We start from the raw sequence: 57,671 nt of genomic DNA on the forward strand, positions 1-57,671 counted from the left end.
GCACCGGATTCTCTCAAGTCGCTCATCATCGGTCTTTTATCGCCGCGTTTTTCCAAATCACGGTTCAGCTGAGACAAAGCCATAACAGGGACCCCCAGTTCTCTGGCTAGGGCCTTGAGTCCTCGGGAAATCGCACTGACTTCAACCGCACGGTTTTCTGACATGACTCCCCCGCTGGTTGCACTGGCCAACTGCAAATAGTCAATAACGATAAGACCTAATTTGCCGTAACGGCTCTTAAGTTTTCTTGCTCGAGAACGGATGTTCATCACTGATAAGTCGTTGCCTTGATCAATAAGCAGGTTGAGATCCTTCATGGTTTGGACGCCATTGTAGAAACGGCCCCACTGGTCTGCATCCAAACGTCCGGTTTTAAGATTGTCCTGAGGAATTTCTGCAAGGCAGCTGATCATACGGTTAGCGAGCTGATCCGCACCCATTTCCAATGAGAAAATTCCGACCGGCAAACCGTCCAATGCCACTTGAAGAGCAACGTTCAAAGCAAAAGCTGTTTTACCCATGGCAGGACGACCCGCAACAATAATGAGTTCACCATCATGCATACCGTCGGTCATCTTATCCAGATCCGCAAAACCTGTTCGAATACCTCTGAACTGGCCTTCCGGAACCGGATTTTCCATCAGCTCCTTGAGCTGTTCTTCCAAGGTTTTAAGAGCTGCACCTAAAGAAATGAAATCACCTGAACTTCTTTCCAGATCTTCCGAGATAGCCAATACTTTTGCTTCGGCCTGATCCAGCAAGTCCTCGGCCTGCAATCCTTCAGGAGTAAAGGCTTGGGCAGAAATTTCTGACCCTACTGAAATTAATTTTCTTCGAATAGAACGATCTCGAAGAATTTCTGCGTAGCGAATTAGGTTAGCAGAACCGGGGGAATAGTCGGCCAGACGATTGAGGTATTCAATTCCGCCGGTCTCTTTCTCCTGATTCATTTCTTTCAGACTGTCGGCAACGGTAATGACATCTGCAGGATGATCATTCTCGACAAGTTTAAGGATGTGTTCGAAAATGAGCCTATTGCCATAGTCATAGAAGTCATTGGCATTGATTTTGTCAGAAATGATATCCAAGGCACTGTTGTCGACCAACAATGCACCAAGGATACTGTCTTCAGCCTCTTTTGAGAAAGGAGGAAGTCTCAGTTCTTTTAGTTCATTTGCAGGTGCAGACGGATTTTCCATTTAAATACCTTATAACTACTTCTTTTTTACTAAAAAAGTTAACTAATCTGCCTCTTCCTAACGGAAGAGACCTACATTTCACTTCACAGCTTACCGATGAATCTTACAATTTCAGCCACCAAAGAGTATCAACGGGTTGTTATTTTTTTAACGAGTTTTTTGAATTTTGTCGAATGATTTGGAAGTGGAAGAGGATCATACATCCACAAGAAAAATTTGGTTTCCGTGCTCTTGGACTATATCCAGTAGATCTTGGGTTTTTAGCCAGATAGTAGCTCTATTGTCGTTCGGATGTACACCAATCAGTCCCGAAGACTCCAAAAAAGCTCGGTCTAAAAAGAATAGAACTTTGCATTCTTTATCATTTAGAAGGGGGAGCGGAGTCACAGCACCGGGGAACAGTCCGAGGTAATTTTTAAGATCAGTCTCGGAGGCAAATGAAAGAGACCGTGTATTGTTTTGTCGAGAGAACTCTTTCAGATTCACCTTTTTATCGCCTTTCACCGTAATGAGGTAATAATTCCTTTTTTTATCATCCCGAACAAAAAGATTTTTTGCCTCATCTCCGGGATACGGCAACTCTAATGCCGAAGCCTCAGCCATATTGAAAACAGCTCGATGTTCAGTCACTTCAAAATGGATATTCTTCGAATTCAAAAGTTCATAGACTTTATGCTTCGGCATCTTTAACATCCTCTCCATCTCAGGCACTCGGATCAAAAGTTTAATTCAACGAAAATGTCTTTTTCTCGCTGAATCAATTTGAGTTACTAGAGAGCGTTGAGAAAGGCTCCCTGAACACGGAAGCTTACAGGCTCTTAGACAGAGAATACAGTCGTCTCATCGGCTACCTTTTTAGCAAAATCGATGAAGTTGTCTTTTGTCCCTACTACTACAATACAGTCACCGACTTCTGCCGTCTCTTCCTGAGCTTTTCGCTCAATATCGAGCAAAATCTCTTCTTCCGTCACCAAACCTAAGAGGTTCTTTGATACCTTTTTCCTAGTGGCAGAAATCAGAATAAGACCGAATCTGGCAAGATTGAAATTTCTATACGGGAACCCGACAAATTTCTTGGGAACTTCCAGCTTAGAGACCAAATACTCCGGCGTAACGCTAAGAGAAGTTACCTGTGAATGAAAATTCAGCTCGTTTGATAAATCTTCGGCCGCCCGTTTTTCAGGCGTCAGAATCCTGTCTATAGAAAAAGCCTCCAAAATAGATTGATGGAGGTCATCAATAGCGCGAGCAAAGATTCTCTTGACCCCGCCCTCTTTCAAAAGAGCGACCGCCCGCAGACTTGAACGGAAATCCTCTCCGATCGCTACAATAGCTATATCGATATTCTTCAACGGAAGCATATTCAAGGAGCTCTTCTCCGAGCAGTCCATCATGTAGACGGAACTCAATTTGTCTTTAACTGCCTCCAGATTATTTTGTTTGTTATCCACGCCAATAACTTCATTCCCCAAGAGAGTCAGATTTATGGCGAGATTCCTCCCATAAGTTCCCAAGCCAATTACTAAATAACGCATAACCTTCTCCTTAGTTAATAATGACGTTTTCTGTCGGATACGTGCTGTCTATTTCTTTTTGTGCTCCTAAAAATCCCATAAGAATTGACAGTAATCCGACACGGCCTAAGAACATGGCCATACAAAGGGTGTATTTAGAAGCAGAAGACAGTTCAGCAGTAATTCCCATTGATGAACCTACTGTAAACAATGCCGACATCACTTCAAAAATAATGTCTTTAAAACTCATCTGCGGTTCTAAAAACAGAAGTACAAAAGTAAAGAAAAAAACCAATAAAGTCGAAATAACAGCCACGCTGTAGGCTCTGTTTACAGCGGAAGCGGAAATTGTGCGATTAAAGGCGGAAGGTTCTTTATGACCTGTAATCGTTGCCTTCAGACTCAGCAAAATAACCGCTAACGTATTTACTTTGACGCCGCCGGCCATTGACTGGGATGAGCCGCCCACCCACATTAAAAGGCAAACCATCAAAACGGTCGGAACGGCAAATTCGGCAGGATTGACGGAAGCAAATCCTGTGGTTCTCGGCAAAATGGCATTGAACAAAGATTGGATGACTTTTGTAGAAAAATCCATTCCTTTTAAAGTACCGTTATATTCAAAAATAAAAAAGAAAATTGTTCCCAGCGCTACTAATACCAATGACGTAATCAATACGAGTCTGGTATTCAAATCTACTCTAACCTTTGATTCGAATCTTTTGTCTTTCCAGATAGTTCCTTTAATTTTTCCAACAAGCTTGTCTTTATAGTTAATCAAAATCGGGAAACCTATAGAACCTAAAAACATCAGAAAAGAAATCTCTAAATAAAAGCTCTGAGAGCCCAACATTAGAGCTTGGTTGCTTAGGCCATCTTTGATGGTGGAAAATCCCGCATTGCAGAAAGCGGACATGGAATGAAAGATCGAAAAAATCAATCGATCGTGCGGGGATGCAAAAAGTTCGGGAGGCACCGACATGTAAATTGCAAATGCTCCAAGGCTTTCTATCACTAAGGTAAATCCAAGCATATACAGCACAGTCGGCAGAACGGCATCCATGGATTTTGAATAAATAGCGTCTCTTATCAGCAGTTGGTTATAGATAGAAGCTGAGCCGGAATAGAAAATAGAGAATACGCTGGTAAACGCAATAAGCCCTAACCCGCCTACCTGAATCAGAATTGAAAGAATCAACCATCCGAACGGTGTGAACATGGTTGAGATATCAAGCGGAGAAAGCCCGGTAACACAGACGGCACTCGTTGCAATAAAAAATGCGTCGGTATAGCTGATAGGAATAGTTGTGCTTTTAGGCAGCATGAACAAGAATGAACCAATCAGTATTACAAATAAGAAACTGCTTGCTAAAAGCAAAGAAGGATTGGTCTTCTTTCTGTCAGCTAACTCCAGGCACTTGGCGCTTAAAAAAATGATGGAATAGCTGATGAGCGTAAAGGTTAAAAAATCTTCGCTTTGCAGATAGTCGAGAATATGATTCTTACTGTCAGGACTCAAAAAAGCAATTAAGCACACAAGGACCAAAATATTGACTGCAATTCTCAGCCACCCGCTTTTTATAAAGTACTTTTTAAAATCGAAAATAAGAGCCAGAACAACAATGAAGCTGAACCAAGCCAAACATATGTGAAGGCAAATGAGAATTCGGTTCACATCCTTGGCGGTAGTGTTCAAGCCGTATAACGATGCTATCCCGACAAGCGCTCCGATACAGAAAAAAATAGTTATGGCAATGCAGCTTATTCTGATCGCTTTAAGAATGAAAGACGGATCATGGAACTTAGAAATCTGCTCATGAGAATGACGCCACAAAGAACGCTTTATGTTCTTTTCCAGCTGGCTAAGTTTCGAATTCATGATTCACCTTTCCTTCCGCTGGGCAATTTCCAAGAAAAAGCCTTCAGAACAGAATTTCCCACAAATCCCGGCACCGAATTCGTAATAATTTCTTGCATCCTTGTTCGTGTAATGTTGTAACGAGAAAAGGATAAGGAAGAAATCGAAAAGAAGAATACTATCGATCCTCAAATCGAGGCCTAGAGTTCAGAACTGAAGAAAGGAAAAGCTGCTGAGTAAAATTCTTTGTACAGAAATTTTTGAAATTAAAGATATATATTCAGCAAGTTGAAACTTTCACCCAATGGGTGTTTATTATCCGTTGGCCGCTAACTATTTTGGTCACACAAAATATAGCGAAAAAGAAATATCTCTCGGTTCTCAGAGATAGAGTTATTAAAAAAGACCTCTCAGCGTAAACCGAGAGGCCGTAAGTCAAAATTAAATTGACTGCAGATTAAGCTTCAGCAACAACCTTAACTACTACATCAGCGATGATGTCGTGGTGAAGGTCGATCTGGAGTGTGTATTCGCCAATAGCCTTGATTGCGCCCAATGGAGTGCGAACCTGGCTCTTGTGGATTTCGTAGCCGAGCTTATCAAGAGCTTCAGCAACATCCATATTAGTAACAGAACCGAACAAACGTCCGTCAACACCAGCCTTAGAAGCGATAGTAAGAACGATACCGTTGATCTTTTCTTTCAATTCTTCAGCCTTAGCAAGACGTTCTGCCTGAGCGCGTTCGAGCTCAGCACGCTTTGCATTGAATTCGTCCAAAGCAGCCTGTGTAGCACGTTTGGCTTTCTTTGTAGGAATCAAGTAGTTGCGGGCAAAACCATCTTTAACTTTGACGACGTCGCCAAGCTGACCAACATGAGGAATTGTTTCAAGAAGAATAACTTGCATCTCTTTTCCTCCGATTACTGGTTGTCAGTGTAAGCAAGAAGAGCAAGGAAGCGAGCGCGCTTAATTGCTGTATCAAGCTGACGTTGATAACGTGCCTTAGTACCAGTCAAACGTGCAGGCATAATCTTGCCGTTTTCTTGGATGAAGTCACGAAGTGTGTCGATATCTTTGTAGTCGATCTGTTCAACATGATCAACTGTGAAGCGGCAGAATTTTTTGCGTTTGAAGAGCGCATTCTGCTGATTAGGGTTACGAGGTTTACCCTTTCCTTTGGCGCCAAAAGCCATGATTAAACTCCTTTATCGTATTCCGTAATGTGTAGAACTAGCTTAGATGAACGTACTGAAGAAGTAGCGATGAATCCTCGAAGAATTAACTGAGAACCAAGCTCTTCTTTACTGAGAACCTCTCCAATCTTGCCCAGTGCAACTGCGGTAAATTTGAAGTTGTTCTTTCTATCGCTGTCAGCTTCTTGAGTCACACCGGTATGCTGAAATCCGCATTCACAGACCGCAACACCGGCCAAGGTGTATCTCAAAGCCTCTCGGCTGATTAACTGAGCTGACAGTTGGAAGCCGTTCACCTAGAACCTCAGAATTAGGCCTGTGGTTCTTCAGCTTTTTCTGCAGGTTCAGCAGCAGCTGGTTCTTCTGCCTTCTTAGCAGCTTCAGCAGCAGCGGCTTTGCGAGCCTCTTCTTTTTCAACAGCCTTCATCATTGGAGAAGGTTCTGTTTCAGCTTTCTTCATCTTGACAGTGAGGTGACGAAGAACGGCGTCGTTAAAACGGAAACCATTTTCGATTTCATCAAGGACTTCTGGACCGCATTCGATGTTCATAAGAACATAGTGAGCTTTAACAAGCTTTTCGATCGGGTAAGCCAACTGACGACGGCCCCAATCTTCAACGCGGTGTACTTTACCTCCGTGGCTTTCCACGAAAGTCTTATGACGTTCAATCATTGCCGGAACTTGTTCGCTTTGATCCGGGTGAACGATGAAACAAATCTCGTAATGACGCATTTAGCCTCCTTATGGTTTTTAGTCGCCCGGAGCGTCTTCCGGTGTGACAAGGACTTCGAAAACGCGAAATTCTACACCTTTTTACACTTAAATAAAAAAGTTGAAGTCCGCGGTTTTGTAAATAAATTAAGCAGTTCTTTGACGAACCGTCTCATAAAGACAGATTCCGGCAGCAACGGAAACGTTCAAACTTTCCACACTGCCGAACATCGGAATACTGGCAAGGTCAGAACAGCGTTTTCTGGTCAGCTGACGCAATCCGTCGCCTTCGGCTCCGAGAACCCATGCGAACGGACCTGTCTGATTAAATTCAAAAATTGTTTTGGTTGCTTCCCCGGCCGTACCAACTACTTCAACACCGGCATCCTTTAATTCAAGAATACTGGCGGCAAGGTTGGTCACTCTGACGAGAGGAATGCTTTCCGATGCCCCGGCACTTGCTTTGATAGCAGCCGGAGTCAAATCTGCAGATCTATCTTTAGGCACAACGACAGCCTGAACACCGGCTGCATCCGCAACTCTTAAACACGCGCCCAGATTTCTCGGATCGGTAACACCGTCAAGGATCAGCAAAAGAGTTTTCGGATTAATTGCGTCCATCAGATCATCAAAGCTCATTGCGCTTTCGATAGGCTTTGCTAAAGCCACCAATCCTTGATGAGGAATGCCTCCTGACAATCCTTCCAATCTTTGATGATCGGCCTTCATGACTCGAACACCGGCTTTTGCCAGTTGCTCAAGAATCTGCTTCATGCGTGCATCACGACGATTAGGATCGGCGTAAACAGCTTCAATAGTTGAAGGATCTTTTTTCAATCTTGCGCTGACTGCATGAAAGCCGGTCAGCACAGTATTATTTTTTGCCATTCTTCAAATCTGCCTTCTTATTTGGTTTTCGCAGCCGAAGCTCTTTTGGAGCGCGCCGAAGTCCTTTTCGGCGCCTTTTCTTCTTTTGCAGGCTCGGCTTTTGTTTTTTCTTTAGATGCTCTGGATCTAGACTTAGCAGAAGATGCTTTAGCTGCCTTCTTGGCAGGAGCATCCTCAACCGGAATAAATTCTATTCTGCGGTTCTCTAAGTCACAACGCATTAGTTTAACTCTAACAGGTGTGCCTAATTTATAGACCTTGCCTGAGTAGGAGCCTTTCAGTTGATTCAGTTTTTCGTCATAGACAAAGTAATCGGCGCCGAGCTCAGCAACGTGGATGGAACCTTCTACATAGTAGTCGTTCAAAGTAACAAAGATTGCAAACGGAGCTACTCCGGTCACCACTCCGCTGAACGTCTGTCCGATAAAGTCCCTCATGTAGTAGCACTTTAACCAGGCCATGACGTCGTAGCTGGCTTCATCTGCCCTTCTTTCGTATTCAGAGCACAACAAACCAAGTTTTTCCCAGGTTTCAATGTGAGGGATCTTCTTCGCACCTTCTTCAGATTCAGCCTCCGTCTTTCTAAGCTGGAGGGTTGTTTCAGACAGATCGGGCTCAACCAACAGTTTCGGAACGTAATGTTTACCAGCCAAAATTCCTCTGATAGCTCTATGGACCAACAAATCCGGATAACGTCTGATCGGAGAAGTAAAGTGAGTGTATGCCTGATAGGCCAATCCGAAGTGTCCAAGGTTATGAGGACTGTAAACCGCCTGCTGCATGGATCTCAAAAGCAGCATCTGAAGAGGAACCTTATCCGGTCTGTCTTTAATCTTGTCCAGAACTTTGCAGTAATCTGCAGGTGTCGGCTTGTCTCCTCCTTCCAAAACCAATCCGAAAGGCGCAAGGCTGGCTCTGACCTTCTCCAACCTGTCTTCGCTGGGCGGTTCATGAACTCTGTAAAGGCATGGAGCTTTATTTAACTGCAAAAGATCTGCAGCGCACGTATTTGCCACCAGCATCATCTCTTCAATCAAGCGATGTGCATCGTTTCTCTCCCTTGGAAGAATTTTCTCAATCTTTCCCTGAGCATCGGCAACGATGTAGGTCTCGACAGTTTCAAAGTCCATCGCTCCTCGGTACTCCCGAGAAGTCAACAAAATTTTGAAGAGGTCATAAAGATCTTTTACATGAGGATATACATCCTTCATCGCAAGGGCTGCCGGACCATTCGGATCTTGCAAAGCAAGCCAAACATTGTCGTAAATTAATCGAGCGGCCGAACAAATGACTGCCGGGTAGAACTGATAGGCAATTACTTCTCCCTTACGGCTAAGAACGGCATCGCACACCAAAGTACACCGATCTACATTCGGATTTAAAGAACACAGCCCATTAGAGAGCTCCTCAGGAAGCATAGGAATAACTTTCGTTGGAAAGTACACACTTGTCGTTCGTTCCTGTGCGTCTTTATCAATCGCAGAGCCTGGTTTTACATAATGTGAGACGTCAGCAATAGCAACGAGCAAGCGGTAGCTTCCGTCTTTTCCTATAGGTTCGCAATAAACCGCATCATCGAAGTCTTTTGCATCAGGACCGTCAATTGTCACAAACGGAATGTCTCTTAAATCAACCCGGTTTCTCAAATCAGTTTTTGTGACGTGATCTGAAAACTTTTTGACGGCCTCAAGAGTTGCTTCGGAAAATTTATGCGGAACACCGAACTTTCTAACGGCAATCTCGATTTCCATGCCTTTGTCTTCCGGTTTCCCAATGACTTCCTTCATCGTCGCATGAGGGCGCAAGGACAAGAAACCGGCATCTTTCAGTTCAATTTCAACGACATCCCCCGGAGTAGCATTCTGGGTGTCTCCGTCAATAATAAAATCCTGCTGAATTCGCGGATCTTCGGGCTTAACAATCTTCCTGCCTTTCACGGGTTCGTACACTCCAACGATAGTCTTGAGTTTTCTTGAGACTACCTTATGCACGGAGGCGATCATCTTATCTTTATAGTCGAAACCAACGCATGTGGCTTCAACTCTGTCGTCAGGAAGCAGTTTTTCCATTTCTTCATCAGGGATGAAGAGATCCGGCACATCCTCGTCGCAAATTAAAAAACCAAAGCCATTCTTATGAGCCTGGACCACGCCGGTATAGATTTTTTTGTCTCCGATGTAGCTAATCTTATTAATGTGGTCACGTTTAATCTGTCCGTCTTTAACGAGCTGCTCAAGGACGTCTTTAACAAATGATGCGCTCACGCCGAATTTTTTAATCAGGCGAGTTATGAGGATCGACATTCCTATTTCACCTTGGCAGGAGCAAAGGTAATTCAAAAAACTCTCTTTGGCTTCACCAATAGTAGAAATCGGTTCGAAGTCTTCTTCCCATCTTGTTTCTTTAGATTTTTTTCTCGAAGTAATTTTGGGTTCCTCTTCAAGCAAATTTATATGATTTGAAAATTGTAACTTCTATAAATCGAGGAGACATCTAAAAACCGCTCAGACTGGAGAAAGTCTCCCACGGAGCCTTAAATTCCAGTTCAAAGGGTTTGGTGCCCACGACTGGACTCGAACCAGCATCATCTTACGGGCACCAGCACCAAAATTATCTTACGGACTCATATTTGACAACCGGATTTGTTTGTGTAAAATCTTGGGTTCGTGCCCATGTGGCGAAATTGGTAGACGCACCAGCTTCAGGTGCTGGCGCCTTCACGGGCGTGCTGGTTCGAGTCCAGTCGTGGGCACCAAAGATTTCGTCTTGAGAAGGGATTCGGAAAACCCGAGTCCCTTTTCTATTTCTTCTTTAAATTATCTTTTCCGATATTTCGTACGCAAATTAGCGCCCCGATTTGACCATTGACGCTCTTGACGTTTACAAATTATTTTCTCCACTTTCGTAAAAATTACTTTCAACTGTAACCAAAATCTGTTACTGTTACGCGCTTATTTTGTTTTCATTCAAGCGATAACAGAAACTTCCATAGAATTCTGTACAATATCCTGTTACAAATTATCTTTAAACTTTTCGACACTTGGTATAAGGCTTTTCGGTACCACAAATGAATTTTAAGAGTAGGTTAGGCACCATTATTTTTAGCGTATTGATAGGAAGTTCTCTTTGCGCCTCTCCCGCCTTTTCAGCTACGTCTTCTTGCGAAAACCAACTGGCAGTTGCTCGTGATTTAGTTATCAAAACAAACTTTGATCGCCGAACCGAAGTCGTTGAAATAATTCCTGCCTGTGTTAACGGAAAACTAGTCTTAAACGGAAAAACATCAGCCGAAGGAGTTTTGAGGAGCATCCTCGACGAACTCCTTCAAAAAAATATTAATTTCATCGATCAGGTTGTCATTCTCCCTGTAGAAGATGAAATTATTGAAAAGAGCTGGGGTTTAATAAATGTGCCTGTTGCTTCGATGCACGCTCAACCCAAATTTGCTTCGGCTTTGGTTACTCAAGCCGTATTAGGTACACCTATTAGAAAGATCCAGTCCCGCGGTGCTTGGGTACAAGTTCAGACCCCGGACGGCTATATGGGCTGGCTTCACAAAAAACAATTTAAATCTTTGAGCACTAGCGGACTGAGCAAATGGAATAGTTCGGACCTAGTCATTGTTACTAATCTGCATCTTGAGCTCAACGGGGTCAATAACGCTAAGAAGATGTTCCTCCCTGCCGGCTCTATCCTGAAGAGAATATCAGAAAGTAAAAACACCGTTACTGTTGCTCTCCCCTCCGGGATGATGGGAACGGTGAACAAAGAAGGAATTCAGGACTTTCATCAATGGGCCGCTGAAAAAGCGAAAGAAATTAATGAAGATCCGACCAAATTTATGGACAATGTTTTAAAGACTGCGGAAAGTCTTTTAGGCACTCCATATATGTGGGGAGGAAATACGGCTTCAGGCTTGGACTGCTCAGGCTTCATTAATACTATTTTCCGCTTGAACGGATTAATACTTCCCCGGGACAGCGACCAGCTCACCAATCTCAAAGGAAAAGTTAAAAGAAACCAAGCGTTTAAGAGATACGAGCTCCTGTTCTTCGGTAAAGAAGAAAATGGCGTAGCAGAAATCCAGCACGTTGCCATTGCCAAAAACTCCAATGAGTTTCTCCATGCTCTGGGAGATGTGCACGAGACTAGTTTTGAAAAGGATTCTGCCAACTTTGAACAATACGAGAAAGATAGATTCATGTTCTCGATGGAGTTGCCTGAAAAGTTAACGGACGGCACATGCTCGACAACTTTCAAAGACAATCCCTTCTTTGCAAAAGTTCCGAGAACTTTGCGCTATTGCATGCCGATTGATCTTTCTTTCCAGCGTCAGCCAAGCAGAAATTATTAAATTTTGATCAAAGGATACTAAGAGGAAGAGCCGCGAATCGCGGCTCTTCTCATTTATTTGCTTAGGCTTTCTGTAAGTTCAGATGTTTAGCGATTTCTTCCTGAGAATCGTAAATCTTTTCGCCCTTAGCCGGAGAAAGCTTCTTATAAGAACCGTCGGAAAGCAACACCCAAGCATGGATATTGTCTTTAAGCTGCGGTTCAATAATCTGCTTCATCACATTAGTGCGAAGAACAGGATCCAGGATCGGAGTCAGAACTTCGATACGGCCTGATAAGTTACGTGTCATCATGTCAGCACTTCCGAAGTAAACTTCAGGCTTGCCGCCATTATGGAAGTAATACACGCGGGCATGTTCCAATAAACGTCCGACGATGGAACGAACACTGAGAGTTTCGGATACTCCGGGGATTCCCGGACGCAAACCGCAAATACCGCGGACGATACACTCAACCTTCACTCCGGCTCTGCAGGCCTCGTAGATTTCCTTCATCATCTCAGCATCCACTAACTGGTTGCATTTGATAATGATGTGGCCGTTACCTTCCTTTTTATGAATGGCAACTTCGCGGCGGATGTGCTCGACGAGTTTGCCTCTCAAGGTGTTAGGAGAAACCAAGAGTTCACGGTAATGCTTGACGCGGCCATAACCGGTCATTACGTTGAACAAATCTTGAATATCGTCGCAGATAGCCCTGTTTGCAGTAAACAAACCGAGGTCGGTATAAATCTTAGCGGAAGCAGCGTTGTAGTTACCGGATCCAATGTGAGCGTATCTAACCAAGGATCCGTGCTCACGTCTGATGACAAAGCATAATTTTGCGTGAATCTTGAGGCCGGCAAAACCGTATACAACGTTGACACCGTTGCGTTCCATTTCTTCGGCCCAGTTCATGTTCTGCTCTTCGTCAAAGCGTGCTTTCAATTCAACAACAGCAGTTACTTGTTTGCCTCTTCTGCGGGCTTCGAGCAGCCATTTAGCGACAGGAGAATCACTGCCGCAGCGATAAAGGGTTTGTTTAATAGCTACGACGTTCGGATCCAAAGCTGCTTGACGAAGGAATTCTAAAACGCAATTAAAAGAATCGTATGGATGGTAGACCATCAAATCTTTCTTGCGGATTTCCGTGAAGCAGTTTCTATCTGGTTCGAATTCTTTCGGTGTTCTCGGATGAGTTTCAGGATACTTCAAACCCGGACGATCGATACGCATCAGTCTTCCAAAGTCTGAGAAGCCAAGTGGAATGCTGTAACGGTAAATTTGAACTTGAATCAAATCCAAATGGTCAACAAGGAAGTCTTGGAGACGCTGAGGCATACCTCGTTCGATTTCCAAGCGGACGACGGAACCAAATCTTCTTTGTTCCACATAATCTCTGACGGCAGCTAACAAATCGTCTGCTTCGTCTTCTTCGATTTCCCCGTCAGTATTGCGAGTAATTCTGAATAAGCCGGAAGTAATTACACGATAGCCCGGGAACAGAGTCTCGAGTCTGTTAGCGATAAGATCTTCGGAAAGAATCAGAACACCCTCGCTGACTGTGACTCCCAAGTTTGGTGTAACTGTTGAATCTTTGTTAGAAACAAAGAGGAAACGGGGAACGTTGTTCGGACACTTGACACGTGCGTAACGGACTTTTCCTTCCTTGCCGATTTCTTCAAGCTCGATCACAAAGTTCAAGCTGGTATTGGAAATCATCGGAAATGGACGGCCAGCGTCCACGCCCTGCGGAGTCAAAACAGGGAAAATGTCTTCGTCGTAGTAACGGTTCAGATTTTCTTGCTGTTCTTTTGTTAAATCTTCATACTTCGCAATAACAATATCTTTCTTTGCAAGAGCGGGTTTTAACTGGTCAAGCCACAAATCTTCGGCCTGATCGACGATTTCTAAAACCTTTCTTCTAATTTCAGAAAGCTGTTTTGCCGGAGAAAGCTTATCCGGACCGGTCGGCTCGGCTCCGCTTCTTGCCTGCTTCTGCAAGTTCATAACACGGACCATGTAGAACTCGTCCAAGTTATTAAAGAAGATTGACAGGAACAGCACTCTATTCAACAGAGGAATTGCCGGATCCATGGCAGTTTCCAGAACTTTTCTGTCGAATTCAATCCAGCTGAGTTCACGGTTGGTATAGAGAGCAGGATCATCGAGTGAAATATGCTTAGGAGCCGGCAACTCCTGAATTGCTTCAGCAACCGGTTTCTTTGCACTAGTACTAGCCCGTCTTGGAGTTCTAGCAGCAGGAGTTTTTGCTGCAGCTGCCTTGGGAGCTGCTGGTTTCTTGACTGCCGTAGTTCTTACACGCGGTTTTCTTGCAGGTTTAGCTGCAGGCTGCTCAGCCTTTGGTGTTTCCTGGACTGGTGTCTCAGTTTTAGTTTGCTCTGGAAGTTGAGTTGTTTCGGTTACTGTGGTCTCTGATTTGTTGGCGGCCATAAAATTGACATCCTCGTTGTAACATAGCGGGCAAAAAGATGAAGTTTTTCTCGGAATAAAAGAGTGTTAAACCACATTCCTCCCCGGTAGCATTAAATTTTTAGGATATTTTAATGTTAGCAAATAGTTATTATACATCACCCCTCAAATACTCGTGCTAACATCTTTCACTGTTAGTTTGATAGGAAAAACCCTATCTGTCAATAAGTTAGCTATTCTCAGCCACGATTCTTTAATGCAAACGACACTTTTATAAGTAACAGCCCTAACAGAGAACAAACAACGCCGTAAATAGTATCAATGAGACGCCACGAAATCATGTAGCCGTCACCTCCATAGGCGAGGAGAAGCCAATCCAGCGCAAAGAGAATAAAGGCCGTTATTGCCGTATTAGCAAAGAGATAATTCGTGGGAAGAAACACAGGAATTAGCATCCCGGACAAAACTATCAAAATTCCCAAGAAAGCATAGTGATTGGCATAAGGAAAGATGAATACAACTAAAAGATAGCCTAATAAAGTTCCGAAAATTCTTTGATAGCTTCTCTTAAACCCCATAGATACTCGAGTGTTAAGCAAATATATAACACTCATACCGACCCATGCCGGTTGCATAAAATGAAAGAGTTGGGCCGACCACAAAGAAAACACCACGATAACTGCAGAAATAACAGCAAAAAAGAGGGGATTTCTGGTACCTCCTATAAACTCTTTGAGCTGGTCCATTGGCCTGCGTCCAAGATTGTCAGCACGCCAGAGATAATGGTCAATAATTATTACCACACCGGAAAGAGCAAAGCCTGCAGAGTACCCGATGACAGCGCTTTCAGTCGGAGTAAAGTCAAAAAGAGAAATTAATAAAAAGATTAGAGAGTACTTGCCTAACAGCCACCAAAACTGCTCCACAAAAGGTAACAAAGCTGAACCGAACACACAGAGTCCTAAAATCAGCCATTTGCCGTGAGGTAAGTCTTTGAGCACGTAACCGAGCCATGCTGAAAACATGACGCAGATGAAGGTCAAAAGAAGTCCGAGTAAACGAGAAGATAAAGAATTCTTATCGTCTGACAAAAGCGCCATGAAACAAGCCAAACAGGCAAAGCCCCCGACTTTCTCATCATGAAATACAAAAGACAATGAAAGAGCAGCCGACAAAGCGACAAAGAACCGCAAAGCGGCCATCGCTAAGGCTTTCTTTGAAGGTTTAGGAGGCTTCCTGCTCAAGAAGGAATCTTGGGTGCCTGCAGGAACATTGCTTGGTTGAGACATCCGCTAGCTCCTCTTCTTCGGGCGCTACTGTAAGAAGATAGTATTTGTCAGCAGAAAATGCTTGCTGTGTCGGTCCCGCGTCCTCAAGGCCTGGAATACGGGAGATTGCAGGCCTTGAAATAAGTCCAATCAATTAACCGCCGGTTACAGGAGGGAAGAAAGCAATTTCATCTCCATCTTTAACATGATGACGATCGGTTGCCATTTCCTGATTTACCGAGCATCTTAAGCGAGGCATTTTTTCAAAAGCCTCTTTAAGAAGAGGATCTTTTTCAGAAAGATAATTCTTCAATCTTTCGACCGTTGTGATATCGGCCGGAAGATCAATCTCGTCTTGTCCTCTGAGCATATGCTCTCTAAGGGAAGCAAAATACAAAACCTTTACGCTCATTTATTCATCCTTATGTCCGCATAAGGGACATTCATCAGACTGACCGTATCTGAACTCTTGCCACTGCATTGTTCGCGCATCCAACATCAAAAGTCTGCCGGTCAGCACTTTTCCAAATTCACCGACAATTTTAAGGGCCTCAGCAGCCTGCATGCATCCAAGTATTCCCACTAAAGGCGCAAATACTCCTTTTGTAGAAGCCTTTTCATCTTTTCCTTCGTGATTGGGAAATAGACAGGCGTAACAGGGAGAATTTTCCTGGCGGAAATCCAGAACGGTTATCTGCCCGTCAAAGGCCACTGCCCCTGCCGTCACAAGCGGTTTCTTCTCTGCTTTGCATACTTCGTTCAAAAGATAACGAGAGTCTGTGTTATCAGTACAGTCCAGAACAACATCATGTTCTCTAACCAAATTTGACAGCAGCTCCCTTCCCGGCCGAATCATTAAAGGCACTACTCTCACATCCGGATTCATTTCTTGAAGAGTCACCTTCGCGCTAAGGACTTTAGGCAGCCCGAGGGTAGACATTCTATGGATAACTTGCCGCTGAAGATTCGTTAAATCAACGGTGTCTTCATCCACAATCGTGAGCTTTCCGACACCTGCACTGGCAAGATACATAGCAGCCGGAGATCCTAAACCGCCTGCACCGATAACCAAAACTCTTGACAATCTGATTTTTTGATTTCCCTCGACTCCAACTTCTTTTAAAAGTTCATGTCGAGAGTATCGATTTTGCATTTCCATCAACACGTTTCCTAAAGCGTAAACAATGATTATTTTCTCCGTTAATCTCCCATATTACCTAGGGATTTCACGCAAAAACGAAGTTATTCTGAGAATCTTGCTCAGTTCCTCCTCGGTTTGTGAGATCATGGAGAGTGGAACTATTTAGTCATGATCCTAGGAGATTTTTGATGTTTTTAAAGAAAGCACTGCTTGCTTCTTGCGCTGTCTTAGCTTTTGCCGCCTCCGGCGCATTTGCAGCCGAACAATATATTGTTGGTACAGGAGCAACATATCGTCCGTTTGAATACGAAACACCTCAGAAGGAATTAGTCGGATTTGACGTTGACTTAATACGCGCCATTGCCAAAGCCGAAGGTTTTGAAGTTAAGTTTATCAACACTCCGTGGGAAGGCATTTTTGCCACTGTTGACAAAGGCGACCGCGACATCATCATGTCCGGTATCACTATTACCGATAAGAGAAAAGAAGCCGTTGACTTCTCTAAACCTTACTTCTTGGCTCACCAGCTGATCCTTACTCAGAAAGACACCAAGATTGAAAAACTCGGCGACTTGAAGAAAGGCAACGTAGCTGTTGTTAACGGTTCTGCCGGCGACATTGCTGCCAGCACAGAATTCGGTAAAGCTTCCACAAGAATCCGTCGTTTCGACAACACACCTTTGGCTCTTGAAGAATTGAACCAAGGCGGTGTGGCAGCCGTTATCGGTGACGTCGGTGTTTTGAACTTCTATTCTTTGAACAATCCTGACAAGCACTTCAATGCAGCTCGTGACCCAGCTTTCAAAGAACAATACTTCGGTATCGCCGTCAAGAAAGGCAACAAGGCATTAATTGATAAAATCAATGCCGGTTTAGATAAGGTTATCGCCAACGGCGAATACGATAAGATTTATCGTAAATGGTTTGGTACAGCTGCTCCTAAGCTTCCACAGTAACCTTTAGTTCTTAATCCGATTCTCTCCGTGAGAATCGGTTTTTTTTAACTTGAATTTGTTGGAGAAATGTCGTGGGTGGATTTCGTTATGAAGTCATAACTGAGTACTGGCCCTTATTTATGGAAGGTGCCCGAATGACCATTCAGATCACGATTATCTGCGTGGTTTTGGGCGTTATTTTAGGAATGGCATTAGGTATGGCCAGGTTGGCTAATGCCCGCCACTCCCCTTGGCGTGAAATTCTGAAGTACTTTGTCCGTTGGCCGGTAACTGTTTATGTAAGTTTCTTCCGCGGTACGCCATTATTTGTGCAAATCCTGTTAATGCAGTTTGCCATTCTGCCGTTCTTTATCCATCCTACCGAAGGGGTTCTGCTCTCCGGCGATATCGCCAGAGAAATCCGTTCTACCTATGGCGCAATGCTTGCCGGTATCGTTGCTATTACGTTGAATGCAGGTGCTTATCTTTCTGAAGTTTTCCGTGCCGGTATCCAATCCTTAGACAAGGGCCAAATGGAAGCAGCACGTTCAGTCGGTATGACATATTGGCAGGCCATGTTCCACATCATTCTGCCTCAAGCATTCCGCCGTATGCTGCCTCCGTTAGGTAACAATGCCATTGCCATCCTTAAGGACTCCTCTCTGGTTTCCGCCATCGGTTTGGCAGAACTTGCTTATGCAGCCAGAACGGTTGCCGGAGCTTCTGCTCGTTACTGGGAACCGTACATTACTATTTCGTTAATGTATTGGGTGATGACTCTCGGACTTGCCTATTTGGTCAAGAAGATGGAAGAACATTTAGGTAAAGGAGATGATGTTAAATGAGTGAAGTAAAACCTCTAATTAAGATTCGTGATCTCCATAAGTATTTCGGAGACAATCAAGTTCTCAAGGGTATTGACTTGGATATCATGCCCGGAGAGAAAGTCGTTATTCTCGGACCTTCGGGTTCCGGAAAGTCCACGATGCTTCGCTGCATTAATGCATTAGAAGAAACAACGAGCGGCCATATTTACGTTAACGACGTTGACATTACCTCTCCGAAAACCGACATTAATAAAGTACGTGAACATTTAGGAATGGTTTTCCAGCGCTTCAATCTTTGGCCGCACAAAACCGTTCTTGAAAACGTTGCTCTTGCCCCCAAACTCGTCAGCAAAGTTGATAAGGCGACAGCCGAAAAGCGTGCCCATGAAATGCTGAAACGCGTAGGACTAGCAGAAAAAGCTGACGCCTATCCTGCAAGCCTTTCCGGCGGCCAGCAGCAGCGCGTTGCTATCGCCAGAGGCTTAGCCATGGAACCGAAGGCGATGTTGTTTGATGAACCAACATCCGCCCTTGACCCGGAACTTGTCGGAGAAGTTCTGAAAGTGATGACAGATCTTGCGAAATCCGGTATGACAATGGCTGTGGTTACACATGAAATTTCATTCGCCCGTGAAGTTGCCGATCGCGTAATTTTCATGGACGGAGGAAAGATCGTAGAACAAGGCAAACCGGAAGATGTTCTCATGCATCCGAAGGAAGAAAGAACTAAAGCTTTCTTAAAGCGTGTTTTGCCGCAAGAAAACACAAATTAATCTTTCTCCAATATTTTGAAGGCGAGCCGTGGGTTCGCCTTTTCTTTGGCTCATATTTCTTCCAAAAATCTCCCGAACCTCCGATCTCATCGAGCTTTTGGATAAAAAAACCTCAGAAGCTTTTACACATTCCGAGGTTTTCTCTTTGCAAGAACCAAGATTAAGCGAGTTTGCCGAATACTTCTACGTTATCAATTAAACGAGTAGTACCGATTTTTGCTGCACCCAAGATGACCAGAGGTTCTTTGTTGAGCAAGTCATCTCTTGTCGGAGTGAGCAAGTCTTTCTGGCGAGCAACTACGATGTAGTCAGGCTTCCAGCCAGCTTCTTCAAGCCTTTTGACGGCACTGTTTTCTAAGCCGGTGATATCAATAGCTCCAGCTTCGAGGGAGGATTTAACGCCCTGAAGAGTTCTGTACAAATGAGTTGCCTCTTTAAGCTCTTCTGCGTTCAGATAGCGATTGCGGGAAGATAAAGCCAGGCCGGTTTCCGGATTTCTTTGAAGTTCCATCGGAATAATCTTCAATGGCATCCCGAACTGCTTGACCATGCTCTGAATAATCTTTAACTGCTGATAGTCCTTCTTACCGAAGACAGCGACATTCGGGCGCACGATAGAAAAGAGCTTGTTCACTACGGTTGCAACACCGTCAAAGAATCCGGGACGATAGTATCCTTCCAAAATTTCAGACAAATTAGGATCCGGTCTGACCATAAAAGTCTGTTTTTCGGGATACATGTCTTGTTCAGAAGGAGCAAAAACAATATCAACGGCTCCTTGGTTTTCTAATTTCTCCACATCTTCTTGGAGTGTTCGCGGATAGGTATCAAAATCTTCATTAGGACCGAACTGCAGACGGTTAACAAAGATTGAGGCCACTACTGTCGGTGCATTTTTCTTTGCTTCTGCCATCAAGGCCAAATGGCCGTCGTGAAGATTGCCCATAGTCGGAACGAGGGCAATACCGTCCTTACCTCTGAGAGCGTTCTGAAGCTCTTCGATTGTATGTACAACTAACAACTTTGTATCCTTTAAAAAGAATGAGATTGAGTGGGGAAATCTTTAGATTTAACTGCCTTTACGTAATTCTCAACCGCTCCTTGAATAGAACCGGCCCCTTCCATAAAGTTCTTAGAGAATTTGGGTTTTCTTCCGGCATAAATATTGAGAATGTCCTGAAGAACCAGAACTTGTCCGGATGTTCCGGGACCCGCACCAATACCAATGGTAGGAACGTGGAGAAGCTGAGTAACTTCCGCAGCAATGTCAGCGGGAACCATTTCAAAGAGAACCATGGCGGCACCGGCTTCTTGTAAGGCTAAGGCTTCACGTTTGAGTTTTTCTTTACCGCTGTCGCTCTTGCCTTGAACAAAAAAACCGCCGATCGTGTTGATTGACTGGGGCGTAAATCCAATATGACCACAGACAGGGACTCCAGCAGCAGTAAGCCTTCTAACAAGCGGACAAATTTCTTCTCCGCCTTCAAGCTTGACCATATTGGCACCTGCTTTGATAAGCCTAATGCAGTTGGCCATCCCCTCTTCTTCATTGACTTGGTAGCTTCCGAAAGGAAGATCCGTCAAAATGAATGCTGTCTTATTTCCCTTGGCGACACAGCGAGTGTGATACTCCATATCTTCGACTGACACCGGAATGGTCGTGGAATTACCTTGCACGGTCATCCCTAAGGAGTCTCCTACCAAAAGCATGTCCACGCCTGCTTCATCCAGCAGATGAGCAAAGGAGGCGTCATAGCAAGTCAACATGACGATAGGTTCGCCGTTTTCATGCATTTTCTTCAGCGTTGAAAGCCTAACCTGCTTTCTTGGTTCTTTTTGATCTGTCATTGTTTCTCCATGGAGTTACAGCCAGTCGCGGGCTTCGAATAATTTTATTATCGATTGATCCTTAACTGAGTCCAAAAATTCTACCGCTTTTCCTTTCCCAGGGATTTCAACGGAAGAATCTACTTCCACTAAAGGAACAAGCACGAATGCTCTTTCGGTCATTCGTGGGTGAGGAAGCTCCAGCTTGGGTGTCGAAAATTCTTCCTTTCCACATAGCAGAAGATCACAATCAATTACGCGCGGAGCATTATGAATGCCCGCAGGCCTTACTCGGCCGAGTTGATTTTCAATATCAAGCAGCCTATCCAAAAGACTTTCGGCTGAAATCTCATCTGAGATCTCAGCCTTCAGCACGGCATTCAAATAATCCGGCCCCGAAGAATCAATAGGAGCCGTTGAATAAAGACCGGAGGCCTCAACAGAGGCCACACCTTCAAGGTCTTTAATCTTTTCAACTGCTTTTCTTAGACTCTCCTTTGGATTTCCAAGGTTGGCCCCTAGGGCTATGTATGCAGTTTTCATTGTTGTTTTTTAGGAGTTGTGAGAAGAACAGATTTTGCCCTTGGTTTTCTTCTAGCCGGTCGCTCCGCCGCCTCTGTATAGCTATTCTGCTTCTGTTCTGCCTGCAGTTTTTCCTGGGAAGGAATACTGCGCGGAGTTTCAGGCTTCTTTTCTACCGCCAGCTCTTCGGACTTTACGAGAGCCGTTTTCTTTGGCTTCTCCGGCTTCTCTCCGCTATTTACCTGCGGAGGCTCTGCCTTAACAACAGCACTTTCAGTTGCATCTGTTGATGCCTGAGGTGCCTCAAGAGAAGAAACAACCGCTGGCTTACGTTTTCTTGTTCTTCTTCTCTTCTTCGGCTCTTCCGATCCGCCTTTTACTTTTCCTTCACGGGAGCGGCTGCGGGTTTGACGTGCTAAATCTTGAAGCATGTCTTTTCTTTCATCAGCCGGAGCTTCTTCGAAAGCCGTCCACCAGTCAGCCAGTTCGTGAGGAACCTCGCCGCAAGATGCACGAATAAGCAGGAAGTCATATGCCGCTCTGAAACGAGGATGCTCAATCAGCTTAAATGCTACGGATGCAGTTCTGCGGTCAAACCTAGGCTGGAGTCTCCAAATATCTTCCATATCGCGGAAGAATCTCCTCTGGACTCCTTTCAGCTGAGGACTTTCCGTTACATGGGCAATAGCCATCTGCCATTGTCTAGGAATCGTGACATCCGGTACTTCTTTCTTAACTTTTTCAACTTCTTTCTTAACCAAACTCCAGAAGAGAGTTGCAAAAATAAAGCTTTGAGAAATAGGTTTGCCATGAGCTACACGGGCATCAGATTTTTCCATTGCCTTTAGCAAGAAAGGATCGTTTTTTGCACTCAAATATTCCTTAAGCAAAGGAATATTAACGTTAACGCCTTCCTCATCTAACAGGCGCATGCATTCCACGGAAGCACCGCTCATGAGCATCTTCATGATCTCATCGAACAGACGTGGTTCAGGAACAGCCAATAAAAGCTTCTGCATTTCTCGGATAGGCTTTGAAGTTTTCGGATCTATCTTGAATCCTAACTTTGCTCCTATACGAATAGCTCTTAGGATGCGCACCGGATCTTCACGATACCTGAGCTCAGGATCTCCAATCATGCGGATACGTTTTTTCTTGATATCAAGCAAGCCGTTATGGTAATCGTAGACCTCTTCTTCGAGAGGGTCGTAATACATCGCGTTAACTGTGAAATCTCGGCGCGCCGCGTCTTCAAACTGTTCACCGAATACGTTATCGTCAATCACTCGGCCTTGACCATCCTTTTCGACACCGTCCTGTCTTAGTCCTCGGAAAGTTGCGACTTCGATAGTCTCAGCACCGCGGGTAACATGAACTAAACGGAAACGCCTGCCGATAATAATTGCACGGCGGGTAATTTTTTTAATTTGTTCAGGGGTTGCGTCGGTAGCGACGTCAAAATCCTTCGGAGTGTGATCAATCAAAAGATCTCGAACCGCACCTCCGACAATGAAAGCTTTGAATCCAGCGTCTTTAAGTTTTTGACAGACGGAGACGGCAAAAGGGCTAACTTTGTTGATATCAATCTGATGTTCTTCTTTTGTCAGAATTCTAGGCTTACGTCTAATTTTTCGTGTTCCGAATAAATTTTGGACACTTTCAACAATTTCTTGGATCACGGAGTTTTCTCCACTACTTCCTCATAAGATGCTTCTTCAACCTGAAATAAATTCAGGATCTTCCACCCTCTTTGTTTTGCAATTCGAGTTAAAGATTTGTCGGGATTAGTAGCTACAGCCGTTCCGCCGTGTTCAGCGATAAAAGACAACAGCGGGAGATCATTGATAGAGTCAGAATAAAAACTCGAATGCTTCAAGGTCTCCAAACCACCTCTATCAGCAACATATTTTTCAACAGCCGTCACCTTCCCTTGCGCGAATGTATGCCAGAGCCATCCTCCGGTAAATTGTCCCTCGGCGTTTTCCTCCGGCTCCGCAGCAATCAAACCGTCTGCGTCAAATAATTTGGCTATCTCCCCAGCAAAAAATCGATAACTCGCAGTAACTATGACAACTTTATCACCTGATTTCTTATGCTTTTGGACTAACTCAACCGCGTTGAGCTTCATGTTGGGTTTAATGTAGGTTTCTATATATTCCTTTCTGTACTCCTCAAGTGCTGCCCGTGGAAAGAGAGAGAGGAGGCGCATCTCAAAATCCATAAACTTATTAATGTCCAAAACGCCGTTGTAGTAGTCCAAATCAAACTGTTTTTGACGATGTTCGAATTCTTGCTTATGAGCACTACACTTAGAAATTAAAAAGTAGGCCCAAAGCCCATTGCTGTCGACCGGAAGTAAGGTGTGGTCTAAATCAAAAAAGGCAAAAGAATTGATAGTCATTTTTAAAAAGATTGATGTGTTTTAGCCAGCCATTCTTTAATTAAAGGAATGGTCAGACGTCTATTTTTTGACAGAGAGTAAGCGTCGAGTTCTTCAAGAAGGCGCGACAAAGTCCGCATGTCTCTGGGAAGATAGGCCGACATCCACTGCATCACTTCCGGGCTTAGCTCCAAACCCTTCGAGTGAGCTCGGTTGATAAATACCTGCTGCTTTTCTTCCTCAGACAAAGGAGCGAGTTCGACAACGGCCCCCCAGCCAAGACGGCTTGTAACGTCCACTCTCATTCCTTGAGAACGAAGAGCGGAAGGACTTTTATCACCCGCTACGATCAAGTGTGTCCCGGAATGTGCCCGCACTTGATTAGCAAGTTCAAACAAAGCGGCGAGTTCCTCTTCGCTCAGATCTTGAACGTCGTCAACCACAAAGATTTTCTTTTCAGAGTCAAAAACAGGAACTGTCGGTCCCGGTTTCTCCAAGGTAGTAAGAAGATGAGTCTTACCCGTTCCGGATTCTCCAAAAAGATAAACAATCTGCGGACCTCTGCCTTCTAAAAGCTCTTTGACGATATTAAAAGCTTCGAAATTACTGCCCACAACAAAGGAATCCAGTGTTGGAACCGGAGCAGGAAAAAAGGAAAGAGGCAGCTGATCAGTTTTATCCAATTTCGACCTTTATAAACAGAGTTATGACAGCATTCTAGTCGTTATGAGCAACGCTACGAGATTATAAAGAACATTATTCTTTTCAAGAGTTTCGCAGACTTGGTTCTGAAATTTTTGCGTATTCTAGGACAGCTCAAAAGAGGGTAAAGGCAACCGTATTATTCAGCCAAGGGGGTACCATGGTGCGAACATTGTAAAGGAGCTTTTATGTTTATTTTCAATGAAACTCAGTGGCCTCTTGAGGACGCCATCAAAATTGTTAAAGGCAACGGCTCGGCAAAGATTGCCGTTTTTGAAGATCCGAACTGCAGGTTCTGCCAAAGATACGATAAGGAAACCCTAAGCAAGATCAACAACGTTACTATCTACGTTTTCTTGGTGCCATTCCTTAGCGAAGACTCTATGGTTAAGGCTTGTTCCATTTGGAACAGCGTTGACCGTGCAAAAGCTTTTAATGCCTGGATGGTAGAAGGAGTTGAACCTACGGCCAATCCTACAGAACGTGCTGAAATGGTTATGAAACGCAACATTGAGCTTATGGAAAGAGTCGGAATTCAGAGCGTCCCGGCAACCTTTGTCGCTGACGGTCGCGGTCCGTTCGGCGGAATGCACGCAAGCTCATTAATGCACAAGATGATTCATCTTTAATTCTCAGAGCAGAGCAGTAAAGCAGCTAGCCTCATCATGAAGCCTCAGCTGCTTTTCTTTTATTGACTATTTATCAAAAATGCCAGACTAAATAAACAGATGTTTTAAAGTCCTCACAAATTCGAGAGTTTTCGCTTGACAAGCCTATTCTTATCTCAAATAAGGAAAAAATTCAAAAATCTTGCACCATACTGAATCTATCGAAAAGAGAGACCTTCTAATTGATAAACTGACGCCACTTCAGAAAGAAAAAAAAAACATTCTTATTGCAAATATGATGAATGTGCTGAAGAAGCGTGGGAAAGTTACGAAGAACTGATGTTCTGTCTGGGACACTGAGCTTTTAGTTTACAAAACGTGGAAAGTTAGCAATTAGAGAAGTTTGTGCAGGAAATTTGTATTGATCGTCTCTCTGAGGCACAATAAATTCCACCATAAACAGAATAAACTTCTACAGTCGGTACCACGGTCTTGACTCCCGAAGTTTCAATAACTAAAAAAAGGAATTTTTCATAATGGATAAATTGAGTATGAAAAGTATGGATGCTACGAAATTAAATATTGAAAGAATCGGCGCTCTATTTCCTCAATGCGTTACAGAAACTATTATAGGGGGGTAAGATAGAAAAAGCTATCGATTTTGTAAAACTTCGAGCTGAGCTCGGAGATGTGGCTTTGGATGCTGAAGAAGAAAGATACCAATTTACATGGCCCGATAAGAGTAAAGCTTCCCGATTGGCTAACACCCCGACAACAATGACTCTTCGTCCATGTAGGGAAGAGTCTGTTGAGTTTGAAAATACGGAAAATTTGTATATCGAAGGAGACAACCTTGAGGTTCTAAAAATACTCAGAGAAACGTACCTTGGAAAAGTCAAAATGATTTACATTGACCCTCCCTATAACACGGGAAACGATTTTGTGTACAACGATGACTTTTCCCAATCTAAAGAAGAGTTTGAGAAGCAAAGTGGATTTTTTGACGAGGATGGAAATCAGACAAGAGAGACGATGATAAAGAACTCCGAATCCAATGGGAGATTTCATACCGATTGGCTGAATATGATGTATCCTCGCCTTAAAATCGCAAGAGAGTTACTTTCGGAAGACGGAGTAATATTCATTTCCATTGATGAAAAGGAGAACCAAAATTTACGCAAAGTCTGCGACGAAATTTTTGGGGAGCGAAATCTGGTTTCTCAAATTCCGTGGCAATCCAGAGCTTCAATACAAAACGATACTGATTTCAGCATAAATCATGAATACATTGTTTGTTACGCCAAAAATAGAAGACAAGAAAAAAGAAGACTTAAGGAATCTAACTTTGCTGAATGGCATAAAAGAAACAGTTTTGTTTGCCGCCCCCTCCCTTTAGATCTAACAAAATTTGATAATCCCGACAATGATCCAAGAGGTAAATGGAAATCAGACCCCTTCGATGCACCGAACATTCGACCAAATCTGACATACCCAATTACAAACCCTAACACTGGTGAGACTTTTTGGCCACCAGAAGGTAGACATTGGAGGACAGAGCAGGAACAATTTGAAATAGCTTTAAAAGATAATCGAATCAGATGGGGCGCAAACGGAAAAGGTCGCCCTCAACTGAAGGTCTTTTACGAAGAAAAGAAAGATTTAGGCTCAATAGATAACTCCTGGTTTTCAGCAGAAAAAGTTGGAACTGCAACGCAAGGAACAAAGGAATTAATGAATTTATTTGACGGAGCTAAGATCTTTGATACCCCCAAACCTGTTTCTTTGCTAGTGAAATTACTAGAACTTTCTAATCTCCATTCTAACGATATCGTTTAGGATTTCTTTAGCGGCTCGGCAACTACAGCGGAGGCTGTCATGCTTTTTAACTCCAAAACAAATTTAAAAGTTAAATATGTTTTAGCACAAATTCCAGAACTATGCTCACAAAAGAGCATGGCCCGTAAGAAAGGATTTAATAATATTTGTGAGATTGGAAAAGAAAGAATCAGAAGAGCTGGTCAAAAAATATTAAAGCAAAATCTTTCTACACAAGAAAGAGTGGATACAGGGTTTAGAAACTTCAAACTAGATTCTTCCAACATGAAAGAAGTGTATTACACCCCTGATAAATTCATTCCTGAAACGCTCAGTCTATTCATAGATAATGTCAAGCCCGACAGAACTCCTGAGGATCTTTTATTTCAGACAATGAATTCTTTAGGAATTGAGCTCTCCGCTAAAATCCAAGAAAAACAAATATTAAATAAGAAAGTCTTTTCTGTTGATGATGGATACCTTCTTGCTTGCTTTGATGAGAGCTTGACTGAGGATGTCATTGATGAGATGGCCCAGCTGCTCCCAACTTACCTGGTGATCCGGAATACTAGTGTTGACCAAGACAGCATTCTCGATAACTTTAACCAGATAGTTAAAAGTTACTCAATGCAAAAAGAAATCAAGATAAAAGTCATCTAAAAATTATCGAACATGGAATTCCAATTCAAAATACAGGCCTACCAAACAGATGCCGTCGAAAGCACTGTTGCAGTTTTTGATGGGCAACCACTTGATGTATCTTCTAAGTATCCTAGAGAGTTAGGAAGATTAGACCCTGCTGAGCTCAATTACGAGAACGATTTTGGCTATCGTAACAACGATATTATTCTCTCGGATGAAGAACTTTTGTCCAATATTAATAACATCCAGACCAAAAACTTAATCCCAAGAAGTAAAACTTTGTCAACCAAGCCAGGAAGACTCAACCTCGATATTGAGATGGAAACTGGGACAGGAAAAACATATGTCTATATAAAGACTATGTTTGAGTTAAATAAAAAGTATGGTTGGTCTAAGTTCATTATCGTGGTGCCCTCTATCGCCATTCGTGAAGGAGTATTAAAGTCTTTTGCCATGCTTGAGTCTCATTTTTTTGCTTCCTATAGCAAGAAAGCTCGGTACTTCAAATACGATTCAAAAAATTTACACCAGCTTGACGAGTTCTCCCAAACTAATGAAATCTCGGTAATGATTGTAAATACTCAGGCTTTTGCCGCTTCCTTAAAAGAAGATGGTCGTGTGAAAGAAAGCAAAATTATTTATGAGAAACGCGATGAATTCGGTTCTCGACGCCCCATAGATGTAATCGCAGCCAATAGACCTATCATAATAAGAGACGAACCTCAAAAGATGGAAGGGGACAAAACCCAGAGCGCACTACCAAGATTTAAGCCTCTCTTCATTCTTAATTATTCAGCAACTCACAAAACAAAACACAATTGCGTTTATGCGCTGGACGCTTACGACGCTTATAAAGAAAAGCTTGTAAAAAGGATTTTCGTAAAAGGTTTCGAGGTAAAGAATTTAATCGGTACAAATAGTTATATGTATCTTGATTCTTTTATTCTTTCTCCAACTAAACCTCCAATTGCACGAATTGAAATCGAGTGCAAGAGAGCCGATGGAACCATTAGGAAAGAGCTCAAGAAGTTCTCTGTCGGCGACTCCCTAAAAGCCGCAAGCGGAGAATTGGGTGAATATGAAGGATACGTAATTACTGAAATCAACCCTAGAGGAAAGGGTTGCGTGATGTTCCAAAATGGCCAAGTTTTGTACAACAGAGAGGTTAAAGGTGACATAACTGAAGAGGCGATTCAAAAGAATCAAATCAGACACACCATTGAATCGCATTTAGAAAAAGAATGCGAGCTTTTTCACAAAGGCATAAAATGTCTTTCGTTATTTTTCCTCGATGAAGTGTCTAATTACAGACAATACGATGAAAGCGGACAGGCAGTAAAAGGCAAATTTCAAAAATTTTTCGAAGAAGAGTACACACGCCTGGTCGAAGAAAGTAAATCCCTCTTTGATCCCGAATATACGGCTTTTTTGAATAGATTCGATGTTGAAAAAATTCACAATGGTTATTTTTCCATTGATAAAAAAGGAAAACTAATTAATTCTCCGACTAAATCGAAGACCGATATCTCTGAAGATGAAAGTGCCTATGATCTTATATTGAAGAACAAAGAGCGACTTTTGAGCTTAAATGAGCCTACTCGATTTATTTTTTCCCACTCGGCTCTACGCGAAGGATGGGACAATCCCAATATTTTTCAAATTTGTACTTTGCGCCATAGCAACTCCAGTACAGCTAAACGCCAGGAAATTGGAAGAGGCATGCGTCTGTGTGTAGATAAATTCGGGGTACGTCAAGATAAAGATTTATTGGGAGAAGACGTCCATTCCATTAATCGACTCACGGTAATCACAAATGAAAGCTACACAGACTTCGTAAAAGCACTTCAAAATGAAACCAAAGAGGTACTTAGAGACCGTCCGCTGATAATCACCGAAAAACTTTTTGACGGGAAGTTTATTCAAACAAATAACGGAGAGAAGTATCAATTAACTCATGACGATGCCATTTCAATTGTTTATTACATGTTAATTAATGGATACAAGGATAAGAAAGGATACATAACTTCTAAGTTCAATGACGAGAGGGACAAAGGAAGGCTCGCTCCTTTAGATAGTCGCCTAGAAACTTTTAGTTCAGGTATTTTTCAGCTGATATCAACAATTGCCAACCAAGGAGATATCAATAAAATGATTGCTGAAGAACATCCTAAAGTTACATCAAATAAACTAACCCAAAATTTCTACAATCCTCGTTTTCAAACATTTTGGGGTGAGCTGAGTAAACGTTACTTGTATCGGGTTGATTACAATTCCCAAGATCTAATTAACAATGTTATTAACAATCTAAAAAAGAATTTGTTTGTTTCTCAACTCAAATATGTCATGACAACTGGAGAACAAAACTCTCAAGAAGTTAACGAATTCGATAAGAGAAAAACGACTACACGCATTCTTAATGCATCGGCTTCTTCGACAGTTAAGTATGACCTCGTCGGCGATATTTCGAAAAATTGCAATTTAACCCGAAAATCGGTTGTCGAGATTCTTAAAGGGATGGGAGAACAAATTTTACTATTCAGACAAAATCCGGAAGAATTCATCCGCAATGTCTGCAACGCAATCCATGATGAAAAAGCCGCAATGTTCGTAGAACACATCCGGTATGAACCATCCAAACAAGAGCGGTACGAGGCTACTATTTTCACTCCTGAGCGAAGCTTAGATATTAACAAAGTCATAACCTCTTCGAAACATATCTCCGAGCATGTATCTTTTGATAGCGATGTAGAGAAAACCTTTGCAAAGGACTTGGATGAAGCCACAGAAGTACAAATATTTGCCAAACTCCCTAGAAAATTAAAGATACCTACTCCAGTCGGAGATTATTCTCCTGATTGGGCAATCGTGTTCAAAGAAGAATGCGGGATTGAACATGTTTTTTTCGTTGCCGAAACTAAAGGAACTATGAATAGCATGGAATTGCGAGGAGTTGAAGAAAAAAAAATAAACTGTGCAAAGCAGTTATTTGGCAGCTTATTTAGTCCTAATGTTCAATATACCGTAGTGGATTCTTATCAAAAACTCATGGAAGTAATTGACAAGGAACCTACTTTACCCTCCACTCAGAAAACGGACTAAATGACGCATTAATCCAACTTATAGATTTCCTGTTCAAGGACAACCTCTAAGTCTTAAAAGCAGAAAAGGAGATGTAAATAATTTTGCCGCTTGTATAGCTAAGAGGTGAGAGGAAAAGCTCCTGGTTCCTCTCCCCTCCCCTTACTTGATTGGCGCTGTCAGAAAACCTTCTACCCCCTATATGTCGGACACGTAATCATACTTTTGAGCTTGTCTTCCCAAACATCTTCAAAAAGTTTCTCGTTAATGCCTCTGGAAAGGATCGCCTTTGGAGCATTCTTCAGATATTCGGGAGTTATACCGGTTTCCTTAACCTTAATGGCTTCCTGGTAGCATACATCTGCACAAAGACCACAATTTGAACAAGCTTGGGGAAAAGCGACAAAAACCATGCCTTCCTCAACTTTTTTGACTAAAAGCGCAGAAGTCGGGCACACTGACGCACAAAGCAAACATCCCGAGCAAAGTTCCTTGTCGATTACAGGTTCATAAAGAAAAGTCCTCTGATGAGATTTTGAAGATTTTGCCTCCTCTTGGCGACCTTTGCTTCTCTTATAAAGCAAAGGAACCGTTCTTCCTAACCTCTGCTGCTTCTCGGGAATCCTGCGCCAGGGATCATTTGCTATTTCTACGCTCTCCCCATACTCTTTTTGTTCCCCAAGCTCTCCCCTTTTCAAAAGGTTCGTTAAGAAGTGCCTTTTCGAATAATCCACGTTCCACTCATGCTCTTCACGCGATACCGTCAATTTATTGCCGAAAAGTTCAAAAAACTCATCCGCCTCTATCTTCTTCTCGTCAAGCCAAGAGGCATTTCGACACGCTTGGCACTCCGAACACTTTCCGGTGTGCAACTCAATGGTTTCAACTCCGTATCGAGAAGCTTGAGCCAAATGACTAACATCAATCCTCTGCAAACAATTTACAACGACATTTTCCTGCTGACGCTCGATTCTTTGGCATGAAATTTTGAGAGTTTTACCGCTAGTTTTTCTTCTGATCTCCTCTTCCAACCCCTTATCCGAGATGCCGTTACTTAAATAGCAATCTTGAGGGCATACGGCTATACAGCTTTCACAGCCGATGCACTTATGTGCGAGAAATCCTACTTGCCCTTCTGCAAGAATCAATGCGTCGCTTGGACAAACATCCAGGCACTTAGTGCAGCGGGAAGAGGCATGGCGTAATCGTAAACATCTGGAACGAATAAAGCTCACCGGCTTAAGAGAATTGTCTTTCATTTCTTGGCTTCTCCTAATCGAAGTGCGGAGATCACAGCTTGTGCCGCCTCCTTGCCGTCTTCAATGGCGTTAGTAGCTAATAGTGAACCGGTTCTAAATTCCCCGGCCACAAAAATGTTCTTCCCTGCCTCATAGTTGTCTAGAGACTTTTTCGAGATGAATTTTTCCAGCCATTCGGGATAAAGAACCCGGAAACCGTAGGCGCACACTATACGGTCCACCACAAGTTCCTTCGTCTCCGTAGAACTGCCTCTCACATATTGGATGATGAATTGGTCTTGCTTTCTTTGGATATCTAATATTTGACATTGATCCAAAACTTCTACTTTTTCTTTTATTGCCAAAGCAAGATCTTTTTTCGAAGCTTTCAAGGCATGAAGTTCCTTCCGTGCAATCATGAAGGTTCGGGACGCCCCTTCTCTCGCTGATGTCCTGGAACAGTCAACGGCAGTGTCGCCTCCTCCGAGCACAGCTACGCGTTTACCGCCGAAATCTAACGGCTGCGTACCGGTTTCATGGAGTAAAAGGCGATTAACTGAACCTAAGTAATCCATGGCCGGAATAATTTCCGTCGCTGACAAGTCAGCAAACTGCGGTATCACCGGGGCCGAAGCACCTAAAGCAAAAATCACGGCATCGTAGTCTTGAGTTAATGCAATGAAATCTTTTTCTTCTATCGGCACTCCGAGCTTAAATCGGATTCCTTGTTTTTCATATAGTTTGCGTCTTTTGGCAAGAGACTCCTTCTCCAATTTGAAAAAAGGAATTCCATAAGTAAGCAAACCGCCGATCTCGTGCTCCTTGTCGAAAACCGTCGTATGAACTCCAAAAGAGCAAAGAACATCTGCTGCAGCCAACCCGGCAGGTCCGGCGCCAATGATCGCGACCGTCTTTCGTTTCAATTCTCGAGGTTTGGTTGCCGAAGTTCTTCTCCAGTTCTTCTTTAGACCCAAATCTCCGCCTAAACTAGTCAAGCGTCCGATTTGAATGGCTCCGCCGTATTCTCTTAAAGGACAAGCCGACTCGCATAATTGATCTTGAGGACAAATTCTTCCGCATACTTCCGGCATACTCCCCGAAGCATTTAAAAGCTTGACTGCTTCTTGAGTCCTGCCCTCGGAAAGAAGCCGTATGTAGTCTCTCAAAGGATTCTTCTGCGGGCACTTATCCTCACATGCTCCGCACTGGATACATCTGGAAGCCTCGGCAATGGCATCTTTTTCCGAAAACGGCGCAGTTTGATCTAAAACTTGAACCTTTTCTTCCGATGCCATCGATGGTGTTAAAGCTTTTTCTTGAGAGTGAGAATCTTCTAAAGTCTTTCCAGCCTTCTTACCTGAGAAAAGTGGGAAGTGTATGGCATGCGCAGGACAAGCATCTGCACATTTCCCGCATTTAATACACCGTGAGAATTCAAGTGATGACGGATTGTGGAGAAGCTGAATTCCTTCGGGGCATGCGATTGAACAACGGTTGCAATTAAGGCCGCCTTTTAGCTTGTAACACTCGGAACTAACTTTAGGACGAAAACTACGGTTAAAAATCGAGACAAGAGAAATTAGAGCTCCTATCGGACAAAATTGATGGCACCATTTTCTTAGAAAGAAAATTTCCAGAAACAAAAAGGCAAGGATCAAAAGTAGTGTCCAAGAAGCACTTCCGGTGTAAAAAAAGGACCAAACACCCAAAATGACGCCGAATGTAAGTCCCACCGGACAAATGAGACAGAAAACAGGAAAACCGAAAACAAGTGCACTGCCGAGCGCAGCAAATAAAACGTAAAAAGGTCCCTTAGGGACAGAACGATCCGTGATTTTTAGGGAAGATATAGCCGCCTCTCCTTTCGGCTCCTCCGATGCCGCGCAGCCTACATTTTTATCTTCTGAGGCCAGTTCCGACACCTTGGCGCCTTTGGGGTAATCTTTTGAAGTTCTCTTATCCTCCGCACCTAGAACAGAGCGCAAAAGCGGCACCGGGCACATCCAGCCGCAGAATGCTCTTCCGACTATAACCGCAACAACTATAAAAAAGAGAAACGCAAAGAAAACCGAAGGCACAAAAGTTTTAGAGGCTAGAAAAGTCTCTAAGGCGCCGAGAGGACAAATCGCCGCTATCTTGTCAAAGCCAAAAGAAGAAACGGTCCCAAGTCCAAGATTAAAAATTAGTCCGCCGGCGACTATCACCAAAAACAGTAACGCTACGGCTGCACGATATTTACTTGTCTTCATGTGATTCCTCCGTGAATGGCTCCTGAATGCTGACGCCTCTCTCAGTGGCATCTCCGAAAGATTGAAGGATCAAAGCCGGACAGACCAAGAAACATTTACCGCATCCGTTGCATTTATCTTCATTTATAGAAAGCCGATGCGTCTCACTGATTTCGATAGCGTCGTACGGACATTCTTCATAGCATTTAGTGCAGGCACCTGTTCTTAGGGAGATACAGTGAGAATTTAGTACTGCGGTCCCTATTCTGAAAGTCTCTCCTTCGTACGGTTGAAGAGCACCTGTCGGGCACACATTAATGCATTTATTGCAAAAGTCACAGCTTCCTAAATGAAAATCCATTTTCGGGGCTCGTACTGCAAAAATCCCGTCAGATAAGCTTGCCGGCTGAATAATGCCTTGCGGACAAATGCTCATGCACCGTCCGCACCGAAGACACTGCGCAAAGAAGTCCTTCTTAGATTTGTGCCCGGGAGGAAGCAAAATTTCTTGTTCTTTCGAAGCCGCCTTTTCGACAGCTCCCAAAGAAAATAGCAAACCAAAAGACACTCCGGCCGTCAGAAGACCTCGCCTATCAATGCAAAAAGTACTCTTTGGTGCCTTATTTTTGCTGTCCTGTGTTTTGGCCTGCATCTCGTCCTCAATTGTCGTTTAAGAAAAACTCCTTTTCCATCTCTAAAAAGCCCTCGGTCACCAGGGCCACGCCTTTATAAAAATCTGTCGAGGGTACGCCCTGAATGTCTTTTAAGAAATCCGGAGTCCAGTTAAGCAAATGGTTTACTAAAAATGACTGCTGTAAATCAAAGTTAGCTGACAGCTCCGTTTCCTTTCCTTGGGCGGCGAGTTGAGCTGCCTGGCCACAAAGATGCCCCATAAATTCAAGTTCTAAACCGATATGGTCTTCATAGAGATCAGCATCTATTTTTTCAACGCCGTTTGAGCGGTAAATTCGTAAAACTTGCTCGTAAGCATCCTGCATGACCAGACGATCCTTGGAGGTATAGACTGACTCAAAAGGAAAGGCAACAAGGCCTTCAGCAATGCCCGCTCCTAAAAAAACTCTTGCATAATCGACGGCCAAGTCATCAAGCAAATTGGAACTGTCTGCAACGACCGATTTCATCTTCTTAAAGCCGTCTTTGACCTTAGCTGACGGAACTTCAGAAAAATCCAGCACTCTCAGCTGCCCAACTAATTCTTCATCAGCTTCCTTCCTGAATAATCTGCCTAAAAGTTTGTATACGGCAGCTCGTGAATTCATAACTTCTGAAAATTTTTCGTCCATGATTTTTCCTTTTTTGAATAGCTCTTCGGCTATCTCTTAAAAAATTGCCAAGACGCTGTGCCAATTACAAGCAAGATTGTCTGAAAGGATGCGGATCCGATAACCGCCGCGACCAGCCCTGCAGCATTGCGAAAAGGAATCTGTCCTAATTTTCTGCAAGCCAAAACTGCCGGAACAATTAAACCCATAACTACGACACCGCACCAAAAAACGACTGCCGGTTCTCCCGTGAGAACTGAAAGCGCTGCGTCTTTTCCGTCGTTAGAACTCGAATACATAATCTGCATTAAATAGCCGCCGAGACAAAGCGCTCCCACCAAACTGAAAATCAGTGCCGGATTGCCAGATTGGAATTCCTTATCAGTCGCACTCTCTGCCGCTGCATAAGCAAAGCCGGCTGCCTCAAGTGCAAAAATAAAAAACAAGGGAACCACTAGCCAGCTGTTTAAAGTTTCGCGCCAGGGCATCACAAAGCTCCGGCCGACTCCGAACAGCAGACATATAGCGCCTGCCGCCGCAAAAACCGCAAAGAATTTCAAAATTGTCTCTGACGAATCTCTCCAAAATGCGATCAACCAACAAACCGCTCCGAAACAGAGCAAAAGAGTGCCGATCAATTCGAAAAAGATCCCTGTACCCGGGTGAGCCAGTGCGCCTAGAAACATCTCGGGTCTGCCGAGACTGACAAGACCCATTGCACCGGCCGCGGTTATCAGCAGAACAGCTCCTCCGAATTGAAGGGCACCGATTGTTTCCGTCCGGCCCTTCAACTGGAGAAAAGATGCTGAAAAAACCAAACCCGAGCTCAGACAGGCTAATGCTGCAAAACAAATAAGAATTAAATCCATGCCCATCTGAGCTTCTCCTTACAACATCTTCGGAGGTTTCACCTGCCATTCGCCCGTCTTCTTATGAAGAATGTAGCGAACCGTCGGTTTGTTGCCGACATCAGGCATTGAATGAACGTTTTCTGGGCCGGCAGCAGCAATTGCCTTGGAAACATCGCTTTCAGGATCATCGATATCTCCGAAGAATCGTGCCCCGGCACAGCAGGCTTTAACGCATGCCGGTTTTTCATCGACTTCCTGCAAGTGGCGGCAAAGGGTGCACTTCTCAACCACTTTGCTTTCCGGATTAAATGAACGAGCACCGTAAGGACATGCTGCGATACACATCTTGCAGCCGATGCACTTCTCTTTGTTTACGAGAATCTGCCCGTCTTCCGTCTTGTAAGTAGCTCCTGTTGGACATACTTTCAAGCAAGGAGCGTCCTTACAGTTTTGACAGACGGTAGGAAGAAAATACTGGTGGATATCCGGATATTTTCCAACAGGTCCGATGGTTAGAACTTTATTGTAGTAAACACCCATCGGAACGTTATTTTCTAATTTACATGCGGCTTCGCATGCATAACATCCAATGCAGCGATCCAAATCAATAACTAAAGTTTTCTGTGCCATTATTTTTTACTCCCATGCTCAGGGTAGGTGGGGACTGAGGTTTCTGAAACATTGTTGGAAGGCATCCAAACTTTGAAATCTTCCGGTTTGCTCCAAACGCCGTCCGGGCCTTTATCGGCTTTAGAAATCTTCACCTGGAATCCTCTCAAGGTATAAGTACCGACTACATCGTTGAAAGGAGGTGTGTTTTTGGTCAACACGTTTACATTCATTTCCTTCCAGCCTCTTGTCGGTGTATTGAGTGTTTCTGGATTCCAGAATCTTTCCTGATAAACAATTCCTTCCGGAATACCTTCGGTTACGCGGCATTTAGCTCTAATCTTGCCTCTGTCGTTTTCGACCCAAGTCCAATCGCCTTGGGCAACGCCATACTTCTTAGCATCGGCCGGATTAACCCAGATTTCAGGCAGAGGATAGATTTCTCTGGAGATCGGATTGTTTCTGAGCGTACCGTGGTGATACATAGGAAGACGGCCATTGGTCATTACCAAAGGATACTTCTTGGCTATTTCACGATTAGGACTTTCGGAAGGCTCCATGTAGAACGGAAGCGGAGAGTAATCCTTAGAAGCTGCGGGCAGCGGCTTCTTCACATACGGCATTCCCGTGCGTCCTAAATTGATGAAGACCTCGCCGTACAACTCCAACTTCTTAGACGGAGTATGGAAGCCTAACGGAAGATTTGTCTTCGGATTGATCTTCTTATAAACGTAGTACTGTGCCCATTTTTCCATCGGCATGTACTGGATCGGGTTCTTTCCTTCTTTGACCTCTTTCCATGTTACGTTATGACGTTTGAGCTTCGCATCAAGAAGTTCTTCCATTGTCTTCCAAAGAGGCAGCTCAGCACCCATGAATTCAGGATCTAAAGCCTTCTGACAGCCTTCATGTCCCAATTCTGCGCAGCGGCGCAAGATCCAAGACCAGATTAAGGTTTCATCTACGGTTTCATAGGTATGAGTAACGGCTTGACGGGCAAAAACGTAGTTCATGCAGTCAATCAGCATATTGGTTTCAAGCCACTCGGTTGTCGGCAGAAGCATATCTGCATAAGTGGAGAAGGAAGTCGGGTACATGTACATATGAACCACAAAATCCAACTTCTTGATAGCCGGTTCCCAAGAAGAGGCGTTGCCGAGAACATTGAACTTATTGCCGGATCTTTCGAGCCAAACTTTAAGCGGATAAGGCTTTTCAGTTAAGATGGCATTCAAAATTGCTGTCGGCGATGCAGCATCCCACTGAAGCAGACCTTTAAACTCGGTACCTCCAAGTCTCTTCAACAACTGTTCATGGGGCAAGCAATGCTGAGCTCTAGGGGCCAAGGAACCTGCCGGCGCCGTTCCGCCGGACGGGAAACGCTGCATCATAGTTCCGGGTTTCTCTACGTAGCCCATTAAACCGTTCAAAATGACGGAGCCCATAGCTGCTTCTACGGAGTTCGGGAACTGGTCGGTTGCCACACCTAAGGCAATACCGGAAGGACCGTCAACAAAAATCTTAATTGCTTCTACAATCTTTTCCGGAACCAGCCAGCAAATTTCTGCTGCCTTTTCAATGGTGTAAGGAGTTGCTTGTTCTTTCAGCAATGTGAAGCCGGTCTTGTATTGCTGTCCCTTATATTCAAAGGTACCTTCTAAGGCCGGAGATAAATTGTCGTCCCAAGGATACGGCATGACCTTCGGGCTTCCGGTCTTGGTATCCCAAACCACGTAGTCCTTAGGATTTCCTCCTTCAACGATCTCATTAGGACGCAAGAACATTTTTGTCTTGGTATTGACCAGATAAGGCAAGTTCGTCCAATGCATCACGAAATCTTGGTCATACAGCTTGTGCTCGATGATGTAATTGATCCAAGCCAACATCAAGGCAACATCGGTTCCCGGACGAATCGGCAGCCAAACATCAGCCTTAGCCGCATCCGGTGTAAAGCGTGGATCGATGGACACCGATTTGACTCCGCGGGCACGCAGTTCAGCCAAAGCTCTTCCGCCGCCGGCCGGACAGCTGTAAGACGGATCAGTACCCCAACAAACGAAAGATTTCATCGGAGTATTGGGAACATAAATTTCTAATGCACTTTCGTCTGCGATAGAGGTGGAAGGACCGCCGTACATGATTCCATAAGCCAAAGTACGGGGGAGGTAGCACTGTGCGCAGCCCGGTTCATACCAGTTAGGTGTGCCGAAGATATTGCAGAACCGAGCGATGCTTCGGAAGGCCGGATTTCCGCCGCCTCCGGTGGAACAGAAAACACTTTCTGCACCGTATTTTTCACGTGTTTCCATGAGTTTCTTGGCAATGGTGTCGATTGCTTCTTCCCAAGAAATTCTCTTCCATTTGTTTTCGCCTCTTTCTCCGACTCGAATCATCGGATACTTGTTGCGGTTCGGATGGTACAAAGCATTAAGACCGGACAGCCCTTTTGCACACATGGAGCCCTTGGTCATCGGGTATTCAGGATTGCCTTCAAGTTTGACGACTCTGCCGTTTCTAACGTGAGCCAGGACACCGCAATTGAAAATACAGGCTCTGCAGTTTGTCTTAATAATCTTGGTTTCATCCTGTTCTGCATTTTTGATTGGTATAGGAGCGGCCTTGGCTTCTTTCAAACCGGAAGACAATGCTCCTAAGGAAAGTGCAGCTGAAGAAAAAGCGGCGGCTTTATTAAAACTTCTTCTGGTTAATTTTGATAATTCCATTGAAATCTCCAAATTAGCTAACTTGTAAAAACAAGTTCAGAGATGAATTAGAAGAAATGGTGCATACCTGCATACACCTGCCATGCGTTGTAGATGTTCCCGTCATTGGCATAACCGTATTCTTTCCAGCCTTTTCCGGAACCTGCGTACCCGGCGGAAGCTTTAAGAACCGTTCTCTTAGAGAGCGGATATTCGTAGGCCACGCCTGTTTGCCAATGATTGACTTTGTCGGTACCGACAGTAATTCTTTCGTCTTTGCCGAACATATAAGCGGCAGCAACTTTGAAGCGACCTCCGGCATAAGGAACAATTGCGGAAAGACCGAATTTATGAGCTTTAAGGTTCTTGTCTTGGGTAACAAAACGATAAGTGAACATCGGAGTCCAGCTTCCGGTGTTGTATTCGATGCCATAGTTCAGGGCATATTTAGCTTGGACAGCAGGATCGACCGATTTGTCTTTTGACTCAACTTCAAATATCAAAGAGGATTTCACTGCCCCTTTTGCATACTTCACGCCGGCGCCGTAATAATGCCAATTGTCTGACCATTTGTTGGTGTCGTCTTTAATGCCGTTTGAATACATCAATCCGATTGTCCAACCATTGAGATTAGGAGAACGGTAAATGATGTTGTTATTGGTGCGGAGGAAATTATTCATACAGTTATCCCAGCCGATTAGGCCGTAACCGTTCATGAATGCGTATCCGGTCTGCATGTCATAAGTACCGAGACCTGATCCTAAGGTGGCTGCACGTCCGAAAGCCAGACGGCCTAAGCTTTCGCTCTGAATCCAAAGGACGGATTCACGGGTGAATGCATTAGCTCCATAAGTGGTATTAGCTGTGGCGCCGGTATCCGGTGAAAAACCTTGTTCAAGCGTGAAGCCTACGCTGTAGCCGTTTCCTAAATCTTCCTGTCCGCGAAGCCCCCAGCGAGAACCTAAGTCAAAAGCACTTTTAAGCTGGACCGTTGTATCTTGATGTTTTGGTTTTTGTACCAATACGCCCTCTTCAATGATGCCGTAGAGAGTAACATTTGAGGCACAGAAGGCAGCCGAACCGGCGGCAAGGCCTGCAAGGGCGAGAAGGATCTTTTTCATTTTTTCTCCTAAGAAATTGATGCCAATTCGTGCTGTAGAATAAAAATCAGCTGCCGATAAGCACGAACCGGCTGATTTAGAGCAAGGTTTCCCTATTCACAGTACGTCCTGGTAAAACTGACTGTGTTAATAAATCGGCGGCTTTTTATTTGATCTTTAACGGAAAGAGAACGCTTTCTACAGCTTCAATCTCTTACTTGGGATGAGAAGTAGTTTTTTCATTTTGGGGGACTCTTTTTTATTTGGGGTGCTTGTATTTTTTCAAAAACAGCTTTTTCTGAAATCGTATTTTTGAAAAGAAGTTTGTAAAATTCACAAACTAGTGAGATAATGATTTTTAACCTTTTAATTCAAATAGTTAAAATCGCTATTTACGAGAAAAAGAAACTAAGTACAAACCCTCTAAAGGTTTTTCCATGAATATTTCGCAAAATCTTGAAGCTTGGGAAGCTCTTGTATTGACCGCCAAAACAGGAAATGTTTCTAAGACCGCCCTGCTGCTGGATATGGACATACCCAAGGTATCTAGACTTATCACTTCTTTAGAGAAAGAACTGGGCTACGAACTACTGGATAAAAGCAAACGACCTTTCAAGCCTACAAAAAAATGTGAAATTATTGTTTCTCTTGCCGAGCCGATCCTCAAAAGCTTCCGCCAGATGCTGGATTTTTCAAAAGGCGTTGCGTCTAAATGTTTAATCCGCATCGGTTCACCAATTGAGATCATGCAAGAGTTTTATTCTCAGAAACTCTTGGCATACTCTAGGACGCATCCTATGGTCAGTTTTGAAGTAGTTCCCGAAGCCGGGCCTGACGCTCTGATGAATGACGAAGCTGACGTCCTCGTCGTAAATAAAAGATTAATGGATGAAACAAATTTTGTGGTCCGGCCGTTCATGCAAACTTCAACTCCTGTGCTTTGCTCGCCGGAGTATTTAAGACGTTACGGCCTTCCCCGCACTGTAGAGGATCTCAAGAAACACACTGGTTTGCTTCTTAAAACCAAAACTCATCTTCTCACGCGATTCCTTTACAAAGGCTCGCAGCAATCCAATCTGCTGCAGTGGAAGACCTTGTTTCTCACTCACGATCAGCTCGCCATTAAAAGACTCCTCCTAAACCATCAAGGAATTACAACCGATTTGTATTTCGGACATGTATTAGAGGAAATTAAGAACGGAGATTTAGTACCTATTCTTCCCGGTTGGGAAAGAGCGCCGTGGATTATGAGCCTGGTCACACGCCGAGACAGAGATCTGGAAAACAGCGAACTGAGAAAATTTGCAGATTGGTGGGCACAATCCGAAGCGGACTCTGCTTTGGACCGAGTGGTCAAAGGAAGAAGAATTATCGAGCAGGCTCAAAGGAATGCCGCCGAGTTGTTTGAATCCTTACCTTTCTCGTAGTTTCGAGTTGTCGCAATTTATTCGCTTCTCCACTTCTTTGAACAGCCGTTCAAAGAAGTCTCACAATTTGACGCAGATCCTCCGACGGCCGCTCTTGCCTCACACTATTTCTTGCTACTCAGTTCTCATTTCGAGAATTATTGACGTTCAAGGCATTTGACTAAGAGTTTCTACCTAGATAAACTTCTCCTCCGCCTCTGGAGAGGTCGGCTTTTTGACTATTACTTTAGGAGGCACCTATGTTTGAATCTTGCAGATGGAGCAAGCTCAGCAAAGAGCTGCGGAAGAGAAATGCTGAGGAACCGAAATTCTCGCGTGGGTTCTTCTCTTTATTGAGAAGAAATTTCGGCTCTACTCCAGCCACCATGATCTTTTTAGCCTCTGACAGTAATTTTTTGACTTACAAAGTCGATGAGTCTGTAAAGAACCTCACTTACTTGAAAGACTGAAAAGAATCCATGCATTCGGAATCGGGGCTATCCGAGGAAAAGTTACTTTTCCTCGGATAGCTTGCTAGAATTGCTTAATCTTTTTAGCTTTTTTCTCAATTCCGATGACAAAACCATTATCTTATGCAGACTCCGGTGTTTCTATTGATGCCGGAGACGAACTGGTTGAAAGAATCAAACCTTTAGCCAAGAAGACTTTAATCCCCGGAGTACTCGGCTCTATCGGCGGATTCGGCGCTATGTTTGAAGTCTCAAAGGATTACAAGGAACCCGTCCTTGTAACCGGCACAGACGGCGTCGGTACAAAGCTTAAGCTTGCCTTCCTTCTCAATAAACATGACTCTGTCGGTCAGGATTTGGTCGGCATGAGCGTCAATGACATCCTCGTTCAGGGTGCCAAATCTTTATTCTTCCTTGACTACTTTGCCTGCGGTCACCTCGATGTCGACGTAGCAGAAAAAGTAGTCGGCGGTGTTGCCCGCGGCTGTGAACTTGCCGGTTGTGCTTTAATCGGCGGTGAAACAGCGGAAATGCCGGGAATGTATCCGGAAGGCGAATATGACTTGGCTGGTTTTGCTGTCGGCGTAGTCGATAAAGCAAATATCATTGACGGAAAATCTATTGTTCCGGGCGACGTGGTTCTTGGTTTAACTTCCAGCGGCCCTCACTCCAACGGTTTCTCTCTTATCCGTAAAGTCATTGAAGTCAGCGGTGCTTCTTGGGAAGAAAAAATCGGAGATAAGACTCTTGCCGATGCCGTCATGGAACCGACAAGAATTTATGTCAAACCGGTTCTTTCCGTTATGGAAAAAGTGGAAATTAAAGGAATGGCCCATATCACCGGCGGCGGTTTGTTGGAAAACGTTCCCAGAATTCTTCCGGACAATACACAGGCAGTTATCAAAGCCGGTTCTTGGCCGCGCCCGGAAATCTTCAATTGGCTTCAAGAAAAAGGCAATATCGAAGATCATGAAATGTACCGAGTATTCAATAACGGTATCGGTATGGCCGTAATTGTTGCAGCCGACAAGGCCGAAGAAGCTATGAAGCTTTTCCGCGAGGCCGGTGAAACCGTGTACCGTATCGGTGAAATCGAGGCTCGTCCTGAAGGAGCTCCGGGTTGCGTAGTTAAATAAACCGGTCCTAACTGATTACCGAGCGAGGCTTTGTCCTCGCTCTTTTTCTTGGAAACTCGTCAGCCTCAGTACTTTCCTTTTTGCAACAAAAAAAGTATTTCAATTTGTGACATGCCCTTTTTATTTGTTGTAATTTTTATGTCATGGTTTAACAACCTTGCAAAGGGGAAAAAATGGAATCGATTGTCAACACCGTAAATGCCTGGGTTTGGTCCCCGGCTTTGGTGTATTTATGTTTGGGTGCAGGGTTGTTCTTGTCCTTAAAAGGCGGCTTCCTGCAGCTTCGCCACTTAAAGCATATGTGGCAGCTCTTGTTTCAGCCTAAAGACACCGTCACAGGCGTCTCTTCTTTCCAAGCTCTGTCCATGACACTTGCAGGCCGTGTAGGTACCGGCAACATTGCCGGTGTTGCTACGGCAATTACCTTCGGAGGTCCGGGCGCCGTTTTCTGGATGTGGATGGTTGCCTTCTTAGGCGCTAGCTCCGCCTTTGTAGAATCCACCCTCGGCCAAATCTACAAGGAAAAAATTAACGGTGAATACCGTGGTGGTCCCGCCTTCTATATCGAACGCGGTCTCGGCGTTAAGTGGTTTGCTTGGTTATTTGCTATCGTCACCATCTTCGCCTGCGGCCTTTTTCTTCCCGGCGTTCAATCCAACGCAATTGCCGTCAGTATGGAAAACGCTTTCGGCATTACTCCGGCAATTTCCGCTGCTGTCGTTGCAGCACTCCTTAGCTTCATTATCTTCGGCGGTGTAAAACGCATTGCCGCCTTCACTGCCCTGGTTGTTCCTTTCATGGCTCAAGCCTATGTGATTGTGGCTTTAGTTATTGTCTTCATGCATGTGGATATGCTTGCAGACATCCTGAAGCTTATCGTCAGCAGTGCTTTCGGCATGGATGCAGGTTTCGGTGCCATCCTCGGTATGGCCGTCTCCTGGGGTGTCAAGCGCGGCATCTATTCCAATGAAGCCGGTCAGGGCACAGGTCCTCACGCATCTAGTGCAGCCTCCGTCAGTCACCCGGTTAAACAAGGTTTAGTTCAGGCCTTCTCTGTTTACGTAGATACATTGCTTGTCTGCTCTGCAACCGCTTTCATGATTTTGATTACCGGAAGCTACAACGTCGTCGGCCCGGACAATAATCATATTTTCGAGGGTTTAAAAAACGTAGCGACCGGACCGGCCTACACTCAAGCTGCCGTCGAAAGCTTAATGCCGGGCTTTGGTCAAGCTTTCGTTGCTGTCGCTTTGTTCTTCTTTGCCTTCACTACAATCCTGGCTTACTTCTATATCGCAGAAACAAACGTTGCATACTTGAATAGAAAGCTCAAGATGCCGACCCTTTACTTCCTTCTTAAGTTCTTATTCTTGTGCGCTACGGTTTTCGGCGCCATCAAAACTGCAGAACTGGCATGGGCAATCGGCGATATCGGTGTAGGTTTAATGGCTTGGCTTAACGTCATTGCTATTCTTCTTATGCACAAACAAGCCTTTGTCAGTCTCAAGGATTACGAAAAACAAAAGTCAATTGGTTTAGACCCTGTTTTCCATCCGGAAGCTTTAGGTATTAAAAATGCCACTTATTGGACCGGAGGCAGAGCCGAAGAAATCCGTGATAGAGAAAGAAGAAAACTCGAACAAGGTTCGCGAGAAGACTTGGAAGGCAACGTGTTAAACGTTTAATTCTTCTGCTCAAGAAAGCGGCCGCATAAGCGGTCGTTTTCTTTTCGTGGCCAGTCCAAGCCAAGATTTGACGTTTGTTTGGCTTTGACCTTGCTTGTATACTTAGTCTTATTAGCCATAACCAACGTCCCATCTGTCAGTAGTTAGACAGAGAATGACTACAACTTAATTAAAGAATCATGAAACTTTCACAACTTTCCGCTTTACTCTTATTAGCTGTTTCTGCGCCGTCCATGGCCTTGGTGACAACCGCTAACCGCTATGACGTAAGCAACATCAACCAAGATATCATTGAATCTCGTTTATCCATGTCCGGCCCTCTGTTCAACGGCTGGAATGTTCAATACAAGCAAGGAGATCCTTGGTTAGAAGGCTTTGGTTATACCCATCGAATCAGCCACGAAGACATGAGAAATAAAGGTGCCGGGCTTGTTCTCGGTTACGACCATGTCATTGCTGACAGCTTCCGCCTCGGCCTTTCAATTAATGGCGGAGCAGGCAAGCTAAAACGTACCGGAGAGGATGAGGAAAAATTAGATTCTCACTGGGGAGGCGTTAACCTTTACTCCACTTGGAAAGGACAAAGAGTAAACGTCATTGCAAACCTGGGCTACCTCTATAGCAAAGATAAACCTGATTTCAGCCATGTCAAAGGATCCGCCATTAACGCCGGCATCCGCTTTGAAACCAGCTTCGTTGCCGGGGGCATTAGCTGGGTTCCTTACTATAGCGTCCGCTTCACTCATCTCAAAAACGACAATTACACAGACGTTGAGGGAGACACTGTCCACCTCGGAGATCAAAACATTTGGCAATTCCCGGTTGGCGTGAATGCAGGCTATGAATTTACTTGCGGTGGCGGCTGGAGAACCAGAACGATGTTAGATTTGGCTGTCATTCCTACTGCCGGTAAGAGAAAAGTAAATGTTAGTGTTGAAGATGATTTCTACAGCTCAAGATTTGCAGACTCTATTTCTTTCCGAGGCAAATTCGGAATTGAGACTACTAAAGGTCAGCATGCATTCGGGTTGACCTACGGTGCAGGTGCGGCTCCGCACGGCAGCTTCAGACAAGACTTGATGGTTAACTATCAATTCATGTACTAAAGCTAAAAAGGGCTGAGGCACCTGGCTCAGTCCTTTTCTCCGATAAGAACAATAAACACCTCTTCTCTAAACAATCTGTATGAACAAAAACGGCTGGATAATCCCGCTTATTGTCTTAACGGCATCGGGTTTCTTGATGGAACTATCTTTTACGATGGTCACACCGTTTTTGCCTCTCTATCTTGTTCAAGACCTTAAGGTTGCTCCGGATGATGTCAATCTTTGGTCCGGAGCGGTCTTTTCCGTCACCTTCTTTATCAGCGGACTGTTAGGTCCGGTCTGGGGAGTTATTGCAGACAGAAAAAGCCGTAAATTAATGGCTTTGCGGGCGTCCGTTTGTTTGGCTATAAGTTATACGCTTTGCGGCCTCGTCAGCACTGTCGAAGGACTGTTTGCTGCGAGAGTTTTTCAAGGTCTGTCCGCCGGTCTCTATCCTGCACTTCTTGCTCTTGTGGCCACCACAATGCCGAACAATAAAATCGGATTGAGTATGGGCTTGCTTCAAGGAGGAATGACAATCGGAGGAATCGGAGGTCCATTCATCGGGGGCGTTCTTTCCACTCAATTCGGCATGCGGAATTCTTTTTATATTGCCGGAGTGGCATTAGCCATTATTACTGTTTTAATTTTCTTTTACTGTAAAGAAGGAAAACACGAACCCATCAAAGAGAAAAAGCCATTTTTTGATTTTTCCGTGCTTAAGTCTCCTGCCATCATGCAGATGCTGATAGGCTCGGCTGTCATTTATGCGGCGTTGTTTTCTCTTCAGCCGATTTTCCCGCTCTATATCGCTGAACTTCAAGGAAGCATGGATAACATTACACTCGTGGCCGGAACCGTTTTTTCGATCAGCGGAATCTCCGTCATGATTGCTTCTCCTTTATTAGGAGCCGCCGGCCAGAAGTTCGGTTTTATGAAAGTTCTCCTCATCTGTCTTGTGCTTTCTGCTGCAGTTATTGCTCTTCAGGTGGTTCCGGACAGCGTAGAAGGCTTGACCTTCTGGAGATTCTTAGGCGGTTTTGCAGTTGCAGGTTTAATTCCTACCGTTAATGCTATTCTGTCCCAAGTCTGCCCTCCGGAAGAAAAAGGACAGATTTACGGATTCAATTTCTTGACCGGACACGTTGGAATGGCGCTTGGTCCGCTAATTGCTGCTTGGGGTGCCGGAGTTTGCGGGTACGCTTTCGTTATTGCCGCTTCCGGACTTATTCTCCTTCCCTACGCAGCCTGGTTAATTCTCTGCAATCGAAAAGCCATTAACTAGCAGCAAGACGGCACGCTTCTAAGAAAGTATTTTCGTTTTCCTGTGAAGTACCATTTAGCAAAGTTACGTCTTTCATTGACCTTAGCCAGGTGATTTGGCGTTTAGCTAACTGACGGGTAGCCGCGATCCCGGCTTCTTTAAATTCATCGAAGCTTGTCAGTCCGTCAAGATAATCCCACGCTTGACGGTAGCCGACGCAGCGTATGCTGGAATGATCTTTTGTTAGGCCCGGTATTTCTTTCAAGCTTCTAACCTCATCAAGAAACCCGTTTTCCAACATCTGTTCAAAGCGAAGCGCTATTCTTTGATGAAGTTCTTTTCTGTCTTCAGGAAAGAGAGCGAAGGTCGGGATATTTAACTCCGTTCCTTTTACTTCTCCAAAAAAAGAAGTCAACGGACGCCCGGATAACTCATAGACCTCTATGGCCCTCGAAATTCTTTGTGTATCGTTTGGAGATAAGCGCTGGGCTGAGTCCGGATCGACTTTTTTAAGCTCCTCATATAGGAAAGGAAGGCCTTTTTCTTTGAGCAGATTAGCAATCTTCTCCCTTACTTCCGGTGTGCTCGTCGGTAATTCCGACAAACCTTCCCTCAGTGCTTTAGCGTAGAGCATTGTTCCGCCCACTATTATCGGCAGACGTCCTCTGGCTCTTATTTCTTTTACCAGTCTTTCGCAGTCGGAAACAAAACTTGCAGTCGAGTATGCCTCCGTAGGCTCAATAATATCGATGAGGTGATGAGGAACTTGTTCCAGCTCTTCTTTTGTGGGCTTTGCGGTTCCAATATTCATTTTTTTATAGACCAGTGCCGAGTCAATAGAAATAATTTCGCAAGGCACTATCTTGGCTGCCTTTAACGCAAGTGCAGTCTTTCCGCTGGCTGTCGGCCCGAGAAGCATCACCGCATCAGCATCTTTCAGTATTTGAGTCGTCAATTATTTTCCCCGCATAAAGAAGCCGTCGAGTTCTCGATGTGAAATTTGAACCCAGGTTGGACGCCCATGATTGCATTCGTCAGCACGATCAGTTTTTTCCATATCTCTTAAAACGGCATCCATTTCAGAGAGAGTCAAGAGCCGGTTTACGCGAATTGCAGAGTGGCACGCAATCGTTGCTAAGACCTCATTTCGTTTTTCCGCAAGAACGGACGACTTCCCATACTTTCGCATGTCTTCGAGAACATCACGAACTAAGTCTTCGCCCTCTTTGCCGATTTTGGAGTCGAGCATGACCGGAGCTCCTCGCAAACTAAGCTGTGTCGGACCAACAGCTGATAAATCCAGCCCCAACTCGGCGATTTGGTCCCTACACTCTTCAAACACTGCCATCTGCTCTTCGGTAACGCTGAAAACATAGGGGATTAGGAATTGTTGAGTTACTATCTCTCGTCTGTCGAAACTTTTCTTCAGGCGCTCATATACGATTCTTTCATGAGCTGCGTGCATGTCGACAATGACCATGCCTTTATCATTTTCCGCAATGATGAAAGTACCGGCTATCTGTCCTACTGCCCTCCCCAAAGGTTGGTAGACCTCACTTTCTGCCTTTACTTCTTCAGCGAAGTGAGACGATGTGCCGCCTGAAAGATCTTCTGCTGCCTCGTCTGCCTTCATAGAATAAATAGTCTTAGGAAAGCTTGACTGAGCACACACAGCAGAACTCTCATTCTTTCCGTAAAAATCTAAGTAATGCTGGTAGCCGTCATCTCCGCGCAATGTGTATTCTTTTCTCGGCGGAAAACTGTTTTCTCCGGCACTTCCGTAAGCAGTCCGTTTTGGCTCATCCTCCTGAAGTCCACTAAAGCTTTCCCTTTCCGTGAGTTCACCCGTCAATGGATCCGCAAGAACCGACTGCGATATTGCGCTTTCGACTGCATGAAATACGAACTGATGAATAGCAGATGAGTCTCGAAATCTAACCTCATTTTTTGTCGGATGAACATTAACATCTACCTTCAGCGGGTCAATCTCTAAAAACAGACAGTACAGGGGCTGAGAAGAACCGTGCAAAACATCTGCATAGGCTTGTCGGAGAGCATGAGTAAGCACCTTGTCCTTAACAAAGCGTCCGTTAACATAGAAGTACTGGCAGTCCGTACGGGTTTTAGCGGCTGTCGGCAAACAAACCCAACCGTACAATTTGACTGAGGGAGTTTCGGCACTGACAGTGCGATGAGCCTCTAAAAATTCTTTAGGCATCATGCGCTCTAACCTGGCCTCCAAAGTTGAAGGAGGCAGAGACAACACGCCTTTGCCATTTGCAAAAACTGAAAAATCTATCTCCGGGTTAGCCAAGGCGATGCGCTTGATACAAGTCAGGCAATGTGCCTGTTCAGTTGGTTCTCCTTTTAAGAATTTTCTGCGGGCCGGTGTTTTATAGAAAAGATCCGTGACCTCGATACGTGTTCCCTTCTTCAAAGCCGCAGGCGTAATTTCTTCTTTAAAAATAGAAAAGCCGTCCGCCCCTTCCACTTTAGAGGAAAGGTGAAGATCAGCTACGCTGGCAATCGATGCTAAGGCCTCGCCTCGAAATCCTAAACTCGAAATAGATTCGAGTTCATCTAAATTTCTAACCTTACTGGTGGCGTGACGTTTTAAAGCAAGCGAAAGGGACTCTTTCGGAATCCCGCAGCCGTTGTCCTGGATCAATATTCGTTTGATGCCGCCGCCGTCCAATCTAATTTCGATATGAGTAGACCCCGCATCAATGGCGTTTTCCAAAAGTTCTTTTACTACGGAGGCAGGTCTTTCAATGACCTCTCCGGCTGCTATTTGACTAATAAGCTGATCGGGAAGCTCACGAATCTCCCGAAAAGCTCTTCTTTTTTCAGTTTCGATCATTCCGGTATTGTATATCCGAAAGTTTTTTCTGTTTTGCCATCTTCTTGAAAACAGAGAGAATTTTTCGGCTTTGAGTCTATTTCTCTTCAACCTGCTCTAGTACTTATCCTGCTTAGTGAAAAAATCCTTTTTCGTCTAGAATTACGTGGTCATGTGAATCACTGAGAAAGTTTTTGATGGAATTCCTTAACCTAGCGATTGAGCTTTTTAGAAACGCCGATCAATTTATTCTTCATGTTGCCGAGGCCTACGGGATCTGGATTTACATAGTTCTCTTCCTTATCTTCTTTGCAGAAACAGGCATTGTCATTTGCGCATTTTTGCCCGGTGATTCTCTCCTTTTTATTTCGGGGGCGGCCGCGGCAACCGGAGTCATGAACCCGATTGCTCTCATTCTGATTATTACAGCCGGTGCCATTGTCGGAAACACAACCAACTTTTACATCGGATCGTGGCTGGGTAAAAAAATCTACGACGGCTCGATTGGATGGATTGATCAATCTGCTCTTCAAAAGACACATTCCTTCTATGAAAAGCATGGCGGTAAAACAATTGTTCTTGCCCGTTTCGTTCCGATTGTTCGTTCCTTTGCTCCGTTAGTTGCGGGGGCAGCTCAAATGAACACCGTTAAATTTGAACTTTACAGCGGTTTCGGGGCCCTCTTCTGGGTAGGCTCTATCGTTGGAGCAGGATATCTTTTCGGCAATATCCCGTTTATCAAAAACAATCTTTCTCTGATTTTAATTGTCGGTATCTTGGCTGCACTCGGACCATTCACGATTGCCATGTGCATCCAATTGTGGAAAAAATACTTCGGTACCAAAACAAGTTAACTAATCGGACCCCGAATAGCATTCAGCTGTCCTCCGCTCCCGGAAAACAGCTTTTCTTTTGAGCTCATCAAACTCAGCCTCTTGTTGATGAGCTCTTTTAACTCAAAAAATTTCTTCTTTTATTCCCAAGCGGGTACTACGGCACCCTTGAACTCCTCCTTAATAAACTTAGCCACTTCCGGAGATTGGAAGGCCTTCACAAATTTCTTAACTTGCTCATCGTTTGCATTATTAGCGCGAGAGGCGATGACAATCAAAGCGTACGGAGCATCCTTGGACTCAAAGTAAAAACCTTGTTTCTGAGGAGATAAAGAACCGCTGATTGCATAGTTCATCGGAATGCAAGCAAAATCAACATCCTCTAAACTTCTTGGCAACTGTGCAGCCTCGAGTTCTTTAAATTTCAATTTCTTCGGATTTTCAATAATCTCATGGACAGTAGCGGTACCACCGGCACCGGCTTTCAGCTTAATGAGACCGGCCTGTTCAAGAAGGATCAGTGCTCGGCCCTCATTGGTCGGATCATTTGGGATGGCGACCGTTGCGCCTGCAGGAACTGTCTCCAGGCTTTTAATCTTGTTAGAGTAAAAGCCCATCGGCTGTACCACTGCTTTGCCAATATTCTTAAGGTCGGTACCTTGCTGTTTGTTAAAGTTATTCAAGAAAGGTTCATGCTGATAGACAACCACGTCCAGAGCTCCTTCAGCCAGGCTCTTATTCGGCGTGATGTAATCGGTGAACTCAACTACCTTCACGTTTAGGCCGTCTTTCTTTGCAACTTCAGCAGCTTTCTGCACATTTGCAGCGTGCGGGCCCGCAGTAGCACCTACCCTCAGCTCAGAAGGTTTCTTATCCTGGCATCCCGTCAAAGCCAAGGCGGAGACAATGACCAGAGAGGACAGCAACTTTAAGGTTTGTCTTTTTAACATGATGATTCCTTTGAAAGTAATAAGAAATTAAAAATGGAGATGTCTAGCGTGTCGTAAAACTCGGCGGACACGCGAATTTGATGGGAAACTGATTTCAACAATAACTCCTCGAACTCTGAGGAGGTACAGAGAAATTTTGTGTGAGTTGTAGATACTTTTATGCTTGTTATTGCCGAATTCATGATCTTTTGCTAATTAAATATATTTAAAAAATATATTTATTCTTTATAAAATTTTCGATAGAAAAATATAAAGACGCCCAAATCCTTTAAGGAAATTGGGTTAGCACATTCGGCACATTCGCAGAGAAAAATCAATAGCAGCAGCGGCGTTGGTAAACGCTTCATAGCCGGCTGTGTTATTGATATAAGACATTTGTTTTTGAACTTAATTTCGTTTCAACGAAAATTAGTTTATTAAAAAATTCGCGTTTTTTTCTTTTTCAAAATACTTTTTGCAAAAAGCCGGGTTTCCCCCGGCTTTTTGTTCATCATGAGCTTTCAGCAAAAATTATTTTTCAAATCTTGCTTCGAGAGCTGCAACGGCAGGAAGTGTCTTGCCTTCCAAGAATTCCAGGAAAGCGCCGCCGCCTGTGGAAATGTAGGAGACTTTATCTGCTACATCGAAGGCCTTTGCCGCAGCAATGGTATCGCCGCCGCCAACAATACTGAACGCACCGGCCTTAGTTGCTTTCGCAATTGTACGGGCTAAGTCATGTGTTCCTTCCTTGAAGTTATCCATTTCGAATACTCCGAGAGGACCGTTCCAAATGATAGTCTTTGCGCCATCCATCACGCCGCGAAGCATCATGCTTGTCTTAGGACCAACGTCAAGAATCATTTCGTCGTCTTGAATATCGTCAACATCACAGATTCTGAAACCGGCGTCGTAACCGATATGGCGGGCAACAACAACGTCAACGGGGAGCGGGAACGGAAGCTTTCCTTCCTTAGTTTTCATCACTTCCATAACCTTCTTGCATTCATCAACAAGTTCCGGTTCAGCCAAAGACTTGCCGATCTTCTTGCCTTGAGCAAGCAAGAATGTGTTAGCAATGCCGCCGCCGACAATTAAGGTGTCAACCAACGGAGCTAAGTGAATCAAGATGGTAAGTTTAGTAGAGACTTTAGATCCGCCGACAACAGCAACAAGCGGATGTTCGGCGCCTCCGACGGCAGCAGTCAAAGCATCAATTTCTTTAGCCAGAAGAGGACCGGCGCAGGCAACTTTGGCGTACTTAGCCATACCTTCTGTAGTAGCTTGAGCACGATGGGAAGTACCGAAGGCGTCATTGACATAAATGTCGCAGAGAGCAGCCATTTTCTTGGACAGTTCTTCGTCATTTTTCTTTTCACCGACGTTTCCGCGGCAGTTTTCAAGAACAACGACTTCACCGGGTTCAACATCAACACCGTCAACCCAGTTTGTAGCAAACTTAACTTCTTTGCCGAGAAGCTTGCCAAGGTAATCAGCTACGCCCTTTAAGCTGTCGTTCTCAGTAAGTTCGCCTTCTTTAGGACGGCCTAGGTGAGAGCAGACCATAACGGCAGCGCCGCCTTCCAAAGCCATATTGATAGCAGGAAGAGACTCACGAATGCGGTGGTCGTCGGAAATTCTGCCTGTCGGACCGCGAGGCACGTTTAAGTCAGCACGGATGAAGACTCGCTTACCCTTAAGTTCGCCGTTTTTGGCTAATGACTCTAATGTCTTAACTTTCATTTCTAATCCTGTAAAAAGGAAACCCGAAGATTTCTTCGGGCTCCAAATCGAACTAATTACTTGGCGTTATACATAGCGGTTGCTGTGTCGAGCATGCGGTTGGAGAAACCCCATTCGTTGTCATACCAAGCAACGGCTTTCACGAGAGTTCCGTCGATAACCTTAGTTAAGGTGGCATCGAAAATAGAAGAATACGGAGAATGGTTGAAATCAGAAGAAACTAGAGGCATTTCGTTGTAGCCCAAAATTCCTTTGAGTTCTTTAGATTCAGAAGCTTCTTTAAGAATCTTGTTAACTTCTTCTACAGTTGTCGGACGAGTTGCGTTGAAAGTTAAATCGCAGACGGAGACGTTGATTGTCGGAACACGCATTGCGTAACCGTCAAGCTTGCCTTTCATTTCGGGAATAACTTCACCGACTGCCTTAGCAGCGCCTGTCTTAGTCGGGATGATGTTATGGCCGGCAGCTCTGGCTCTTCTCAAGTCTTTGTGCTTAACGTCTGTCAAAACCTGGTCATTTGTGAAGGCATGAACGGTTGTCATCATGCCGTCTTCGATACCGATTTTTTCCATCAAAGGCTTAACAAACGGAGCCAAGCAGTTTGTTGTGCAGGAAGCATTGGAAACAACAACGTCGCTGGCTTTCAATACGTCTTGGTTAACACCGTAAACGATGGTGGCATCAACATTTTTGCCGGGACAGGCGATCAATACTTTCTTTGCTCCGGCTTCGATATGAGCCATGCAGCTTTCTTTATCGCGGAAAGCGCCTGTGCACTCTAAAACGATATCAATATCCAAATCTTTCCAAGGGAGCTTACGCGGATCACGTTCGGAAACCATCTTGATGCGGTCGCCGTTAACAACGAGATAGCCGTCGTCCCAGGCTACATCGCCGTTGAATCTACCATGAGCTGTATCGAACTTAGTAAGATGGACTGTGGCTTCAGGTTTGGCTGTATCGTTGATAGCGACAATTTTCATGTCAGGCCATTTCTTTTCTTCATAGAAAGCACGAAGAACCATACGGCCGATACGGCCATAGCCGGTAATTGCTACTCTGATAGTCATCTATTATTTCCCCTTGTTAAGTGTGGTTTTAACAGTATTCACGATATTTTCAACAGTGAATCCATAAAGTTTAAACAGATCCTTGGCAGGTGCGGACTCTCCGAATTGATCGAGTCCGATTACAGTGCCGTTGCCTTTGACGTATTTCCACCAAAGTCCTGTGGAAGCAGCTTCGATAGCCACGATTGGCAAGCCGTTGCCCAAAACGTCAGTCTTATAGGCTTCATCTTGGCGATCAAATACGGTTGTGGAAGGTATGGAAACCAAACGAGCCTGGATATTTTCAGCAGTCAAAATCTTTCTGACTTCGGCGGCAAGTGCTACTTCGCTGCCTGTAGCCAAAAGAACAACCTCGGTCTGTTCTTTGCCTGCAGGAGCTTCTTCCAAAATGTAGGCGCCCTTTGCGATGTCATCTGCGTTAGTTTCTTCTCTAACCATGAAAGGAAGGTTCTGACGGGAGAAAATCAAAGATGTCGGGCCGTCCTTTCTTTCGATAGCGCTCTCCCAAGCAATAACGGTTTCAACCGTATCGGCCGGTCTCCAAACATCCATGTTCGGGATCAATCTCAAGCTGGCCAAGTGTTCAATCGGCTGATGAGTCGGGCCGTCTTCGCCTAAACCGATAGAGTCGTGGGTATAGACGAAAATTGTTCTGAGCTTCATCAAAGCTGCCATTCTCATGGCATTCTTCTCATAGTCCGAGAATGTCAGGAAAGTTGCGCCGTATGGAATGAATCCGCCGTAAAGAGCAATACCATTCATGATGGCGCCCATACCAAATTCACGCACGCCGTAGTTGATGTGACGGCCAAGCATGTTGTCTGCTCTTAAGGCCTGTACACCGTTCCAGTTGGTTAAATTGGAACCGGTAAGGTCAGCAGAACCGCCGACTAACTCAGGCAAGTGCGGTGCCAACTCATTCAAAGCCATCTGGCTAGCTTTTCTGCTGGCGACCGTTTTTTCTTCTTCAACCGCCTTCAAGATAGCATTGAAAGCAACGTCATCCCAATCAGCAGGAAGTTCGCCGGCCATTCTACGTTCTAACTCAGCGGCAAGTTCCGGATAAGCTTCCTTGTATTTTGCATAAAGGTTATTCCATGCGGCTTCTTCCATGTCGCCTTTAGCTCTGGAATCCCAAGCTTCATAAACTTCTGCAGGAATTTCAAAAGGACCGTATTCCCAGCCGATGGCTTTTCTGGTTACTGCAATCTCTTCATCCCCGAGTGCTTCTCCGTGGGCTTTGCTGGTGCCTTGTCTATTGGGAGAGCCGAAGCCAATGATGGTTCGGCAGTCAATCAAAGTCGGTTTGTCGGACTTCTTAGCCTGAGCAATTGCTTCGGAAACCGCTTCGGCGTCATGACCGTCGATCGGGCCGATTACATTCCAGCCATAGGATTCAAAACGTTTGCGGGTATCATCAGCGAACCAGTATTCAACCTTTCCGTCGATAGAAATACCGTTATCATCATAAAGAGCGATAAGTTTATTGAGCTTCCAAACGCCGGCCAAAGAGCATACTTCATGGGAAATTCCTTCCATCAAGCATCCGTCTCCGAGGAATGCGTAAGTGTAGTTGTCGATGACGTCAAAACCAGGACGATTAAATTCGGCAGCCAGCATTTTTTCTGCTAAAGCAAAACCGACAGCGTTTGCAATTCCTTGTCCCAGTGGTCCTGTAGAAGTCTCTACACCTGGAGTTACACCAACTTCCGGATGTCCCGGGGTTTTGCTGTGCAGCTGACGGAAATTCTTGAGGTCATCAAGGCTCAAATCGTAGCCAGAAAGATGAAGAAGCCCGTACTGAAGCATGGAACCGTGACCGTTGCTTAACAAGAAACGATCTCGGCCGATCCATTTCGGATTATTTGGGTTGTGACGAAGATGATTTTTCCAGAGGGCAACTGCGATATCTGCCATTCCCATCGGCATTCCCGGGTGGCCAGACTTTGCCTTCTGTACTGCGTCCATGGCTAATGCACGTAAAGCATTAGCCATAGTCTTAGCGGAGACTGATGATGTCATGATAGAAAGATAAATATATTTAAAAACCTGCCATAGGGCAGGAAGTTCAAGACTCTGCCATTTTACCAAGATGAGTACGCATATAACATACTGAACTTAGTTCAAAATATTTCAAAGTAAAGCTCTTGAGGCAAAGAGACGACAAACAGTATTATTCTTACTTAATTCCACAAGAGAAGTTCGTAAATATATGCCGAGATTTTATGTTCCCGACACCGCTTATAAAGTCGGCGAAGAAGTTGTTTTGCCTCCGGAGGCCGTACACCACGCAATGAGAGTTTTGCGCATGCGCGAAGATGATGAGGCCGAACTTTTTGACGGCAACGGAAATTCAGCAAAAGGCACAATCCACTTTGCTAAAGACTTCGCATCCGTAAAGATTTTAGAAACTGCTTACACGCAGGAAAACTCTCTAAAAATCGTCCTTCTTCAGTCCTTAGTCTCTAATGAAAAAATGGACTGGATTGTCGAAAAAGCCTGCGAACTCGGAGTAACGGAACTTATCGTTTTTCCGGCCGATCGCTCGGAAGTAAA

51 protein-coding genes and 1 tRNA gene (2 of these 52 cut by a window edge) are annotated in these 57,671 nt (G+C 44.4%); 17 read left to right on the plus strand and 35 right to left on the minus strand.

Features of this window, described 5'->3' with window-relative positions; all coding sequences use genetic code 11:
• From dnaB to rnr, 10 genes are all read right to left on the minus strand, one after another.
• A protein-coding gene (gene dnaB / locus ACYQ4O_RS06665; RefSeq protein ID WP_066593611.1) for a replicative DNA helicase crosses the window boundary here: on the minus strand, positions 1 to 1,199 show its 5' portion. Its footprint begins 208 nt before the window's first position; only the first 1,199 of its 1,407 coding nucleotides appear in the window; it begins with the start codon at positions 1,197 to 1,199; its stop codon lies off the left edge, out of view.
• 195 nt (positions 1,200 to 1,394) lie between these two features.
• Positions 1,395 to 1,883 (minus strand): prolyl-tRNA synthetase associated domain-containing protein, encoded by a 489-nt coding sequence (locus ACYQ4O_RS06670; RefSeq protein ID WP_460175142.1) that lies wholly within the window; start codon positions 1,881 to 1,883, stop codon positions 1,395 to 1,397.
• Between the two features lie 134 nt (positions 1,884 to 2,017).
• Positions 2,018 to 2,734, minus strand: a complete 717-nt coding sequence (locus ACYQ4O_RS06675; RefSeq protein WP_308514188.1) for a potassium channel family protein — start codon at positions 2,732 to 2,734, stop codon at positions 2,018 to 2,020.
• 10 nt (positions 2,735 to 2,744) lie between these two features.
• The gene (locus ACYQ4O_RS06680) at positions 2,745 to 4,592 is read right to left on the minus strand and encodes a TrkH family potassium uptake protein (protein WP_460175143.1); all 1,848 of its coding nucleotides are present in this window, start codon (positions 4,590 to 4,592) and stop codon (positions 2,745 to 2,747) included.
• 436 nt (positions 4,593 to 5,028) lie between these two features.
• Positions 5,029 to 5,478: a 50S ribosomal protein L9 gene (rplI, locus tag ACYQ4O_RS06685; protein ID WP_308514190.1), complete on the minus strand. Its 450-nt coding sequence runs from the start codon at positions 5,476 to 5,478 to the stop codon at positions 5,029 to 5,031.
• Positions 5,479 to 5,492: 14 nt separating this feature from the next.
• A complete protein-coding gene (gene rpsR, locus ACYQ4O_RS06690; RefSeq protein WP_066593626.1) occupies positions 5,493 to 5,765 on the minus strand; it encodes a 30S ribosomal protein S18 in 273 nt (90 codons plus the stop codon).
• A 2-nt stretch (positions 5,766 to 5,767) separates the two neighbouring features.
• Complete coding sequence (locus tag ACYQ4O_RS06695; protein WP_066593628.1) at positions 5,768 to 6,061, minus strand: primosomal replication protein N; 294 nt, start codon at positions 6,059 to 6,061, stop codon at positions 5,768 to 5,770.
• A gap of 14 nt (positions 6,062 to 6,075) precedes the next feature.
• The gene (gene rpsF / locus ACYQ4O_RS06700; RefSeq protein WP_277030713.1) at positions 6,076 to 6,498 is read right to left on the minus strand and encodes a 30S ribosomal protein S6; all 423 of its coding nucleotides are present in this window, start codon (positions 6,496 to 6,498) and stop codon (positions 6,076 to 6,078) included.
• Between the two features lie 126 nt (positions 6,499 to 6,624).
• Positions 6,625 to 7,365, minus strand: coding sequence for a 23S rRNA (guanosine(2251)-2'-O)-methyltransferase RlmB (gene rlmB / locus ACYQ4O_RS06705; RefSeq protein WP_460175144.1), 741 nt, complete (start codon positions 7,363 to 7,365; stop codon positions 6,625 to 6,627).
• Positions 7,366 to 7,382: 17 nt separating this feature from the next.
• A complete protein-coding gene (rnr, locus tag ACYQ4O_RS06710) occupies positions 7,383 to 9,812 on the minus strand; it encodes a ribonuclease R (RefSeq protein ID WP_460175145.1) in 2,430 nt (809 codons plus the stop codon).
• A gap of 221 nt (positions 9,813 to 10,033) precedes the next feature.
• Between rnr and ACYQ4O_RS06715 the strand changes: the two genes are divergently transcribed.
• Positions 10,034 to 10,120: transfer RNA gene (locus tag ACYQ4O_RS06715), tRNA-Leu, on the plus strand.
• A gap of 312 nt (positions 10,121 to 10,432) precedes the next feature.
• A complete protein-coding gene (locus ACYQ4O_RS06720) occupies positions 10,433 to 11,719 on the plus strand; it encodes a C40 family peptidase (protein ID WP_460175146.1) in 1,287 nt (428 codons plus the stop codon).
• Positions 11,720 to 11,780: 61 nt separating this feature from the next.
• Here ACYQ4O_RS06720 and ppk1 read toward each other — a convergent pair whose 3' ends face one another.
• From ppk1 to ACYQ4O_RS06740, 4 genes are all read right to left on the minus strand, one after another.
• The gene (gene ppk1, locus ACYQ4O_RS06725; RefSeq protein ID WP_308514193.1) at positions 11,781 to 14,150 is read right to left on the minus strand and encodes a polyphosphate kinase 1; all 2,370 of its coding nucleotides are present in this window, start codon (positions 14,148 to 14,150) and stop codon (positions 11,781 to 11,783) included.
• A gap of 218 nt (positions 14,151 to 14,368) precedes the next feature.
• Positions 14,369 to 15,418, minus strand: a complete 1,050-nt coding sequence (locus ACYQ4O_RS06730; RefSeq protein ID WP_460175147.1) for an FUSC family protein — start codon at positions 15,416 to 15,418, stop codon at positions 14,369 to 14,371.
• A 133-nt stretch (positions 15,419 to 15,551) separates the two neighbouring features.
• On the minus strand, positions 15,552 to 15,809 hold the full coding sequence (moaD, locus tag ACYQ4O_RS06735; RefSeq protein ID WP_460175148.1) for a molybdopterin converting factor subunit 1: 258 nt from the start codon (positions 15,807 to 15,809) through the stop codon (positions 15,552 to 15,554).
• Positions 15,810 to 16,556 (minus strand): HesA/MoeB/ThiF family protein, encoded by a 747-nt coding sequence (locus ACYQ4O_RS06740; RefSeq protein ID WP_460175149.1) that lies wholly within the window; start codon positions 16,554 to 16,556, stop codon positions 15,810 to 15,812.
• Between the two features lie 170 nt (positions 16,557 to 16,726).
• Between ACYQ4O_RS06740 and ACYQ4O_RS06745 the strand changes: the two genes are divergently transcribed.
• The 3 genes from ACYQ4O_RS06745 (at position 16,727) to ACYQ4O_RS06755 (ending at position 19,073) form a co-directional block, all read left to right on the plus strand.
• Entirely contained in the window at positions 16,727 to 17,494 is a 768-nt protein-coding gene (locus ACYQ4O_RS06745; protein WP_460175150.1) for a basic amino acid ABC transporter substrate-binding protein, read from the plus strand.
• Between the two features lie 119 nt (positions 17,495 to 17,613).
• Positions 17,614 to 18,318 (plus strand): amino acid ABC transporter permease, encoded by a 705-nt coding sequence (locus ACYQ4O_RS06750; protein WP_308514199.1) that lies wholly within the window; start codon positions 17,614 to 17,616, stop codon positions 18,316 to 18,318.
• On the plus strand, positions 18,315 to 19,073 hold the full coding sequence (locus ACYQ4O_RS06755; protein ID WP_277030355.1) for an amino acid ABC transporter ATP-binding protein: 759 nt from the start codon (positions 18,315 to 18,317) through the stop codon (positions 19,071 to 19,073). The genes ACYQ4O_RS06750 and ACYQ4O_RS06755 overlap by 4 nt, the downstream gene beginning before the upstream one ends.
• Before the next feature lie 160 nt (positions 19,074 to 19,233).
• Here ACYQ4O_RS06755 and panC read toward each other — a convergent pair whose 3' ends face one another.
• Genes panC through ACYQ4O_RS06785 form a run of 6 tightly spaced genes read right to left on the minus strand, consistent with a single transcriptional unit; the run spans position 19,234 to position 24,485 of the window.
• Positions 19,234 to 20,094 carry a pantoate--beta-alanine ligase gene (gene panC / locus ACYQ4O_RS06760; RefSeq protein WP_460175151.1) on the minus strand — a complete coding sequence of 287 codons (861 nt, stop codon included), beginning with the start codon at positions 20,092 to 20,094 and terminating at the stop codon, positions 19,234 to 19,236.
• Positions 20,095 to 20,105: 11 nt separating this feature from the next.
• Positions 20,106 to 20,921 (minus strand): 3-methyl-2-oxobutanoate hydroxymethyltransferase, encoded by an 816-nt coding sequence (gene panB, locus ACYQ4O_RS06765; protein ID WP_308512977.1) that lies wholly within the window; start codon positions 20,919 to 20,921, stop codon positions 20,106 to 20,108.
• Between the two features lie 15 nt (positions 20,922 to 20,936).
• On the minus strand, positions 20,937 to 21,443 hold the full coding sequence (folK, locus tag ACYQ4O_RS06770; RefSeq protein ID WP_460175152.1) for a 2-amino-4-hydroxy-6-hydroxymethyldihydropteridine diphosphokinase: 507 nt from the start codon (positions 21,441 to 21,443) through the stop codon (positions 20,937 to 20,939).
• Positions 21,440 to 23,101, minus strand: a complete 1,662-nt coding sequence (gene pcnB / locus ACYQ4O_RS06775) for a polynucleotide adenylyltransferase PcnB (RefSeq protein WP_460175153.1) — start codon at positions 23,099 to 23,101, stop codon at positions 21,440 to 21,442. The genes folK and pcnB overlap by 4 nt, the downstream gene beginning before the upstream one ends.
• A complete protein-coding gene (locus ACYQ4O_RS06780) occupies positions 23,098 to 23,823 on the minus strand; it encodes an HAD family hydrolase (RefSeq protein WP_308512980.1) in 726 nt (241 codons plus the stop codon). The genes pcnB and ACYQ4O_RS06780 overlap by 4 nt, the downstream gene beginning before the upstream one ends.
• A 2-nt stretch (positions 23,824 to 23,825) precedes the next feature.
• Entirely contained in the window at positions 23,826 to 24,485 is a 660-nt protein-coding gene (locus ACYQ4O_RS06785) for an HdaA/DnaA family protein (RefSeq protein ID WP_460175154.1), read from the minus strand.
• A 207-nt stretch (positions 24,486 to 24,692) separates the two neighbouring features.
• Here ACYQ4O_RS06785 and ACYQ4O_RS06790 point away from each other — a divergent pair, with 207 nt between their 5' ends.
• The 4 genes from ACYQ4O_RS06790 (at position 24,693) to ACYQ4O_RS06805 (ending at position 30,668) form a co-directional block, all read left to right on the plus strand.
• Positions 24,693 to 25,133 carry a DsbC family protein gene (locus ACYQ4O_RS06790; protein ID WP_460175155.1) on the plus strand — a complete coding sequence of 147 codons (441 nt, stop codon included), beginning with the start codon at positions 24,693 to 24,695 and terminating at the stop codon, positions 25,131 to 25,133.
• A 675-nt stretch (positions 25,134 to 25,808) separates the two neighbouring features.
• Positions 25,809 to 26,948: a site-specific DNA-methyltransferase gene (locus ACYQ4O_RS06795; protein ID WP_460175156.1), complete on the plus strand. Its 1,140-nt coding sequence runs from the start codon at positions 25,809 to 25,811 to the stop codon at positions 26,946 to 26,948.
• Between the two features lie 39 nt (positions 26,949 to 26,987).
• Positions 26,988 to 27,587, plus strand: coding sequence for a hypothetical protein (locus ACYQ4O_RS06800; RefSeq protein WP_460175157.1), 600 nt, complete (start codon positions 26,988 to 26,990; stop codon positions 27,585 to 27,587).
• A 12-nt stretch (positions 27,588 to 27,599) separates the two neighbouring features.
• Positions 27,600 to 30,668: a restriction endonuclease gene (locus tag ACYQ4O_RS06805; protein WP_460175158.1), complete on the plus strand. Its 3,069-nt coding sequence runs from the start codon at positions 27,600 to 27,602 to the stop codon at positions 30,666 to 30,668.
• A gap of 170 nt (positions 30,669 to 30,838) precedes the next feature.
• Here ACYQ4O_RS06805 and ACYQ4O_RS06810 read toward each other — a convergent pair whose 3' ends face one another.
• From ACYQ4O_RS06810 to ACYQ4O_RS06845, 8 genes are read right to left on the minus strand one after another with little or no spacing between them, the layout of a single operon-like run.
• Complete coding sequence (locus ACYQ4O_RS06810; RefSeq protein ID WP_460175159.1) at positions 30,839 to 31,906, minus strand: ATP-binding protein; 1,068 nt, start codon at positions 31,904 to 31,906, stop codon at positions 30,839 to 30,841.
• Complete coding sequence (locus ACYQ4O_RS06815) at positions 31,903 to 34,134, minus strand: FAD-dependent oxidoreductase (RefSeq protein WP_460175160.1); 2,232 nt, start codon at positions 34,132 to 34,134, stop codon at positions 31,903 to 31,905. The genes ACYQ4O_RS06810 and ACYQ4O_RS06815 overlap by 4 nt, the downstream gene beginning before the upstream one ends.
• Complete coding sequence (locus tag ACYQ4O_RS06820) at positions 34,121 to 34,765, minus strand: 4Fe-4S dicluster domain-containing protein (protein ID WP_460175161.1); 645 nt, start codon at positions 34,763 to 34,765, stop codon at positions 34,121 to 34,123. The genes ACYQ4O_RS06815 and ACYQ4O_RS06820 overlap by 14 nt, the downstream gene beginning before the upstream one ends.
• 7 nt (positions 34,766 to 34,772) lie before the next feature.
• Positions 34,773 to 35,417, minus strand: a complete 645-nt coding sequence (locus ACYQ4O_RS06825) for a TorD/DmsD family molecular chaperone (protein WP_308512985.1) — start codon at positions 35,415 to 35,417, stop codon at positions 34,773 to 34,775.
• 29 nt (positions 35,418 to 35,446) lie between these two features.
• Positions 35,447 to 36,271, minus strand: a complete 825-nt coding sequence (locus tag ACYQ4O_RS06830; RefSeq protein WP_460175162.1) for a hypothetical protein — start codon at positions 36,269 to 36,271, stop codon at positions 35,447 to 35,449.
• A gap of 12 nt (positions 36,272 to 36,283) precedes the next feature.
• A complete protein-coding gene (locus ACYQ4O_RS06835) occupies positions 36,284 to 36,877 on the minus strand; it encodes a 4Fe-4S dicluster domain-containing protein (protein WP_066593710.1) in 594 nt (197 codons plus the stop codon).
• Positions 36,877 to 39,579 (minus strand): molybdopterin-containing oxidoreductase family protein, encoded by a 2,703-nt coding sequence (locus ACYQ4O_RS06840; RefSeq protein WP_460175163.1) that lies wholly within the window; start codon positions 39,577 to 39,579, stop codon positions 36,877 to 36,879. Before ACYQ4O_RS06840 ends, ACYQ4O_RS06835 begins: the two co-directional genes overlap by 1 nt.
• A 47-nt stretch (positions 39,580 to 39,626) precedes the next feature.
• Complete coding sequence (locus ACYQ4O_RS06845) at positions 39,627 to 40,679, minus strand: porin (protein WP_308512988.1); 1,053 nt, start codon at positions 40,677 to 40,679, stop codon at positions 39,627 to 39,629.
• 416 nt (positions 40,680 to 41,095) lie between these two features.
• On the opposite strand from ACYQ4O_RS06845, the gene ACYQ4O_RS06850 reads away from it, so the two are divergent.
• The 4 genes from ACYQ4O_RS06850 (at position 41,096) to ACYQ4O_RS06865 (ending at position 45,355) form a co-directional block, all read left to right on the plus strand.
• On the plus strand, positions 41,096 to 42,085 hold the full coding sequence (locus tag ACYQ4O_RS06850) for a LysR family transcriptional regulator (protein WP_460175164.1): 990 nt from the start codon (positions 41,096 to 41,098) through the stop codon (positions 42,083 to 42,085).
• Positions 42,086 to 42,324: 239 nt separating this feature from the next.
• Positions 42,325 to 42,534, plus strand: coding sequence for a hypothetical protein (locus ACYQ4O_RS06855; protein WP_066593721.1), 210 nt, complete (start codon positions 42,325 to 42,327; stop codon positions 42,532 to 42,534).
• A gap of 104 nt (positions 42,535 to 42,638) precedes the next feature.
• Positions 42,639 to 43,670, plus strand: coding sequence for a phosphoribosylformylglycinamidine cyclo-ligase (purM, locus tag ACYQ4O_RS06860; RefSeq protein ID WP_308512990.1), 1,032 nt, complete (start codon positions 42,639 to 42,641; stop codon positions 43,668 to 43,670).
• Positions 43,671 to 43,843: 173 nt separating this feature from the next.
• Positions 43,844 to 45,355, plus strand: a complete 1,512-nt coding sequence (locus ACYQ4O_RS06865; RefSeq protein WP_460175165.1) for an alanine/glycine:cation symporter family protein — start codon at positions 43,844 to 43,846, stop codon at positions 45,353 to 45,355.
• Here the strand turns inward: ACYQ4O_RS06865 and ACYQ4O_RS06870 are convergent.
• Complete coding sequence (locus tag ACYQ4O_RS06870; protein ID WP_460175166.1) at positions 45,352 to 45,474, minus strand: hypothetical protein; 123 nt, start codon at positions 45,472 to 45,474, stop codon at positions 45,352 to 45,354. The two genes, ACYQ4O_RS06865 and ACYQ4O_RS06870, sit on opposite strands and share 4 nt — an antisense overlap.
• Positions 45,475 to 45,534: 60 nt before the next feature.
• Between ACYQ4O_RS06870 and ACYQ4O_RS06875 the strand changes: the two genes are divergently transcribed.
• Together ACYQ4O_RS06875 and ACYQ4O_RS06880 are read left to right on the plus strand one after the other, a co-directional pair.
• Complete coding sequence (locus ACYQ4O_RS06875) at positions 45,535 to 46,461, plus strand: autotransporter outer membrane beta-barrel domain-containing protein (RefSeq protein WP_308512992.1); 927 nt, start codon at positions 45,535 to 45,537, stop codon at positions 46,459 to 46,461.
• A 79-nt stretch (positions 46,462 to 46,540) separates the two neighbouring features.
• Positions 46,541 to 47,725, plus strand: a complete 1,185-nt coding sequence (locus ACYQ4O_RS06880; protein ID WP_308512993.1) for an MFS transporter — start codon at positions 46,541 to 46,543, stop codon at positions 47,723 to 47,725.
• On the opposite strand, the gene miaA is transcribed toward ACYQ4O_RS06880, so the two are convergent.
• The gene (gene miaA, locus ACYQ4O_RS06885; protein ID WP_460175172.1) at positions 47,718 to 48,623 is read right to left on the minus strand and encodes a tRNA (adenosine(37)-N6)-dimethylallyltransferase MiaA; all 906 of its coding nucleotides are present in this window, start codon (positions 48,621 to 48,623) and stop codon (positions 47,718 to 47,720) included. The two genes, ACYQ4O_RS06880 and miaA, sit on opposite strands and share 8 nt — an antisense overlap.
• Before the next feature lie 36 nt (positions 48,624 to 48,659).
• A complete protein-coding gene (gene mutL / locus ACYQ4O_RS06890) occupies positions 48,660 to 50,564 on the minus strand; it encodes a DNA mismatch repair endonuclease MutL (RefSeq protein WP_460175167.1) in 1,905 nt (634 codons plus the stop codon).
• Between the two features lie 176 nt (positions 50,565 to 50,740).
• On the opposite strand from mutL, the gene ACYQ4O_RS06895 reads away from it, so the two are divergent.
• Positions 50,741 to 51,397, plus strand: coding sequence for a VTT domain-containing protein (locus tag ACYQ4O_RS06895; RefSeq protein WP_308512996.1), 657 nt, complete (start codon positions 50,741 to 50,743; stop codon positions 51,395 to 51,397).
• A gap of 119 nt (positions 51,398 to 51,516) precedes the next feature.
• Here ACYQ4O_RS06895 and ACYQ4O_RS06900 read toward each other — a convergent pair whose 3' ends face one another.
• From ACYQ4O_RS06900 to tkt, 4 genes are all read right to left on the minus strand, one after another.
• The gene (locus ACYQ4O_RS06900; RefSeq protein WP_460175168.1) at positions 51,517 to 52,326 is read right to left on the minus strand and encodes a MetQ/NlpA family ABC transporter substrate-binding protein; all 810 of its coding nucleotides are present in this window, start codon (positions 52,324 to 52,326) and stop codon (positions 51,517 to 51,519) included.
• Between the two features lie 510 nt (positions 52,327 to 52,836).
• A complete protein-coding gene (locus ACYQ4O_RS06905) occupies positions 52,837 to 54,045 on the minus strand; it encodes a phosphoglycerate kinase (RefSeq protein ID WP_460175169.1) in 1,209 nt (402 codons plus the stop codon).
• A 56-nt stretch (positions 54,046 to 54,101) separates the two neighbouring features.
• Positions 54,102 to 55,115: a type I glyceraldehyde-3-phosphate dehydrogenase gene (gap, locus tag ACYQ4O_RS06910; RefSeq protein ID WP_277039746.1), complete on the minus strand. Its 1,014-nt coding sequence runs from the start codon at positions 55,113 to 55,115 to the stop codon at positions 54,102 to 54,104.
• Positions 55,116 to 55,118: 3 nt separating this feature from the next.
• Entirely contained in the window at positions 55,119 to 57,137 is a 2,019-nt protein-coding gene (tkt, locus tag ACYQ4O_RS06915; RefSeq protein ID WP_460175170.1) for a transketolase, read from the minus strand.
• Between the two features lie 190 nt (positions 57,138 to 57,327).
• Here tkt and ACYQ4O_RS06920 point away from each other — a divergent pair, with 190 nt between their 5' ends.
• Positions 57,328 to 57,671 carry the start of a 16S rRNA (uracil(1498)-N(3))-methyltransferase gene (locus tag ACYQ4O_RS06920; RefSeq protein ID WP_308513000.1) on the plus strand. The gene runs 370 nt beyond the window's last position, so only the first 344 of its 714 coding nucleotides appear in the window; its start codon is at positions 57,328 to 57,330; its stop codon lies beyond the right edge, outside the window.

Source organism: Turicimonas sp. TL08 (assembly GCF_054660695.1).

Excerpts from the sequence above, each read along its gene's own strand:
- ACYQ4O_RS06670 (WP_460175142.1), bottom strand. The coding sequence starts at position 1,883 with ATGCCGAAGCATAAAGTCTATGAACTTTTGAATTCGAAGAATATCCAT.
- ACYQ4O_RS06675 (WP_308514188.1), bottom strand. The coding sequence starts at position 2,734 with ATGCGTTATTTAGTAATTGGCTTGGGAACTTATGGGAGGAATCTCGCC.
- ACYQ4O_RS06680 (WP_460175143.1), bottom strand. The coding sequence starts at position 4,592 with ATGAATTCGAAACTTAGCCAGCTGGAAAAGAACATAAAGCGTTCTTTG.
- rplI (WP_308514190.1), bottom strand. The coding sequence starts at position 5,478 with ATGCAAGTTATTCTTCTTGAAACAATTCCTCATGTTGGTCAGCTTGGC.
- rpsR (WP_066593626.1), bottom strand. The coding sequence starts at position 5,765 with ATGGCTTTTGGCGCCAAAGGAAAGGGTAAACCTCGTAACCCTAATCAG.
- rpsF (WP_277030713.1), bottom strand. The coding sequence starts at position 6,498 with ATGCGTCATTACGAGATTTGTTTCATCGTTCACCCGGATCAAAGCGAA.
- rlmB (WP_460175144.1), bottom strand. The coding sequence starts at position 7,365 with ATGGCAAAAAATAATACTGTGCTGACCGGCTTTCATGCAGTCAGCGCA.
- ACYQ4O_RS06720 (WP_460175146.1), top strand. The coding sequence starts at position 10,433 with ATGAATTTTAAGAGTAGGTTAGGCACCATTATTTTTAGCGTATTGATA.
- ppk1 (WP_308514193.1), bottom strand. The coding sequence starts at position 14,150 with ATGGCCGCCAACAAATCAGAGACCACAGTAACCGAAACAACTCAACTT.
- ACYQ4O_RS06730 (WP_460175147.1), bottom strand. The coding sequence starts at position 15,418 with ATGTCTCAACCAAGCAATGTTCCTGCAGGCACCCAAGATTCCTTCTTG.
- moaD (WP_460175148.1), bottom strand. The coding sequence starts at position 15,809 with ATGAGCGTAAAGGTTTTGTATTTTGCTTCCCTTAGAGAGCATATGCTC.
- ACYQ4O_RS06740 (WP_460175149.1), bottom strand. The coding sequence starts at position 16,556 with ATGGAAATGCAAAATCGATACTCTCGACATGAACTTTTAAAAGAAGTT.
- ACYQ4O_RS06745 (WP_460175150.1), top strand. The coding sequence starts at position 16,727 with ATGTTTTTAAAGAAAGCACTGCTTGCTTCTTGCGCTGTCTTAGCTTTT.
- ACYQ4O_RS06750 (WP_308514199.1), top strand. The coding sequence starts at position 17,614 with ATGGAAGGTGCCCGAATGACCATTCAGATCACGATTATCTGCGTGGTT.
- ACYQ4O_RS06755 (WP_277030355.1), top strand. The coding sequence starts at position 18,315 with ATGAGTGAAGTAAAACCTCTAATTAAGATTCGTGATCTCCATAAGTAT.
- panB (WP_308512977.1), bottom strand. The coding sequence starts at position 20,921 with ATGACAGATCAAAAAGAACCAAGAAAGCAGGTTAGGCTTTCAACGCTG.
- folK (WP_460175152.1), bottom strand. The coding sequence starts at position 21,443 with ATGAAAACTGCATACATAGCCCTAGGGGCCAACCTTGGAAATCCAAAG.
- ACYQ4O_RS06780 (WP_308512980.1), bottom strand. The coding sequence starts at position 23,823 with ATGACTATCAATTCTTTTGCCTTTTTTGATTTAGACCACACCTTACTT.
- ACYQ4O_RS06790 (WP_460175155.1), top strand. The coding sequence starts at position 24,693 with ATGTTTATTTTCAATGAAACTCAGTGGCCTCTTGAGGACGCCATCAAA.
- ACYQ4O_RS06800 (WP_460175157.1), top strand. The coding sequence starts at position 26,988 with ATGCTTTTTAACTCCAAAACAAATTTAAAAGTTAAATATGTTTTAGCA.
- ACYQ4O_RS06805 (WP_460175158.1), top strand. The coding sequence starts at position 27,600 with ATGGAATTCCAATTCAAAATACAGGCCTACCAAACAGATGCCGTCGAA.
- ACYQ4O_RS06810 (WP_460175159.1), bottom strand. The coding sequence starts at position 31,906 with ATGAAAGACAATTCTCTTAAGCCGGTGAGCTTTATTCGTTCCAGATGT.
- ACYQ4O_RS06815 (WP_460175160.1), bottom strand. The coding sequence starts at position 34,134 with ATGAAGACAAGTAAATATCGTGCAGCCGTAGCGTTACTGTTTTTGGTG.
- ACYQ4O_RS06820 (WP_460175161.1), bottom strand. The coding sequence starts at position 34,765 with ATGCAGGCCAAAACACAGGACAGCAAAAATAAGGCACCAAAGAGTACT.
- ACYQ4O_RS06825 (WP_308512985.1), bottom strand. The coding sequence starts at position 35,417 with ATGGACGAAAAATTTTCAGAAGTTATGAATTCACGAGCTGCCGTATAC.
- ACYQ4O_RS06830 (WP_460175162.1), bottom strand. The coding sequence starts at position 36,271 with ATGGGCATGGATTTAATTCTTATTTGTTTTGCAGCATTAGCCTGTCTG.
- ACYQ4O_RS06835 (WP_066593710.1), bottom strand. The coding sequence starts at position 36,877 with ATGGCACAGAAAACTTTAGTTATTGATTTGGATCGCTGCATTGGATGT.
- ACYQ4O_RS06840 (WP_460175163.1), bottom strand. The coding sequence starts at position 39,579 with ATGGAATTATCAAAATTAACCAGAAGAAGTTTTAATAAAGCCGCCGCT.
- ACYQ4O_RS06845 (WP_308512988.1), bottom strand. The coding sequence starts at position 40,679 with ATGAAAAAGATCCTTCTCGCCCTTGCAGGCCTTGCCGCCGGTTCGGCT.
- ACYQ4O_RS06850 (WP_460175164.1), top strand. The coding sequence starts at position 41,096 with ATGAATATTTCGCAAAATCTTGAAGCTTGGGAAGCTCTTGTATTGACC.
- ACYQ4O_RS06855 (WP_066593721.1), top strand. The coding sequence starts at position 42,325 with ATGTTTGAATCTTGCAGATGGAGCAAGCTCAGCAAAGAGCTGCGGAAG.
- purM (WP_308512990.1), top strand. The coding sequence starts at position 42,639 with ATGACAAAACCATTATCTTATGCAGACTCCGGTGTTTCTATTGATGCC.
- ACYQ4O_RS06865 (WP_460175165.1), top strand. The coding sequence starts at position 43,844 with ATGGAATCGATTGTCAACACCGTAAATGCCTGGGTTTGGTCCCCGGCT.
- ACYQ4O_RS06870 (WP_460175166.1), bottom strand. The coding sequence starts at position 45,474 with ATGGCTAATAAGACTAAGTATACAAGCAAGGTCAAAGCCAAACAAACG.
- ACYQ4O_RS06875 (WP_308512992.1), top strand. The coding sequence starts at position 45,535 with ATGAAACTTTCACAACTTTCCGCTTTACTCTTATTAGCTGTTTCTGCG.
- ACYQ4O_RS06880 (WP_308512993.1), top strand. The coding sequence starts at position 46,541 with ATGAACAAAAACGGCTGGATAATCCCGCTTATTGTCTTAACGGCATCG.
- miaA (WP_460175172.1), bottom strand. The coding sequence starts at position 48,623 with ATGCTTCTCGGGCCGACAGCCAGCGGAAAGACTGCACTTGCGTTAAAG.
- mutL (WP_460175167.1), bottom strand. The coding sequence starts at position 50,564 with ATGATCGAAACTGAAAAAAGAAGAGCTTTTCGGGAGATTCGTGAGCTT.
- ACYQ4O_RS06895 (WP_308512996.1), top strand. The coding sequence starts at position 50,741 with ATGGAATTCCTTAACCTAGCGATTGAGCTTTTTAGAAACGCCGATCAA.
- ACYQ4O_RS06900 (WP_460175168.1), bottom strand. The coding sequence starts at position 52,326 with ATGTTAAAAAGACAAACCTTAAAGTTGCTGTCCTCTCTGGTCATTGTC.
- ACYQ4O_RS06905 (WP_460175169.1), bottom strand. The coding sequence starts at position 54,045 with ATGAAAGTTAAGACATTAGAGTCATTAGCCAAAAACGGCGAACTTAAG.
- gap (WP_277039746.1), bottom strand. The coding sequence starts at position 55,115 with ATGACTATCAGAGTAGCAATTACCGGCTATGGCCGTATCGGCCGTATG.
- tkt (WP_460175170.1), bottom strand. The coding sequence starts at position 57,137 with ATGACATCATCAGTCTCCGCTAAGACTATGGCTAATGCTTTACGTGCA.